At 70.5% G+C, this 57,671-nt stretch carries 49 protein-coding genes and 3 tRNA genes (2 of these 52 running past the window's edge); 23 read left to right on the top strand and 29 right to left on the bottom strand.

What is annotated here, in order from left to right; translation table 11 throughout:
- From P696_RS44800 to P696_RS57390, 4 genes are all read right to left on the bottom strand, one after another.
- A protein-coding gene (locus P696_RS44800; protein WP_211245697.1) for a peptidase inhibitor family I36 protein crosses the window boundary here: on the bottom strand, positions 1-292 show its start. The gene continues 608 nt to the left of window position 1, outside the view; 292 of the gene's 900 nt are visible here — the first part of the coding sequence; it begins with the start codon at positions 290-292; its stop codon lies off the left edge, out of view.
- Positions 293-369: 77 nt separating this feature from the next.
- The gene (locus P696_RS0111440; protein ID WP_051467326.1) at positions 370-1,248 is read right to left on the bottom strand and encodes a peptidoglycan-binding domain-containing protein; all 879 of its coding nucleotides are present in this window, start codon (positions 1,246-1,248) and stop codon (positions 370-372) included.
- Between the two features lie 1,004 nt (positions 1,249-2,252).
- Positions 2,253-2,325, bottom strand: a tRNA-Ala gene (locus P696_RS0111435).
- A gap of 183 nt (positions 2,326-2,508) precedes the next feature.
- Positions 2,509-2,628, bottom strand: coding sequence for a DLW-39 family protein (locus P696_RS57390; RefSeq protein ID WP_211245696.1), 120 nt, complete (start codon positions 2,626-2,628; stop codon positions 2,509-2,511).
- A gap of 232 nt (positions 2,629-2,860) precedes the next feature.
- Here P696_RS57390 and P696_RS0111425 point away from each other — a divergent pair, with 232 nt between their 5' ends.
- Positions 2,861-3,076 (top strand): hypothetical protein, encoded by a 216-nt coding sequence (locus P696_RS0111425; RefSeq protein WP_026412446.1) that lies wholly within the window; start codon positions 2,861-2,863, stop codon positions 3,074-3,076.
- Positions 3,077-3,869: 793 nt separating this feature from the next.
- Here the strand turns inward: P696_RS0111425 and P696_RS0111420 are convergent.
- The 3 genes from P696_RS0111420 to P696_RS0111410 form a co-directional block, all read right to left on the bottom strand.
- Complete coding sequence (locus tag P696_RS0111420) at positions 3,870-6,188, bottom strand: hypothetical protein (protein WP_026412445.1); 2,319 nt, start codon at positions 6,186-6,188, stop codon at positions 3,870-3,872.
- Positions 6,189-6,190: 2 nt separating this feature from the next.
- Positions 6,191-6,263: transfer RNA gene (locus P696_RS0111415), tRNA-Arg, on the bottom strand.
- Positions 6,264-6,491: 228 nt separating this feature from the next.
- Positions 6,492-6,974 (bottom strand): adenylyltransferase/cytidyltransferase family protein, encoded by a 483-nt coding sequence (locus tag P696_RS0111410; RefSeq protein WP_026412444.1) that lies wholly within the window; start codon positions 6,972-6,974, stop codon positions 6,492-6,494.
- A gap of 180 nt (positions 6,975-7,154) precedes the next feature.
- Between P696_RS0111410 and P696_RS44795 the strand changes: the two genes are divergently transcribed.
- On the top strand, positions 7,155-8,123 hold the full coding sequence (locus P696_RS44795; RefSeq protein WP_051467387.1) for an AurF N-oxygenase family protein: 969 nt from the start codon (positions 7,155-7,157) through the stop codon (positions 8,121-8,123).
- 665 nt (positions 8,124-8,788) lie between these two features.
- Positions 8,789-9,385 (top strand): TetR/AcrR family transcriptional regulator, encoded by a 597-nt coding sequence (locus P696_RS0111395; RefSeq protein WP_026412443.1) that lies wholly within the window; start codon positions 8,789-8,791, stop codon positions 9,383-9,385.
- 1,010 nt (positions 9,386-10,395) lie between these two features.
- Here P696_RS0111395 and P696_RS0111390 read toward each other — a convergent pair.
- From P696_RS0111390 to P696_RS0111380, 3 genes are all read right to left on the bottom strand, one after another.
- Entirely contained in the window at positions 10,396-10,989 is a 594-nt protein-coding gene (locus P696_RS0111390; protein ID WP_026412442.1) for a hypothetical protein, read from the bottom strand.
- 163 nt (positions 10,990-11,152) lie between these two features.
- Positions 11,153-11,461 (bottom strand): winged helix-turn-helix domain-containing protein, encoded by a 309-nt coding sequence (locus tag P696_RS0111385; RefSeq protein ID WP_026412441.1) that lies wholly within the window; start codon positions 11,459-11,461, stop codon positions 11,153-11,155.
- Entirely contained in the window at positions 11,458-11,919 is a 462-nt protein-coding gene (locus P696_RS0111380; RefSeq protein WP_026412440.1) for a hypothetical protein, read from the bottom strand. The genes P696_RS0111385 and P696_RS0111380 overlap by 4 nt, the downstream gene beginning before the upstream one ends.
- 262 nt (positions 11,920-12,181) lie before the next feature.
- On the opposite strand from P696_RS0111380, the gene P696_RS0111375 reads away from it, so the two are divergent.
- The gene (locus P696_RS0111375; RefSeq protein WP_026412439.1) at positions 12,182-12,637 is read left to right on the top strand and encodes a hypothetical protein; all 456 of its coding nucleotides are present in this window, start codon (positions 12,182-12,184) and stop codon (positions 12,635-12,637) included.
- A 70-nt stretch (positions 12,638-12,707) separates the two neighbouring features.
- On the opposite strand, the gene P696_RS0111370 is transcribed toward P696_RS0111375, so the two are convergent.
- Together P696_RS0111370 and P696_RS0111365 are read right to left on the bottom strand one after the other, a co-directional pair.
- Entirely contained in the window at positions 12,708-13,352 is a 645-nt protein-coding gene (locus P696_RS0111370) for a transglycosylase SLT domain-containing protein (protein WP_051467322.1), read from the bottom strand.
- 12 nt (positions 13,353-13,364) lie between these two features.
- Positions 13,365-14,957, bottom strand: a complete 1,593-nt coding sequence (locus P696_RS0111365) for an ABC-F family ATP-binding cassette domain-containing protein (protein ID WP_026412437.1) — start codon at positions 14,955-14,957, stop codon at positions 13,365-13,367.
- Positions 14,958-15,034: 77 nt separating this feature from the next.
- On the opposite strand from P696_RS0111365, the gene P696_RS0111360 reads away from it, so the two are divergent.
- From P696_RS0111360 to P696_RS0111340, 5 genes are all read left to right on the top strand, one after another.
- Positions 15,035-15,724, top strand: coding sequence for a TetR/AcrR family transcriptional regulator (locus P696_RS0111360; protein WP_034484148.1), 690 nt, complete (start codon positions 15,035-15,037; stop codon positions 15,722-15,724).
- Between the two features lie 346 nt (positions 15,725-16,070).
- Complete coding sequence (locus P696_RS0111355; RefSeq protein ID WP_245627608.1) at positions 16,071-17,138, top strand: 3-hydroxybutyrate oligomer hydrolase family protein; 1,068 nt, start codon at positions 16,071-16,073, stop codon at positions 17,136-17,138.
- 76 nt (positions 17,139-17,214) lie between these two features.
- On the top strand, positions 17,215-18,057 hold the full coding sequence (locus P696_RS0111350; protein ID WP_084337239.1) for a 3-hydroxybutyrate dehydrogenase: 843 nt from the start codon (positions 17,215-17,217) through the stop codon (positions 18,055-18,057).
- 149 nt (positions 18,058-18,206) lie between these two features.
- Positions 18,207-19,550, top strand: a complete 1,344-nt coding sequence (locus tag P696_RS0111345) for an MFS transporter (RefSeq protein ID WP_026412433.1) — start codon at positions 18,207-18,209, stop codon at positions 19,548-19,550.
- A gap of 150 nt (positions 19,551-19,700) precedes the next feature.
- A complete protein-coding gene (locus P696_RS0111340) occupies positions 19,701-21,575 on the top strand; it encodes a helix-turn-helix domain-containing protein (RefSeq protein WP_211245695.1) in 1,875 nt (624 codons plus the stop codon).
- On the opposite strand, the gene P696_RS0111335 is transcribed toward P696_RS0111340, so the two are convergent.
- Positions 21,557-22,000: a ribonuclease domain-containing protein gene (locus P696_RS0111335; protein ID WP_026412431.1), complete on the bottom strand. Its 444-nt coding sequence runs from the start codon at positions 21,998-22,000 to the stop codon at positions 21,557-21,559. The two genes, P696_RS0111340 and P696_RS0111335, sit on opposite strands and share 19 nt — an antisense overlap.
- Before the next feature lie 194 nt (positions 22,001-22,194).
- On the opposite strand from P696_RS0111335, the gene P696_RS44785 reads away from it, so the two are divergent.
- Complete coding sequence (locus P696_RS44785) at positions 22,195-23,697, top strand: beta-N-acetylhexosaminidase (RefSeq protein ID WP_245627607.1); 1,503 nt, start codon at positions 22,195-22,197, stop codon at positions 23,695-23,697.
- Between the two features lie 86 nt (positions 23,698-23,783).
- Here the strand turns inward: P696_RS44785 and P696_RS52285 are convergent, their stop codons facing one another.
- A complete protein-coding gene (locus P696_RS52285; RefSeq protein ID WP_026412430.1) occupies positions 23,784-25,133 on the bottom strand; it encodes an Ig-like domain-containing protein in 1,350 nt (449 codons plus the stop codon).
- Positions 25,134-25,387: 254 nt separating this feature from the next.
- On the opposite strand from P696_RS52285, the gene P696_RS44775 reads away from it, so the two are divergent.
- Both P696_RS44775 and P696_RS0111315 read left to right on the top strand, forming a co-directional pair.
- Positions 25,388-26,152 (top strand): DUF6585 family protein, encoded by a 765-nt coding sequence (locus P696_RS44775; protein ID WP_051467318.1) that lies wholly within the window; start codon positions 25,388-25,390, stop codon positions 26,150-26,152.
- 64 nt (positions 26,153-26,216) lie between these two features.
- On the top strand, positions 26,217-27,497 hold the full coding sequence (locus tag P696_RS0111315; RefSeq protein WP_084337235.1) for an APC family permease: 1,281 nt from the start codon (positions 26,217-26,219) through the stop codon (positions 27,495-27,497).
- Between the two features lie 25 nt (positions 27,498-27,522).
- Here the strand turns inward: P696_RS0111315 and P696_RS0111310 are convergent, their stop codons facing one another.
- On the bottom strand, positions 27,523-28,173 hold the full coding sequence (locus tag P696_RS0111310) for a hypothetical protein (RefSeq protein WP_026412428.1): 651 nt from the start codon (positions 28,171-28,173) through the stop codon (positions 27,523-27,525).
- A 91-nt stretch (positions 28,174-28,264) separates the two neighbouring features.
- On the opposite strand from P696_RS0111310, the gene P696_RS59255 reads away from it, so the two are divergent.
- Both P696_RS59255 and P696_RS0111305 read left to right on the top strand, forming a co-directional pair.
- Entirely contained in the window at positions 28,265-28,666 is a 402-nt protein-coding gene (locus tag P696_RS59255; protein WP_425394143.1) for a LysR family transcriptional regulator, read from the top strand.
- Positions 28,667-28,678: 12 nt separating this feature from the next.
- A complete protein-coding gene (locus P696_RS0111305) occupies positions 28,679-29,467 on the top strand; it encodes a hypothetical protein (protein WP_026412427.1) in 789 nt (262 codons plus the stop codon).
- Here the strand turns inward: P696_RS0111305 and P696_RS0111300 are convergent.
- The 3 genes from P696_RS0111300 to P696_RS0111285 all read right to left on the bottom strand — a co-directional run bounded on the left by P696_RS0111300 (position 29,464) and on the right by P696_RS0111285 (position 33,445).
- Positions 29,464-31,524 carry an NACHT domain-containing protein gene (locus tag P696_RS0111300; RefSeq protein WP_026412426.1) on the bottom strand — a complete coding sequence of 687 codons (2,061 nt, stop codon included), beginning with the start codon at positions 31,522-31,524 and terminating at the stop codon, positions 29,464-29,466. The genes P696_RS0111305 and P696_RS0111300 overlap by 4 nt on opposite strands.
- Positions 31,521-32,768 carry a hypothetical protein gene (locus P696_RS0111295; protein WP_157429626.1) on the bottom strand — a complete coding sequence of 416 codons (1,248 nt, stop codon included), beginning with the start codon at positions 32,766-32,768 and terminating at the stop codon, positions 31,521-31,523. Before P696_RS0111295 ends, P696_RS0111300 begins: the two co-directional genes overlap by 4 nt.
- Positions 32,769-32,974: 206 nt before the next feature.
- Positions 32,975-33,445: a nuclear transport factor 2 family protein gene (locus tag P696_RS0111285; protein ID WP_026412424.1), complete on the bottom strand. Its 471-nt coding sequence runs from the start codon at positions 33,443-33,445 to the stop codon at positions 32,975-32,977.
- 89 nt (positions 33,446-33,534) lie between these two features.
- Between P696_RS0111285 and P696_RS0111280 the strand changes: the two genes are divergently transcribed.
- Complete coding sequence (locus P696_RS0111280; protein ID WP_245627606.1) at positions 33,535-34,188, top strand: TetR/AcrR family transcriptional regulator; 654 nt, start codon at positions 33,535-33,537, stop codon at positions 34,186-34,188.
- Positions 34,189-34,373: 185 nt separating this feature from the next.
- Here P696_RS0111280 and P696_RS0111275 read toward each other — a convergent pair whose 3' ends face one another.
- Complete coding sequence (locus tag P696_RS0111275; RefSeq protein ID WP_034484141.1) at positions 34,374-35,252, bottom strand: helix-turn-helix domain-containing protein; 879 nt, start codon at positions 35,250-35,252, stop codon at positions 34,374-34,376.
- Positions 35,253-35,403: 151 nt separating this feature from the next.
- Here P696_RS0111275 and P696_RS0111270 point away from each other — a divergent pair, with 151 nt between their 5' ends.
- The gene (locus P696_RS0111270) at positions 35,404-36,879 is read left to right on the top strand and encodes an MFS transporter (protein WP_051467316.1); all 1,476 of its coding nucleotides are present in this window, start codon (positions 35,404-35,406) and stop codon (positions 36,877-36,879) included.
- Positions 36,880-36,994: 115 nt separating this feature from the next.
- On the opposite strand, the gene P696_RS0111265 is transcribed toward P696_RS0111270, so the two are convergent.
- The gene (locus tag P696_RS0111265; protein ID WP_026412420.1) at positions 36,995-37,942 is read right to left on the bottom strand and encodes a LysR family transcriptional regulator; all 948 of its coding nucleotides are present in this window, start codon (positions 37,940-37,942) and stop codon (positions 36,995-36,997) included.
- 96 nt (positions 37,943-38,038) lie between these two features.
- Here P696_RS0111265 and P696_RS0111260 point away from each other — a divergent pair, with 96 nt between their 5' ends.
- Both P696_RS0111260 and P696_RS0111255 read left to right on the top strand, forming a co-directional pair.
- Positions 38,039-38,935 carry an NmrA family NAD(P)-binding protein gene (locus P696_RS0111260; protein WP_026412419.1) on the top strand — a complete coding sequence of 299 codons (897 nt, stop codon included), beginning with the start codon at positions 38,039-38,041 and terminating at the stop codon, positions 38,933-38,935.
- Between the two features lie 42 nt (positions 38,936-38,977).
- On the top strand, positions 38,978-39,295 hold the full coding sequence (locus P696_RS0111255; protein ID WP_026412418.1) for a DUF6191 domain-containing protein: 318 nt from the start codon (positions 38,978-38,980) through the stop codon (positions 39,293-39,295).
- A 31-nt stretch (positions 39,296-39,326) separates the two neighbouring features.
- On the opposite strand, the gene P696_RS0111250 is transcribed toward P696_RS0111255, so the two are convergent.
- The 3 genes from P696_RS0111250 to P696_RS0111240 form a co-directional block, all read right to left on the bottom strand.
- Complete coding sequence (locus P696_RS0111250; RefSeq protein ID WP_051467379.1) at positions 39,327-40,655, bottom strand: RNA polymerase sigma factor; 1,329 nt, start codon at positions 40,653-40,655, stop codon at positions 39,327-39,329.
- Positions 40,656-40,752: 97 nt separating this feature from the next.
- Complete coding sequence (locus P696_RS0111245; RefSeq protein WP_026412416.1) at positions 40,753-41,172, bottom strand: YciI family protein; 420 nt, start codon at positions 41,170-41,172, stop codon at positions 40,753-40,755.
- 145 nt (positions 41,173-41,317) lie between these two features.
- Positions 41,318-42,124 (bottom strand): TetR/AcrR family transcriptional regulator, encoded by an 807-nt coding sequence (locus tag P696_RS0111240; RefSeq protein WP_084337233.1) that lies wholly within the window; start codon positions 42,122-42,124, stop codon positions 41,318-41,320.
- Positions 42,125-42,278: 154 nt separating this feature from the next.
- Between P696_RS0111240 and P696_RS0111235 the strand changes: the two genes are divergently transcribed.
- The 4 genes from P696_RS0111235 to P696_RS44770 all read left to right on the top strand — a co-directional run bounded on the left by P696_RS0111235 (position 42,279) and on the right by P696_RS44770 (position 47,819).
- Complete coding sequence (locus tag P696_RS0111235) at positions 42,279-43,745, top strand: MFS transporter (RefSeq protein WP_026412414.1); 1,467 nt, start codon at positions 42,279-42,281, stop codon at positions 43,743-43,745.
- 40 nt (positions 43,746-43,785) lie between these two features.
- Positions 43,786-44,220: a hypothetical protein gene (locus tag P696_RS0111230; protein WP_034484137.1), complete on the top strand. Its 435-nt coding sequence runs from the start codon at positions 43,786-43,788 to the stop codon at positions 44,218-44,220.
- A 156-nt stretch (positions 44,221-44,376) separates the two neighbouring features.
- Positions 44,377-45,876 (top strand): DUF2201 family putative metallopeptidase, encoded by a 1,500-nt coding sequence (locus P696_RS0111225; protein WP_026412412.1) that lies wholly within the window; start codon positions 44,377-44,379, stop codon positions 45,874-45,876.
- Positions 45,873-47,819 carry an ATP-binding protein gene (locus P696_RS44770; RefSeq protein WP_051467313.1) on the top strand — a complete coding sequence of 649 codons (1,947 nt, stop codon included), beginning with the start codon at positions 45,873-45,875 and terminating at the stop codon, positions 47,817-47,819. Before P696_RS0111225 ends, P696_RS44770 begins: the two co-directional genes overlap by 4 nt.
- Here P696_RS44770 and P696_RS44765 read toward each other — a convergent pair.
- Together P696_RS44765 and P696_RS54220 are read right to left on the bottom strand one after the other, a co-directional pair.
- Positions 47,816-49,750, bottom strand: coding sequence for a hypothetical protein (locus P696_RS44765; RefSeq protein ID WP_051467311.1), 1,935 nt, complete (start codon positions 49,748-49,750; stop codon positions 47,816-47,818). The genes P696_RS44770 and P696_RS44765 overlap by 4 nt on opposite strands.
- Positions 49,747-50,661: a leucine-rich repeat domain-containing protein gene (locus tag P696_RS54220; RefSeq protein ID WP_157429625.1), complete on the bottom strand. Its 915-nt coding sequence runs from the start codon at positions 50,659-50,661 to the stop codon at positions 49,747-49,749. Before P696_RS54220 ends, P696_RS44765 begins: the two co-directional genes overlap by 4 nt.
- Before the next feature lie 426 nt (positions 50,662-51,087).
- On the opposite strand from P696_RS54220, the gene P696_RS52280 reads away from it, so the two are divergent.
- Positions 51,088-52,218, top strand: coding sequence for a serine hydrolase domain-containing protein (locus P696_RS52280; protein ID WP_157429624.1), 1,131 nt, complete (start codon positions 51,088-51,090; stop codon positions 52,216-52,218).
- Between the two features lie 555 nt (positions 52,219-52,773).
- Here the strand turns inward: P696_RS52280 and P696_RS0111200 are convergent.
- From P696_RS0111200 to gyrB, 4 genes are all read right to left on the bottom strand, one after another.
- A tRNA-Ile gene (locus P696_RS0111200) sits at positions 52,774-52,850 on the bottom strand.
- A 72-nt stretch (positions 52,851-52,922) separates the two neighbouring features.
- Positions 52,923-53,828 carry a DUF3566 domain-containing protein gene (locus P696_RS58000; RefSeq protein ID WP_245627605.1) on the bottom strand — a complete coding sequence of 302 codons (906 nt, stop codon included), beginning with the start codon at positions 53,826-53,828 and terminating at the stop codon, positions 52,923-52,925.
- A gap of 46 nt (positions 53,829-53,874) precedes the next feature.
- Positions 53,875-56,400 carry a DNA gyrase subunit A gene (gene gyrA / locus P696_RS0111190; protein WP_026412409.1) on the bottom strand — a complete coding sequence of 842 codons (2,526 nt, stop codon included), beginning with the start codon at positions 56,398-56,400 and terminating at the stop codon, positions 53,875-53,877.
- Positions 56,401-56,437: 37 nt separating this feature from the next.
- On the bottom strand, positions 56,438-57,671 hold the 3' portion of the coding sequence (gyrB, locus tag P696_RS0111185) for a DNA topoisomerase (ATP-hydrolyzing) subunit B (RefSeq protein ID WP_084337229.1). It continues 710 nt past the right edge of the window; 1,234 of the gene's 1,944 nt are visible here — the last part of the coding sequence; its start codon lies off the right edge, out of view; it ends in the stop codon at positions 56,438-56,440.

Below are 57,671 nucleotides of genomic sequence, written 5' to 3'. Positions count from 1 at the left end.
TGCTGCGGTTCCACACGGACGCGGTCGCGTTCTTGACGCACTTGCCCTTGCCGGCGCCGGCGCTCTTGAAGTCGTAGCAACCCGGCTGCTTCGCGCCGTAGTCCCTCACCGACCCGGTGAAGTCCGACAGCGAGCCCTTCTGGTTGCTGTTGTAATAGAGGCAGAACTCGCCGGTATCACACTTGCCGTTCCGGCCCGCCGCGTCAGCGGAAGAAGCAGTGGTGGCGATGACCGCACCACCGATGGCGGCTGCCGCAGTCGCCGTCGTGAGGATCTTGGTGGCCATTTTCATGTGCTGTTTCTCCTTGATTTCTGGCGGGGGCTGGGGTTTGAGGACGGGTCAGGGGAATCCTGCGATGTTCGCCGTGATCAGCGGACCCGCAGGTATTCCTCCCAGGTGCGGATGGTCACCTTCGGACCGTCGTCCTTGCCACGGTTGGCGAGACCGTTCTGGCCGAGGTAGTAGTCACCGATCTGGTGCTGGGCCTGCACGGACAGGTCGGTGTCGTTGATGGCCGTCGCGTGGATGTGCCACGGCCAGTCACCCTGGTTGGGGTTGCGGACCCAGGCGGCGAAGCCGACCTGGCGCATGGCCTTGGCCACCTTGGTGCGGGTGGCGGCGTTCATCCCCTTGACGTTGATGTCGACGACGCCGCCGCCGTCGTGCGTGCCGACGGACGTGGGGTCGCCGCCCGGGTTGTAGGAGCCCTGGTCCAGGACGAGCTTGCGGTGCAGCAGCTTCTGCGCCTGGAGCAGCATCTTCTGCGTGCGGGTGTTGACGTAGTACTTGGTCCCGAACTTCACCTTCGGGCCCGGCACGATGACGTGGTTGACGGTGAACCGCCCGGCGCCGAGCTTGGCGAGCGAGGACTTGCCCGGCAGCCCGTTGGCGCTGATCCCCTTGTAACCGAGGGACTTCTGGAACTTGGTGTAGGCGGCGGTCGTCGTGGTGCCGAAGTAGCCGTCCACCCACTTCTTGTCGAGCAGCTTCCTGTCCGCGAGCGCCTTCTCGACGAGAAGCACACTGGCCTTGGCACCAGGGGTCAGCTTGTTGTCAGGGCGGCGCGGGTCGATCTGCGCGGCCTTGACAAGGGCCTCCATGTTCACGCTCGGAAGCGCGGACGCATCGGACGACGGGGCCGCCTTGTGGCTGTTGTCCCCCTGCGCCGCCGAAACCGCGGTCACGCCGGCGATCGAGGTGAGCACGACGGCCGCCGTGGCGGCAGCGGCGTACTTAGGCAGCTTCATCGAAAATCTCCTGGTCTGCAGCGGGGGGCGTGCTCGAGGTGGGACCAACACTTCCGGGGACGATCACGTGTCCGCAATACGTCGGTGTTGTCAGCCTGTTCGACGCTTCCTCGTACACCCGCACGCGCCGCCTTACAGGCGGATTGATGCCCAAACGGGACGCTTACGCCTTGACCGGACAAACGGCACACTGATGCATCAACCGGACTGTCCGTGTTGTCCGTCCACCGCTCCTGCCAGGCAAGACACGTCACCACCGCCGCCGAACACATCGGCCGTGTTAACCGTCGGACGCGCCTCGGAGCCGCCCGCGCCGGACGTGTCCCGTGACCGCGACACCTGTCCCGCGTCCACCGATTCCCCTTGCGAACGGGCTCTTGTACGGGTTAAAGCGTCCACCTCCCGACCACGAATCTCGTGGTCCATCCACCACCAGGAGGCATACAGCCATGCCGCCACCCAGATCCGCCACGACATATGCGGCCAGCGTCCAGGGGGTCAGAAAGACCCCTGAGGCTGCCGCCATCGCGAATCGCCAATGCACACGGCAGCGAACACGTCATGACGACGCGCACTCCACTCAGAGATCGCCAGAGGATTCACCGAACAGCGCGGCATCCAACGCGAGGCAACATCCCAACAGATCCACACGAACGTCACCCAAATAAAGTTCCCGGCCGTCCACTATTTCGCGCCCTTGCCCCGCGTGAGCCAACGCTCCACACATCCGCGATAGTTCAGCATTATCGACCGACCAGTACAGGCAAAAGCACGGAAGACGTGATGAGTGAACAAGCAGGCGCGGTCCGAGTGATCAAGCCTTTGCCAGGCGCAGCGCCGCAGGCCAGTTCCTGTCACTTTGTCGCGTCCAGATCGAGGCTGCTGTCCGAGTCGGAGCCGACCGGACACCGAAGCCCGGCCGGTGGGCTGTTCCTGACGGCCTGATAGCACGCCGAACGCACGAACACCCCCGCCCGATGGTCGGACGGGGGTGTTCTCGCAGGTGGAGCCTAGGGGATTCGAACCCCTGACACCCGGCTTGCAAAGCCGGTGCTCTACCAACTGAGCTAAGGCCCCTCGGCGGGTCAAAGCTTACCGGGGGATGGGCATCGCACGCGCCCGGATATCGCTGCGGCGTGCGCGGCCATGGACGCGGTCGTGACCATGGACGCGGACGCGGTCGTGCGCCGCCTGGGCCCGGCGGGATCGGAACGGTGGTCCGTCCCGGTCACGCCGGGGCCATGCACGGCGGATACCGGTTCAGCTGTCGGTGGACGTGGCCTCGGTCCACAGGTCCAGCTCCGCCCGGTCCTGCTGCAGACGACGCCACACGACGAACCCGCCGAGAGCCACAACGGCCAGAACGAGAAGCTTCTTCACGGTGGGGACCCCTTCACCTCGACTATGAAGCCAACCCGAGGGACATGGGTGTCAGGAGACTCTTCCCCCAGGTTCTCCGCAGCCTAGCAACCCGGGCCGAGCGATCCGCACCCCCTGTGCCGTTATCGGACGTGCCGTCCAACGACGGTGCGGGGCCTGTGGCCGCCACGCCATCTCGATTTGAACGCCGATCGGCCGGATAATCCGGGGCATCGACGTCAGGAGAGTCCCGATGGGCGCAGAGGACGACTTCGGTCTCTGGGAGCAGGAGCTGGGGGGCGGGGCGACGGATCGTCCGGAACCATCGGGCCTGCGTGGACCGCTGGTGATCGCGGGAACCATGGCCGCCGGCTGCACCGTCCTGATCACCTTGGGCGAGAGGCCGCTGGGCATCGTCGGCCTCGTCCTCTCCTCGATGATCCTTCTCCTGTGGCGCGCCGGGCTGTGATGCCGGGCTCGGGCGCGGACGTGATCGCTATCAGCGAACCGTGTGCCTGCGCGAAGGCGACGGACGGAACGTCCGTAATCGGGTGAGGCGCCTGCCGCCCCTTGGGCTGGGCAGCGGAGGACCTTCATCCACAGCCCTGAAAGGGCGGTTTGCGCCGTTTCTTGCCTGATTGAGCCGGGGCTTTCCAGGCCGTCATCCACACGTGAATCCCCAGCTGGCCAAGGGTTCGCGCGTCGGGCGACACCTCTGGACAACGGTGGGGACGAGCTGTGGGCGACGCTCGCACGGATCCCCATCTTCCACAGCCTGTGGATAACTTCGGTGCACAACCTGTGGGGAGCGATGGACGTCCGCTATCCACTTCGTGTCCCCAGGCCGCCCACAAGTGGACATCCGCTTATCCACCTGGTGGATAACGTTCTGACCAGTGCTTGAGCGTCCTCGCGGACGAGGCGTCCCGTGCTCGTACACAGGCTGTGGGTGACGGGCCTCCACAGTGTGCCGCATCCGGTGGAAACCGTCTGCCCACGGGAAATCCCCAGCCGGGTCCCCAGATCATCTTCCTGTGAACCACACTGTGCGCCGCATCCACAGGCCCCACCACGCGACACGCTGGGGCGGCGCGTTGTCCGGCCGTCCCGCCGCCTAAAGTGAGGTGACCGCGCTTAGGCGACGCCACCCGGACCTTCGGGTTATCCACAATCTGTGGACGCGCTTTCCGTGGCCGCACACTGCGGGAACACTGGATCTCGGGAGCGGGGCGAACGTTCCGTCCCCAGTTTTCGATCAGTGGTCAGCGGCCGAGAATCCAGCGGCCGGACCATCCCAGGAAGCGGCGCGGGTACGTCTCGTCCCCGTCCAGCCCGCCGCCGTCCAGGACGTGGTCCAGCCCCGCGAGCACCCGGTCCAGCCCTGCCGTCGGCGCGGACGTGCGGGTGGCCACCGGTCCGAACAGGCGGTCGGTCTCGTCCCGGGCCCACGCGGCGAAAGCGCGCGCCTCGGCGTCACCGGCCATCGACAGGAAGAACATCGCCTGCCGCCACGCGTACGCCGCGTCCTTCACGGCGCGCAGTGGCAGGGCCGACCGGTGCGCGGTGACGAGCCGGTCGCACACCATGGCGAAGGCGCGGCGGGCCGACTCCGGCCAACCGGGCTCGGGCGTCACACCGGCTCTCGCCGCGAGCACGGCGAGATTGTGCGTGGTCAGGATCTGGGACTGCTCGATGACCCGTCCGTTCTCGACCACCCACGAGCCGTGCCCGGTTCCCGCGCGCGCCGAACACAACGCCGCGAACTCCCTCGCGGCGTCCGCTTCAGGATGGGAGGTGAAACCGACATGCGTCTTCCTGGCCTGCGCCGTCTGCTGGGTCGAGGCCCCGCCGACGGCCCGCAGCGCATGGAGGTGCGCCGCGTCGATGCCGTAATACCGGACGTAGAGCGACCCGTCGAGCAGCTCGGCGGCGATCTCAGCCGCCCGCACGAACTTCGTGGAGAACGCGCCCATGAAGATGTCCGCGGCGAGCTCCTCGACGAACGGCGCGTCCAGGCCTGCCTGCCGTGCCAGCGCCGCCAGCTCGGTGACCAGCCGATTCGGGATGATCGTCCCCGGGAACGCGCCGAGCGTGAGCCCGCCGAGCCGGGTCAGCGTCGTCCGCGCCGCCTCGCGGGCCGCGTCACCGCCGCTCCCCCGCCACGACGCGATCGCCCGCACCCACGGCAGCTCCTCGAACCGCACCTGGTGCTCCAGGTTCACCAGCAACAGCGAACGCCGACCCCGGAACGCCCGGTACCCCGCCGACACCAGCGCCGCCAGGGCCCGGTCGTCGTAGTCGAGCGCCACCGTGGACGCCACCAGCTGCGGAACGAGCCCCGCCAGCACCTCCGCCGAGGGCACGACGCGCCGCTCGACCAGAGTCCCGACCGGCGCGCTCAACGCCTGCCCGACCGTCCGCGCCACCACGTCCGGCATCACCGTCCCAACGGTCACCCCAGCGTCCGGCTGGTCTTGGGTACGGCTGTTCGTTTGAGACCGGACGTGCTCCTCTTGGGTCACCGGATGGATGAAGGCGCTGGTGTCGGGCAGGCCGTCGTCTTGGGGAAGGGCGGCCAGGCGGGCTGCCGCGATCGTCGCCAACGCGCGATGGGTCGGACGGGCGGCGTCGGCGGCCTGGCGCTCGCGGAGAGCCGAGTGCTCGGGGGAGCCGGGCCGCCCCCTCCGGGCGACCATCGAATCGACGGCATGCTGGAGCAGGCCCCGCTTCAGAGTCCGGCCGCCGACGAGGTCTTCCATGGCCGTGCGCAGGATCGCCGCGTTCTCCTTCGGGCGACGATGCTTGGAACACAGCCGGTGCTCGACCGCCAGTACGCGGTACTCGGCCAGCAGTTCGGCGGCCTGTTCCGTCCAGTCCTCGGGGAAGGCGACGGCGACACGACCGTCCACGACGGTGGTCAGCCAGTGAGCGAGGAGGCCGTCGGCGAAGGGGTTCCACACGCTCAGCGCTTCGTGCATCGCGTCGATCGCGGGAGGCGTCCGGCGAGCGAGAAGGGCGGCGCGCACCTCACCGGCCGAGCTCCTGAACACGTGTTCCGGGTTACGTCCCGGCCTGCCGGGACGGCGCGCCGGAACGAAACGGAGCCGGTCGGCGAACGGCGCGATCGTGTCCACGATGTCCAGCGCGGCGGAGCGGTCCCCCTCCCGCAACAGCCAGGCGACCGTGAGCAGCGCTGCCTCTTCCGGAACGGTGATCTCGTAGTCCGCGGCGTCCAGCATGGCCTTGAGCTCAGATTGGCCCTCGTCGGTCAGGTAGTACGCGAAGGCACCCGCTCGGTCGGGCGCGACGGCGAGTTCGTGGGGGAGCGGCGGACCGTCCGCCAGCGGCCTGCCGGTGGCGAAGCCGCCGCGAACGACCTCAAGGGTGACCCATGCCGGGAGCCCGGCCACCGGAGTGCGGCTTCCGATGCTGAGGGTCCCGTCGGCCTTCCCTTCGAGGACTCGCGTCCACGCCCGAACACGCTCCTCGGCACGACGCCGGGTGGCCGGGTCCTCGTGTCGCGCGGCCGTGGTGAACGCACGCGCGAGCTGTCCGAGCGGGTAACCGTCTCCGATGTTCATAGCCAGCGTGGCGGGCTCCGCCCCCGCGCCCTCCGGGTCCGAAGCCCGGTGCTCTCCTACCTGAGCTACACGCTGATCAGAACCGACCCTAGAAACCGAACGAACTCCCCGCAATCAGATTTGTCCGCAGCCCGCGGCCCAGGGCGCATGCCACAACCGCACCCGCCCGACTCCGCCGAAAGGGCCCCGGCGCGGGGTTGTGTCGGGGGAGGCGTTCGGCGGCGAACGGGTCGGCGAGGAAGGACGCGGCGGTGAGGTCGGCGCGTCCCCGTGGGGCTCCGGGGCTGACTGAGGCCTTGGGGATCAGCCGAGGGAGGTGATGGCTTCGAGCATCGCGCTGGTGGAGTGGGCTTCGGTCAGGCCGAACTCCCATGCCTGGGCGCCCATGGCTTCGGCGCCCAGGCGCTTGGCCTCAGTGTGGGGGTCGCCGGCCGTGTAGGCGAGGGCGACTGGTTCCAGGGACGCCAGTAGCTCCGAGTAGTCCGCCCACTTGGAGACCTCGGGCGGTCCGGAGATGACGAAGACACCCGCGACCGAGCGCAGCGCGGACAGGACCTCGGCACGTTCGGCGGCGGGGTTCACCGGACGGCCCGGGCCCTTCCACGCGCGGACGCGGTCGTCGTCCTCGACGCCGACCACCAGCGGGAAACCGCGTGCCGCGGCCTCTCGCAGGAAGCGGACATGCCCGATGTGCAGGACATCGAACACGCCCGTGGCGACGACGGGCCGTCCGTCCGGGCGCGGGCCCGCCCAGGTCGCCGTCAGCCGCTGACCGCCCACAGCCATCCGTCCTCCGCAGGTCGATTCCCCTGCCACACAGTGAACACGACACGGGGACCGGCCCGTCACGCACCCCGGCCCAGGACCGGCGACGCGACGCACGTCACACCGGCCGGGCCCTTGCCGTCCGAATAAAAATAATGCCTACTATTTTTACTCCCCGATCCCCCAGGAGGCGTGACGATCATGACGACGGCGCTGGTGCGGTGCGCGGACGGCGATCACACGGTGGAGCTGCGCGACCGGGAACGGGTGGCGGAACGCCTGATCAAGGCGTCGGCCAGGAAGTCCTACGACCCCGAGGCGGACATCGACTGGGACGCTCCGCTCGACCCGGACCTCTTCTACCTCCCGCCCGAGACGCTCTCCCTCTACGAGACGCCGCTGTGGGATCGGATGAGTCATGAGGAACGCGTCGAGCTGTCCCGGCACGAACTGATCAGCATGCTGTCGTTCGGCATCTGGTCGGAGATCATGCTGATGAAGGGCCTGCTCAGCCACGTCTACCGGGGCGACCCCACCTCGCGGCACATCGCGTACGCCCTCACCGAGACCGCCGACGAGTGCCGTCACTCCACCATGTTCGGACGCTTCATCGGCAAGACCGGCCTGCGCCCGTACCCGATGGCCTGGCCGGAGTTCCAGCTCGGCAAGCTCGCCGGACTCATCGACCCGCCGATGGCGATGTTCGCCGCCGTCCTGCTCGTCGAGGAGGTCACCGACGCCGTCCAGCGCGTGACCATGACGGACGAGCGCGTCCAGCCCCTCGTCAGGACGATCAGCCGCATCCATGTCGCCGAGGAGGCCCGGCACATCTCGTACGCGCGCGAGGAGCTCAAACACCAGGTGGCCTCGACACCGCGTCCGCTACGCCGCATCCAGGCGTCCGGCATCGCCGGCGTGGGCTTCCGGATGGCCCCTCGCCTCACGCGTCCCGCCGTCTACCGCGCCGTCAACCTCGATCCGCGCATCGCCTACCGCACAGCGAAAACCAGTCCCCACCGCCAGGCCACCCTCCGCTGGGCCTTCCGCCGCGCCACCGGTTTCCTCACCGACATCGGCATGATCGAAGGCCCGAGCGCCCGCATCTGGCACCACACCGGCATGCTCTCCACCCCCAAAACCCCGCCACCCGCCTCCCTCACCCGCCACTGACCAACCCCCACACCCACGCCCCCCGCCTTGGGCAAGCAACAGCCACGCGCGCGCAGGCTGCAGTGCACGAACGTAGGCGTGAACACGGGCGCGGGCGTGAGCGCGGACGCAAACGTGGACGTGAGCGCGGGCACGGACGCAGACGTGAACGCGGACGCGGGACGCGGGCGCGGACGCAGACGTGGACGTGGACGTGGACGCGGGACGCGGGACGCGGGACGCGGGCGTGGACGCGGACGCGGGACGCGGGCGTGAGCGCGGACGTGGACGCGGACGCGGGACGCGGGACGCGGGCGTGAGCGTGGACGCGGACGCGGGACGCGGGCGTGAGCGCGGACGCAGGCGCGGGCGCGGACGTGAGCGCCGGCGTGGACGTGGACGTGAGCGTGGGCGCGGAAGCGGAGCGTGGGTGCGGAGGCGTGGACGCGGGCGTGGGCGTGGGCATTGGCGTGGGCGCGGGCATTGGCGTGGGCGCGGGTGAACGCGTGAACGCGGACATGGACGTGGCGAACGCGTGGACGAGAGCGTTGGCGTGGGCGGGAGTGGTTGGGCTGGGTTCGGTGGCGGGGCCGGGTTCGGTCGGTGGGATCGGGTTCGGGTGGGCGGGGCGGGGCGGGGTGGTGCTTGCTGGATGGGGGGTGGGTGGGGGCGCTTAGGGTGAGGGCATGGGGAGAGTGGCCGGGTTGACGAGCGCGGAGGCGCGTGAGCGGCTGCTGGCCGCGGCTGCCGAGGTGTTCGTCGAGCGGGGCTACTCGGGGACGGCCACCAGCGAGATCGCCCGGCGGGCCGGGTTGTCCACGGGGGCCATCTACTCGCGGTACGCGTCGAAGGCGGAGTTGCTCGCGGACGCCATCAAGGCGCACATTCCCGGGGAGTTGGCGCGGCTGATCAGTGACGGGGTGGCGGGCGCGCCCGTGCAGGACGTCGTCCAGCATCTGGGTGAGGAGCTTCCGCATCGGCCTCGGCAGATCAGCGCGATGCTGGTCGAGGGGGCCGCCGCGGCTCGGCGGGATCCGCGGGTGGCGGAGATCTTCGCCGCTGAGCTGACCGCGCACCTCGAGGTCGTGGAGAGTCTGGTCACCGCGGCCCAGCAGGAGGGCGCGGTGGACGCGTCCCTTCCGTCCGGTGCGCTGGCCCGGTTCCTGCTGTCCGTCGCGCTCGGCACCCTCTTCACCAACATGATGGACCTCGCGCCTGTGGACGACGCGGACTGGGCAACCGTCATCAACCGCTTCATCACCGCCGCCTCCCCCAACGACTAGGCCGTGTTTCGAAGTCCCGGCCCACTTCCCTCGCCCAGAGGCTCGCTACGTGACCGTGCATGGGCGAACGCGACATCGCTTCGCGATCTGCCCGATTACGCTCGCCTCCGGCATCGCGGCACCGGGCAGGTCACGCGTTCGCGCACGTGGCCAGAGCCACTTCGAGACAGGCCCTCGGCGTCAGGTCGCCGGGTCTGACGGATCCGACGAGTCTTGCGGGTGGTCAGAAGTCGTTGCCCGCGTCACCTCTGTGGCGGCGGAACATGAGGCGACGCACCCGGTGTCTGTGGTGGTCGAGAGTCGCGTACGCCGGTCATGGGGTGGGGGCGCTGCGGGCGGTGAGCGGGGCGAGTCGTCCCGACCAGTCGTAGGTGCCGCGGCCATGGTCGTCCTTGGCGGGGTGGGGTCCCGGTGTCTGTGGTGGTCGAGAGCCGCGGACGCCAGCCGTGGGCTGGCGGCTGCAGGCCGTTCGCCGCGCGCGGTCGTCAGCGCTTTTCTGGGACTCGCGTCCTTGCACTGCCGTCCTCGGGACAGCGCCTCCGGGGCGTTCGGTCGGGCGGTCGTCCGCGGCTTCAGGGCTCGCGTTCTTGAGCTGGCCCTCCGGGCAGGCTGGTGACTGCAGGGCGTTCTCCGCGGGCGGTCGTCCGCGGCTTCAGGGCTCGCGTCTTGAGCTGGCCCTCCGGGCAGGCTGGTGACTGCAGGGCGTTCTCCGCGGCGGTCGTCCGCGGCTTCGGGGCTCGCGTCTTGAGCTGGCGTCCTTGGGGGGTGGGCACGCAGTGGCGGGGTGGTCAGGTGGATGGTCGGGGGTCTGCTTGGGCTCGTCCTCAGCAAAGGGCGCGGCACCATATGCCTCCCACGCCGTCCTTACCGAACTCGGGTTCTTTCCCGTCGGGGAGCTCGGGGAGTATGCGCGGCCCGGGAGCCGGCTGATGGGGCATCCCGTCCGCGCCGTGTCCGGGGTGGAGATGACCACCGGGTTCCTCGGTCACTGCCTTGCGCTCGATTGTGGTTCAGGGGGTTAGGCGGGTGGCCAGGGCTTGGCGGCCCATGGGGATGAGGCGGTCGGGTTCGGACGGGGTGTAGTAGGCGGTGAACGGGTGGCGGGCTCTGGTGAGTTCGGAGAGGACGAAGAGGGGCAGGAGGACGCGGGAGAGGTTGCGGCAGGAGGACGCGCGGCTTCGTTCGGCGGCGGCCGCCTGGAACTTGGGCTCGGCTTCCGTGACCAGGGACGCGATGTAGGACGGGTTGTCGGCCAGTCCGGGGTCGGCGAGGACGGCCTTGGACGCGGCCTGTTCGGGGCCGTTCTCACCTGAGGTGGGGGCGGCGCGCAGGATGCGGGCTTGGAGGGCGTGCATCGCGACGACGGGTGACCAGATGTTGTAGTCGCCGTTCGATGCGGGGATCGCGCTGGTGATCGAGTCGAGGATCTCGAGGGCCTCCGGCTCGCGGTTCAGGGCCCAGAGGTAGGTGGCGAGGTCGAATTCCTCGAACAGCTCCCGCATCCGGGTGTGGGACCAGCGTTTGACCAGTGATGTCTTGAGCCTGAGCAGGTGGGGGACGGGTTCGGCGACCGGATGCGCGGCGGCTGGTGGGCTGATCGGCATGTCGGAAATCCAAGCGCATTCGGGCGACTACGAGGGCCGTTGGGCCAGCCGTGGGGTTGGTCGCACGCAGGGCGCGGGGGGGGTGGTCGCACGCTGGGCGCGGGGGTTGGTCGCGCGGGTTGGGCTGGTCGCTGGGGCGGTGCGGTGGGCTTGTCAGGGGAGGTCAGCCGGCCTCCTCGGTGACGTCGGTCAGGGGCTGGCCGACGATCTGCTGGAGGGTGGCGACGTACTCGCGGAAGGCGGCGCGGCCCTGGTCGGTGAGTTTCAGCCAGGTGCGAGGGCGCTTGCCGACGTGTCCCTTCCGGATGTGGACGTAGCCCGCGGTCTCGAGGGCGGCGGCGTGCTTGGAGAGGACGGAATCGCTGATCTCGAGGTTGTCGCGGACGAAGGAGAACTCGGCCTCGGTCGCGGCGGCGAGCAGGGACACGATCTGGAGCCGCACGGGGGCGTGGATCACCGGGTCGAGGTTCACTGGGCGACCTTTCCCTGCGTGTCGGCCATGATCTGGCGCTCGGCCCACCGGATGGTCATCACACCGTAGAGCGAGACCACGACGCCGGAGATGATCTTCGGCCAGATCGCCGAGTCGGTGACGAGCCAGACCAGGGGCGGAGTGACGCCGAAGAGCACGAAGAACGAGAGGAGCCAGGCACTCGCCCAGGCGGCGGCGCGGGGCGTCCAGACCTGGCGCCTGCTCTTCACGCGCGCCCGGAGGGCGAGCACGGCGGTCATCACGGCCAGGCCGAGCGCCGCCCCGATCAGGAGGACGGATCTGGTGGCGCCGTGCAGGTCGAAGGCGATCGACACCACCGTGATCAGGGCGACCACGGCCGGCAGCCACCAGAGCGGGAGGCGTTGCCCGGCGAACGCCTTCTGCTGGGTGCGCTCGATCTCGGCCAGAGCCTCGGCGGCGTTCGGCATGCGGTCCATCGGGGGGGTCTCCTGTCCTTCTCGTGAAGTACTTTCCATGAAGGAAAGTACTTTCCTCTTTCCGATCCGTCAAGTACTTTCCGGGCTGTGGAAGACGGCCGGAGCGGAAGAGGGTTCGATCGACCGGGCGAACTGAGAAGTTCGTCCGATGCCGCGTGGTTCTGATCACCCACTTTCCGGCCAACCAAATACGCGGGACCCGGGTCTCACCAGACTGTGAGCGCGCTCACCAAGAGCGCCCCTGACCTGCGGAGACGAACCCATGCGCAAGATCCTGACGATCGCGACCGCCGCCGCCCTCGCCGTCGGCCTGTCGGCCTGCAACGTCAAGGTGACCGGTGACGACAAGGCGGACGGAGCTCCGTCGTCGACGGCACCGCTGGGTGGACCGTCCGGCGCGCCGAAGGGGACGGTCGCTCCCGGCAGCGGGCACCACACGACCGCGCCGTCCCATCAGGGAGGCGGGGGCGTCAACGCGGCCACGGGCAAGCTGTCCTACCTGGCGCCGGGCAAGTTCCTCGTGGGGAACACCGCCTTCTTCACCGCCACCGACACCGTCCTGATCGTCGCGGGCGGCAAGTGCCCGGACGACGCGGCCCGTCCGGACAACCGCTGCACCACCGACAACATGGACATGTGGGTCAAGTCCGCGCCGCGGTTCGCGAAGGTCAGCTTCAGCGGCCAGATCGCCACGGTCATCCGCGAAGTCGCGGGTTGACCGATATCGGAGGCGGCGACGTCGCCTGCCGTATCCGGGGCCGCTCCCCGTTCGCGGCTCCGCTCCCGGGCTACCGCCCCAGCGCCATCTGCGCCTTGCCCCAGTTCTCGTGCAGGCGCTTCAGATAGGACCCGGCCATCGCGCCCGGCTTCGTCCCCTCGGCGAACAGTCGCATGTTCCCCGCGCCCGCGTTGTAGCCGAGCGCCAGCAGGTCCGACTTGCTGAAGTCGGACGACCGGTCGGACGGTAGTTGCCGGGCGAGATCGTGTAGGAACCAGGCCGCGGCGCGGACGGCCAGTGCGGGATCGTCCGGCAGTTCCTCCCAGCGGCGACTCTCGAAGGGACGGCCGTCCTTGGTGTCGTTGAAGGCGGCCTTGTGCATGTTGGCGATGCCGAACGCGGCGTCCGGCTTGAACCGCTGCCAGGTCCGTTCCAGTTCCGGGTCGTGCGGCTTGTTGGACTCGTTGTAGAGGATCGCCATCAGCAGCGTCGGATCGACCTTCGCTTCGCGCGCGTACTGCCGCACCTGCGAGGCGAAATGGTCAGGGGACCGATCGCCCGGCTGCCGCTCGTCTGCGCGCGTGGCGGACGGCTTGGCGGCGGGCTTCTCCGCGGCGTCCGGCTTACCGGAGTCCCCGTTCTTCACTGTGAGCAGTGCAGCAACGACGGCCAACGGCAGAACCAGCCAGATCAGGTTGCCGCGCTTGTCCTTCACCCGCGCCCCCGGTCATTCACGAGCCCGATCACCACACTGCCACATCGGGGTGGTTTGTTGGCGGACGCCCCCGTCCGGATCGAAAACCAGATAGCGGTCGAAATCCTCCGCGAACCACCGGTCGTGGGTCACCGCCAAGACGGTGCCGTTGTACGCGGTAAGACCGTCCTGGAGCGCTTGTGCGCTGGCCAGGTCGAGGTTGTCGGTCGGCTCGTCCAGCAGGAGAAGCGTGCAGCCGGAGAGTTCGAGCAACAGGATCTGAAGGCGCGCCTGCTGTCCGCCGGACAGGGTCTGGAAGGACTGCCCGCGTGTGCGCGCGAGCTCGTACCTGGCGAGCGCGCGCATGGCGTCGTTCAGAGGCACTCCGAAGTCGGTGGTGATGATCTCGTCCGGGGTGCGGTCGCGCAGGTCGGGACGTGTGTGGGTCTGGACGAAGTGGCCGGGCACCACGCGCGCGCCGAGCCGCGCGACGCCTTGGTGAGCGACCGCGGTCGGGTCGGCGAGCAGGCGCAGGAACTGCGATTTACCCGATCCGTTCGCCCCGAGGACGGCGACGCGCTCGCCGTACCAGACCTCCAGGCCGAACGGTTCCGTCAGCCCGGTGAGTGCGAGATCCTCGCAGGTCACAGCACGTTTTCCGGTGCGTCCACCGCGCAGCCGAACGCGGATGTTCTGGACGCGGGGCGGCGGTTCGGGCGGCCCGGCCGCCTCGAAGCGCGCGAGCCGGGTGCGGGCGGCCTGGTAGGACGAGGCGACCGCGTCGCTGGCGGCCGCGCGCTGCCGGAGGGTGTGGACGAGGCGGCGCAGCCGGGCGTGCTCGTCGTCCCAGCGCCGACGGAGTTCGTCCATGCGGGCGACACGGTCGCGGCGCGCGCCCGCGTAGGTGCTGAAGCCGCCGCCGTGCACCCAGACCGTCCCTGACTCGACGGTGATGATGCGGTCGGCGGCCCCGGCCAGGAGGCGTCGGTCATGCGAGACGAGTAGGACGGTCTTTGTGGTCGCGCGTAGCTGTTCTTCCAGCCACTCCTTCCCCGGTATGTCGAGGTAGTTGTCGGGCTCGTCCAGGAGCAGAACCTCGTCGGGACCACGCAGCAGGGCTTCCAGCATGAGTCGCTTCTGCTCGCCACCCGAAAGCGTTCCCGCCCTCCGATCTCGAACGGTCGCGTAGGGCAGGCCCAACGCCAGCGTCGTGCAGGCATCCCAGGCCACTTCCAGGTCGTAGCCACCCGCGTCGGTGAACTCGCTGATGGCCTCGGCATAAGCGAGCTGACTGCCGGGGTCGTCGGACAGCACGGCTTCGGCCCGCGCCAATGCGGCAGAGGCGGCCTGGACCTCCGGTGGCGCGACCGAGAGCAGAAGCTCGCGGACGGTCTTGTCGTCCGGCGTGAACTGCCGCATCACGCCGAGGCCGCCTGTGCTCGCGACCGTCCCGTCGGACGGCGTCAGATCGCCCGCGATGAGCCTGAGCAGCGTCGTCTTGCCGCCGCCGTTCGGCCCGACCAGCGCGGCCTTCGCTCCGCGCCCGACGCGGAACGAGACGCCGTGCAGCAGCGGCCTTCCGTCGGGCAGCGCATAGGCCAGGTCACTCACGTCGATGTGCCCCACGACCGCACCTCTCGAACGTTGATCCAGTCACTAGAACATTGATCCGGTTCTCGTTCACCGTACTAGAGTGGACGGCCATGAGCACCAGGCGAGGACGCGCGGGCGACATCTGGCTGAAGCGGCCGGGCGGACGGCGTGAGGCGCCTCCCCTGTCCCGTGAACGGATCGTCGCCGGAGCGGTCGCGCTGCTGGACGAGGAGGGCGTGGGCCGGCTGACCATGCGGCGGCTCGCCGAGCGGCTCGGCACCGGCTCGACCACGCTGTACTGGCACGTCGACACCAAGGACGACGTGCTCGACCTGGCCCTCGACACGGTGTTCGCCGAGGCCGAGGTGCCGGACGTGTCCGGCGACTGGGCCGCGGACGTCACCGCGATGGTCACGCGGTGGCGGGCGGTGATGCTCCGGCACCCGTGGACCGCGACGCTGATGGGACGTCCGATGCTCGGCCCGAACGTCCTCGCGCGCACGGAGTTCCTGCACGCGACGCTGAGGCGCGCCGGGCTGACGGGTGCGCCGTTGACCGCGGCGGCCTACGGGCTGTCGCACTTCGTGGTCGGCGCCGCGATCAGCCAGGCGTCGTGGCGGGGGTCGGACGAGTCGTCCACCCGGGACGCCGCCGACCAGATCCTCGCGGCCGACCGCGACAGCTACCCGACGCTCGCGGAACACGGGCATCCCAGCGACAACGACTGGGACGCCGCGTTCCGACGCGGGCTTGACTACCTCATCAGGGGCATCCGGGGCAGCGTCGTCGACGACATTTAGTCCGTCCGCGTGCGGGGGTGGTGATGGGCGACATCGGTGGGGGAGCGATGGTGGTGGGCGTGACCATGTCGCGTGGCGGCAGGGGGATTTAGCGTCCGCGGCATCTGTCCCCCAACATCGGGAGGTTCCGATGCCGCTCAGATCGTTGACAGCACTGCTTGTGGCCGCAGGCGTGATCGTGGCTCCTGCGGGCGCGCGCGCCGAGTCCTGTCCGTCGGGCGTCAGGGTGCCTGGCGCGGAGTACCAAGAAGTCGCGTGCCTGCATGAGCTGACCACGGCGGGGACGGTGGCATCAGGGCATACCGTGCCCACGGACTGGGCGGGCCTGACGCCGAAGGATCTGCCGGTGCCGAGCGGCGTTCCCGGTGTGCAGGTCGACGGGTACTTCCCCGACACGTCCAGGACCAACGCCGATCACGGGTGGAATCACGACGCCCAGTTCGTCATCCGACTGCCCGACCGCTGGAACGGTGGGCTGGTCGTGTCCGGCACCCCGGGCGTGCGTGGGCAGTACGCCAATGACCGCGCCATAGGCGACTGGGTGCTCGCGCGCGGGTACGCCTTCGCTTCCACGGACAAGGGCAACACCGGAGCCGATTTCTACAAGGACGGCAGGCGACCGGGCGATGCCATGGCGGAGTGGAACTTCCGCCTAACGCAGCTGACGCGGGCCGCCAAGGAGGTCGTCCGGCAGAGGTATCGGGAGCGGGCGCGCAGGACGCTCGTTACCGGCATGTCCAACGGTGGGTATCTCGTGCGTTGGCAACTGGAGAACCATCCCGAGCTGTACGACGGGGGAGTCGACTGGGAGGGCACACTCTGGCGAACGGACGGGCCGAACCTGTTCACGTTCCTGCCGCCCGCCCTGCGCGGTTATCCACAGGACAAGGACGCTGTGGTGAAGGCAGGGTTCCCTGCCGAATCGGAGTTCCTGTGGCCGTTCTACAGCCAGTCCTACTGGGGGCTCACGCAACGCATCTACCGCGCCAAGTTCGATCCCGGCTACACGGGCGCGGATGAGGACTACGACTACCGGAGCCGTCCGGCGAGCGTGCACAGGGCCGTCGCCAAGGTCGCGTTGACCGGACGCATCGGAAAGCCGCTCATCACCGTCCACGGCACGCTGGACGGGCTGCTTCCGATCAGCCAGGACTCGGACGTGTACGCGCGGCTCGTGCGCGCGCAGGGGCGCGGCGCGATGTTCCGCTACTACCGGATCGAGGATGGGACGCACGTGGACTCGCTCTTCGACGCCTTCCCCGACCGGTTGCGTCCGCTCGTCCCGTGTCATCGGTCGGCGTTCACCGCCCTCGAACGCTGGATCGGACGCGGCGAGGCGCCGCCGCCCAGCCGGACCGTCCCGCGCCCGGACGTCCCCGCTCCGGACCTCGTCTCGTCCTGCCCCCTGGGCTGAACCACCACTTGGAACGGACAGAGTGTGTGGGTTGACACCATGGGCAGCGCGTGTGACCCACCTTACAGTTCGGGCCATGACGAACTCTTGGCCTGCGGGAACACCACCGCTGGACGGCCCGGCCGCGCCGGAGGGCCCGACCGCGGTTGACGGTTCGACCGCGCTGGGTGGGCCGACCGCGCTGGACGGCCGGACGGCGCTCGTGACCGGCGGCGGCAGCGGCATAGGCCGGGCGTGCGCGGTCGCGCTCGCCGCCGCCGGGGCCGACGTGCACGTGGTGGACCTGGACGGCGAGGCGGCCAAGGAGGTCGCGGAGCGGATCGGCGGGCGCGCGCACGTCGCCGACCTCGCCGACCCCGCCGCCGTCGACGCGCTGCCCGCCACGGCCGACGTCCTCGTCAACAGCGCGGGCCTGCAGCACGTCGCGCCCATCCCCGAGTTCCCGGCCGAACGGTTCGTCCGCATCCAGCAGGTGATGGTGACCGCGCCGTTCCTGCTGATGCGGCGGACGCTCCCCCACATGTACGCGCGAGGCTGGGGGCGGATCATCAACATCTCCAGCGTCCACGGCCTGCGCGCGAGCGCCTACAAGTCCGCCTACGTCGCGGCCAAGCACGGCCTTGAGGGCCTCAGCAAGGTCGCCGCGCTGGAGGGCGCGCCGCACGGGGTCACGAGCAACTGCGTCGACCCCGGATACGTCCGGACGCCGCTCGTGGAGGGCCAGATACGCGACCAGGCGGCCGTCCACGGCGTCCCACCGGACGAGGTCGTCGGCGACGTCCTGCTCGCGCGCACGCCCGTCAAGCGCCTCATCGAACCGGAGGAGGTCGCCGCCGCCGTGCTCTGGCTCTGCGGCCCTCATACGAGCTTCGTGACCGGCTCGTCCCTCTCCATGGACGGCGGCTGGACCGCCCAATAGCCACCGCCCAATAGCCGCCGCCCGACAGCCCCGCCCAACAGCCTCGCCCAACAGCCCGCGACAAGCCCCAGCCCGCCGGTCCCCCAGGCACCGCAAGTCCCCATCCTCAGCCCAGGACGGAGCCCCCCATGTCCCACCCCGATACAGCCATGCCCGAAAACGGGAGAGAGCGGTCGAAGGGCATCGCGCGGATCGTCAGCGCGAGCCTCATCGGCACCACGATCGAGTGGTACGACTTCTTCCTCTACGGAAGCGCCGCCGCGCTCGTCTTCAACAAGATCTTCTTCCCCAAGGCCGACCCGCTGACCGGGACGCTCATCGCGTTCCTCACCTACGCGATCGGGTTCGCGGCGCGGCCGCTCGGCGGCGTCGTGTTCGGGCATTTCGGCGACCGCGTCGGACGCAAGAAGCTGCTCGTCGTCAGCCTGGTGATGATGGGCGGCGCGACGTTCGCGATGGGCCTGCTCCCGACGTACGCGACGCTCGGGGTCGGGGCGCCGCTGCTGCTGACCGCGCTGCGGCTCGTCCAGGGGTTCGCGCTCGGCGGCGAGTGGGGCGGCGCGGTGCTGATCGTGTCCGAGCACGGCGGCGACAGGAAGCGCGGGTTCTGGGCGTCCTGGCCGCAGTCCGGAGCGCCCGGCGGCAACCTGCTCGCGACCGGCGTGCTGGCGCTGCTGGCGTCCGTCCAGTCGGACGAGACGTTCCGCGCGTGGGGCTGGCGCGTTCCGTTCCTGCTGTCCGGCGTGCTCGTGGTGATCGGCCTGTGGATCCGCGTGTCGGTCAGCGAGTCGCCGCTGTTCCTGGAGGCGAAGAAGCAGCAGCGCGCGCACGAGCGCGTCCCGGTCGTGGACGTGTTCCGGACGGGCTGGCGGCAGGTCCTCGTCGCGATCGGCGCCCGGTTCGGCGAGAACATCTCGTACTACATCCTCACCTCGTTCCTGCTCGTTTACGTGACCCAGCACCTGAAGCTGCCGAAGTCCACCGCGCTGGACGCCGTGCTGATCGGGTCGGCCGTCCACTTCCTCGTGATCCCCGGGTGGGGCGCGCTGTCGGACCGGGTCGGACGGCGTCCGGTGATGCTGCTCGGCGCGGGCGGGATGGCGTTGTGGACGCTCGTGTTCTTCACGCTGCTCGACACCAGGTCGTTCGCGACGATCACGCTCGCGGTGACGGTCGGGCTCGTCCTGCACGGCGCGATGTACGGGCCGCAGGCCGCGTACGTGTCCGAGCTGTTCGACACGCGCGTCCGGTACTCGGGCGCGTCGATGGGGTCGCAGTTGTCGTCGATCCTCGCCGGGGCGCTCGCGCCGATCATCGCGGTCGAGCTGCTGAAGGAGTACGACTCGTCCGTCCCGATCGCGATCTACATGGGCCTCGCCGCGGTCGTCACCGCGCTCACCGTGGCCGTCGCCCGCGAGACCCGCGGACGCGACCTCGCCCGCGCGGAGGCGGACGGTCCGAGCCCCACCACCGTCACGGCCCGCGCAACCTGACGGCGACCTGGTCGCCAGGACGCGGCACGCGCGACCTGACGCCACGTGGCGCGCGATCTGACGTCGGTCGCTTCACCTGACCGTCCACGGAGGCCGGGGTCGTCCGCGAGCGCGGGCGGCCCCGGCGTGAAGGCTGCGACGATGAACCGCATGGACCACCCCGCCCTGTCCGCGATGCGCGCGCTGCTCGGACTGCTCGCGGACGGCGCGCCCGCCGAGGACTTCGCGCGTCCGGCCGCGGAGGCGCGCGCCGCCGGTGTCGTCCCGGACGAGCAGGCGCTCGTGGACGAGGCGACCCGCACAGCGCTCGACATCCGCCGGACGCTCGAGAAGCACCGCCGGCGCGAACGGGAACTAGCGGCGCTCTTCGACAGTGCTGGGGACCTCGCGGCGCTCCGCGACCTGGACGCCGTGCTGCGCGCCATCGTGCATCGCGCGCGCACGTTGCTCGGCACCGACACCGCGTATCTGACGATCAACGACCCGACCGCCGGGGACACGTTCATGCGCGTGACGGACGGTTCGGTCTCCGCGAATTTCCAGCAGCTGCGCCTTGGCATGGGCGAAGGACTCGGCGGACTCGTCGCGCAGACCGCGCTCCCCTACGCGAGCCGCGACTACCGCACTGACACACGCTTCCACCACACGACCACGATCGACGACGCGGTCGGCGAGGAAGGGCTACGCGGGATCCTCGGCGTTCCGATGCGCGTCGGGACGCGCGTGATCGGTGTTCTGTACGCGGCCGACCGCCGCCCGCGCGAATTCGACCCGGACGCGGTGACGCTGTTGTCTTCCCTTGCCGACCACGCCGCCGTCGCGATCGACAACGCGCGGCTGCTGGAGGAAACGCGCGCCACGCTCACCGAGCTGAACGCGGCGACCGAGACCGCACGCGCGCGGAGCGCGGACATGCGCCGCGCCGCCGCGATCCATGACCGGCTGACCGAGCTCGTCCTGCGCGGCGGGGACGCGACGGACGTGGCACGCGAGATCGTCGCGTTGCTCGGCGGTGGGCTCGTCGTGCACGACGCGGACGGCGCGGAGGTCGCCCGCGTCGCGGCCGAGCCGTTCGTTCCCCCGGCGGAGGGTGTGGCCGCATCGGGCGCGAGCGGTCAGGCGGTCCCGGTGGACGGCACGTGGATCTACGCGGTGCTCGCGGGCGCGGAACCGCTAGGCACGATGGCGTTGCTTGGGCGTCCGGATCTGACCGACGGCGACCGCCGCCTTTTCGAGCGCGCCGGGCTCGTCACGGCGCTTCTGTTGCTGCTGCGGCGGTCGGTCGCGGAAGCGGAAGACCGTGTGCGCGGCGACCTCCTGGGAGACCTCCTGACTGGAGGTAATGCCGACAGTCTGACGCTGCGCGCACGCAAGCTCGGTGTGGTCTTCTCTCGTGCGCACGCGGTGTTCGTTCTGCACTGCGACGCGTCCCGGCGGGAGCGGTTGCTGGCCGAGGTTTCGCGTCGTGCGCGCGCGTTGGGAGGGCTCGCCGGAACGCACAACGGGAACGTCGTCCTACTCGCGCCGACCGACGCGCCCGGTGCACTTGCCCAGACGTTGTCAGGAGAGTTGGGCGAGGCGTTGGGAGGCGTTCCGGTGACGACCGGAGCGTCTGATCCGGTGACGGGTCCGGCGCGTCTTCCGGGTGCTTACGAGGAGGCGCTGCGGTGCGTCCGCGCGCTGCACACGCTCGGACGGAAGGGCGGCGGCGCGGACCCGTCCGCGCTCGGGTTCCTCGGCGTCCTGCTGGGCGACCGCGCGGACGTCCAGGGCTACGTGCGCGACGTCCTCGGGCCGGTCGTCGACTACGACCGGCGACGCGGGACGGAGCTGGTCCGGACGCTGGACGCGTACTACCGGAGCGGCGCGAACCTGACCGAGGCCAGGCGCGCCCTCCACGTCCACGTCAACACGGTCGTGCAGCGGCTCGACCGCGTCCGCCAGCTCCTCGGCGACGACTGGAACAGCCCGTCCCGCGCGCTGGAGCTTCAGCTAGCGCTCAGGCTTCACTGGCTGAGCAGGTAGAAGTTCGCGTAGTGGTCGGGCGAGAAGTAGACCTTGCCCGTGCTGCTGTGGACGATCCGGTACGCGTCGCGCGAGGCGTACTTGGCCCGCGAGTACACGTCGTACTCGTGGTAGGTCACCCCGCTCGGGAGCTGTCCCTCGCGGTTCTGGAACACGCCGCCGGTGTAGTTGTAGCGGCCGTCCGGCCACGCGTACCAGCCGCTGTTCGACGGCCAGCCCTTCGACGCCCAGATCGACGCCGCCTTGCTGCCGTCCGCGCACTTGGTCATCGTGCACGTCTGGTAGACCGACGCGTTCGCGGACGGGACGACGTTGACCGCGACACTGGTCACGGACGCGGCGGCGACGACGCTGACGACGGCGCGCCGGGTCCAGGACGCGCGGGCCGTCCGCCGTCGGTCCTGCTTCTTCGCATACTGCTTCACGGGGCCTCCTTGGCGAGGGACGAACATCGTCATGGTCGCCAATCGGGACGCGTCCGAAATATGGCAAGAGTGGCCAAAATCCCGTGCGCCGCGTCCCGGTCACCTCTCCGTCCCGTTCAGGACACCCTGTTGTCCCCGGTGGTGGGCGTAAAGCGCCGGTTTGGAGAGGTGTGGACGCGGAGAGGATCGTCAGAGTGACGATCTTGAATCTGGTGCCCCGCCCCGCCCGGATCTCACTCGCGGCCGACCACGCAACCGATCGCGCGGCCGACCGCGTGCCCTTCGACGGAACCGTCCGCACCCGACTGGACGCGTCGCTGCCGCCCGAGGGATACCGCCTCACGGTCGGCGCCGACGGAGCCGTCGAGATCGTCGGCGGCGACGAGGCGGGCGTGTTCTGGGGCCGCCAGACGCTCCGCCAGCTGCTCGGCCCGGACGCCTTCCGCCAGGCCGGTTTCGACGCGCCGCGCACGCTGCCCCAGGTCGAGATCGAGGACGCGCCGCGCTTCCGCTGGCGCGGCTTCATGCTGGACATAGCGCGCCACTTCACCCCCAAGAGCGGCATCCTGCGGTACGTCGACCTGATCGCCGCGCACAAGCTGAACGTCCTGCATCTGCACCTGACCGACGACCAGGGCTGGCGCATCGAGATCAAGCGGTACCCGAGGCTGACCGAGGTCGGGTCGTCCCGCCGCAGGACGCGCATCGGCCGACGTGGATCGGAGCTCTGGGACGAGCGGTCGCACGGCGGCTTCCTCACCCGGGACGACCTCCGCGAGATCGTCGCCTACGCGGCGGAACGGCACATCACGGTCGTCCCGGAGATCGACCTTCCCGGGCACATGCAGGCCGCGATCGCCGCGTATCCGGAGCTGGGCAACACCGACGTCGTCGACACCGCCGCGCTCGAAGTGAAGACCGACTGGGGCGTCAACCCGCACGTCCTCAACGCGAGCGAGGAGACCATGCGGTTCCTCGAGGGCGTCCTGGAGGAGGTCCTGGAGATCTTCCCGAGCCGGTTCGTCCACATCGGCGGCGACGAGTGCCCCAAGGACGAATGGAAGGCGTCGGCGTCCGCACAGGCCCGCATAAGGGAACTCGGCGTGGACGACGAGAACGGCCTCCAGTCGTGGATCATCCGCCACTTCGACCGCTGGCTCGCCGAACGCGGCCGTCGACTGGTCGGCTGGGACGAAATCCTCGAAGGCGGCCTCGCCGAGGGGGCGACCGTAATGAGTTGGCGTGGACGTGAAGGTGGCGTCGCCGCCGCTAGGGCGGGCCACGACGTCATCATGTGCCCGACGCAAGAGGTCTATCTCGACCACAGGCAGAGCGACGGCCCGGACGAGCCGGTCCCGTTCGGCAGGGTGCACACGCTTAGGAGCGTGTACGAATTCGAGCCCGTCTCACCGGAACTCGCCGGAACCGAGAGCGCGGACCACGTCCTGGGCGCGCAGGCGAACATGTGGACGGAACACACCGAAAGCCAGCAGCGCATCGACTACATGGTCTTCCCACGGCTCGCGGCATTCGCCGAGGCGGTCTGGTCGCCGTCCGAGGGGCGCGACTACGACGACTTCGATCGCCGCATGCGCGAGGAGCATTACGCCCGGCTGGACGCCATGGGCGTGGACTACAGGAGGCCGGGTGGGCCGCGGCCGTATCAACAACGACCCGGCGTCCCCGGCCTCCCTTAAGCAGGTACGGCTAGGCGCGCGCGGTCAGCCGCACGCGTCCGCACGGTCGGACGCATCGAGCTGCGCCCAACCGCATATGGCTGTGGTCAGCCGCGCCACGGACGGACGTCCACGATCGGCGCCGGGCCGGAGCGCTGCCCCGGCGACGGGATCGCATAGGTGTTCACGTACCGGTCGTTAGGCGTGCCCGCCGCCCACGTGTCGCTGGTGCCCGCGAAGACCGCCGCGAAGTAGCCGTCGCCGTAGGCGCGGACCTTCGCGCTGTAGTGGCCCTTGCGGTCCGTCTTCACCCACTTGACGTGGTACCAGGTCTTCTTGCCCTTGAAGCGGAAGATGATCCGGACGCTCTGCCCGCCGAACGCGCCGTAGCCGTTCTTGGACGTGTTCCAGCGGTACAGCGTCCCGGAGACGGTGATGTACTTGTTCTTCTTGATCGAGGTCGTCGAGGCGCTCAGCTTCGACATCTTGGTCGACCAGCGCCACAGCTTCCTGGTGGGCGACACCGACGGCGCGTAGGTCGCGTCGCCGAGGAAGCGCGAACGCCAGTAGCCCGAGTAGTAGACGCGCAGCGACGCCTTGTACCCGCTGCCCCAGGCCGAGAAGGTCTTCAGGTTCTTCCAGCCGGTCTTGCCGTTGGCGGAGTACTCCAGGATGACCTTGCGGTTGTAGACCTGCCCGCCGCCCGACGCCGACTTCAGGTTCGTCCAGGCGGTGACCTGGCCGTAGGCGTCCATGGTGGCGGAGAAGGCGAGGGTTCCGGCGTACCGGACGGTGGTGTGGCCGAGCGTGACCCGTCCGCCCTTGAAGAGGCCGGCCGGGGTGGTGTCGACGTAGAACGTCCCGGCGCAACGCGGCTTCACGGACGTGCTGAACTTGCCGTCCGCGCCGACCGTGAGCGTCAGCGGGGTCATCGGGGACGCGGTGCAGCCGCCGTCCGGGGTCTGGCTGATGACGGCGGTGCCGCCGGGGACGGCCGCGCCCTTGTAGGTGACGGCGCCGCTCAGCGTCAGCGCCCCGCCCTCGTCCAGCGTGGACTTGTCGGCGCTCATGACCGTGTCGGCCTGGCCGCGGGCGATCGAGACGGTCACGGACTCGGACAGGAGACCGAGCGACGGCACGCTCGCCACGACGGCGACCGAGTCGGAGGTGCCGTTCGGCGCCAGGGTCGCGGTGTAGTTGCCGTCGGCGTCGGTGGTGCCGCCGGTGACGTCGCCCTGGCCCGCCGTGGCGTTCAGCTCGACGGGCGTTCCGGCGGCGACGGGCGCGCCGTCGGCGCCGGTGACCTTGCCGGTGATGGTGGCGATCGGGTGCTCGGGGTCGACCGGGGCGGGGGCGGTGATGGTGACCGCGGCCGTCCCGTCGGCGAACGCCGGTACGGCGGCCAGGGTGCCGAGCAGCAGCGTGCTCGTCACCCCGACCGTGGCGATGCGAAGCAAGGGTGTTCCCTCCGCGTCAGGTGTGAGGAAGGTGGGTGTGAAGGATGCGGGGTTGAGCGTGGGGTGTGTGAGTGGGGTGGAACAGAGGTCGGTGAAAAGGCGACGCCCGAGGGGCCGCCCCGGTTGGCAGCGAGCGCAAAATCGTGATCTATCGGTCGTACCGCCCGTTCGACCTTGCCAGACATAAACGTCTGTTAGAGACTCGCGGACGGCCGGGGGCGCACCCGGCGGTCGATCCCCAGGGGGCGAGCACGGTGACCGAACAGCAGATCGGCGACCACGCGGCGCGCGCGGACCTCGGCGCCCACCGCGCCGCCTACCCGTCGATCGCGGACGCCCAGGCGCGGCACGCCAACCGCATGGGCGTCACCGCGATCGTCCTGCTCGTCCTGATCGTGCTGTGCTTCGCCACCGGCTACCCGCCGCTGGCGATCATCCTCGGCGTGCCGTTCCTCATCTTCGCGTTCGCCTACCTCCGCTTCTCCTCGATGGCCGGACGCAACGACGGCGCGCGGCTCGACCTCTTCGAGCGCGGCCTCACCTCGGCCTTCGGGGGAGCCGTCCGGACCGTCCGGTACGCCGACACGGACGTCCTGCAGAACATCGTCCGGTACACGCGCTACGGCCAGACGACGCGCATCACCTACGCCTACACGCTGACCGACACGTCCGGCGAGAAGGTGACGCTGAGCGGCGGCTTCGCGCAGCCGGAACAGTGGGGCCCGGCGATCCAGCAGGCCGTCACGGACGCTCAGCTCCCGAAGGCCGTCATGCGCCTGCGCGCGGGCGAACGGCTCGACTTCGGCCCGCTGTGGCTGACGCCGTCCGAGGTCGGCTCCGGCGCGAAGTCCGTCTCGTGGTCTGAGGTGGACGAGGTGAAGGTCAGCAACGGCATCGTCTCGCTGCGCGTCACCGGCAAGTGGCTGTCGCTGTCCACGACGTCCGTCAGCAGCATCCCGAACTTCTTCGTCTTCCTGGCGGTGGCCGACCACCTCCGCACCAACGCGCGCGCGTCCTGAGCCGTTAAGCCTTCGGACGACCCGAGTTGTCAGTGTTCGGGTGCTCGTTTGATGGAATGAACCGGTGCGACAACGGCCACCGGCGCAAGCCGCTCAGGACGACGGCGAGCTGGCGCGACGGCTCGGCACCGGCGACGCGGTGGTGATCGGACTCGGGTCGATGATCGGCGCCGGGGTGTTCGCCGCGTTCGGCCCGGCCGCGGGCGCCGCCGGGACGGGACTGCTCGTCGGGCTCGTCCTCGCGGCGGTGATCGCCTACTGCAACGCGGTCGCGTCCGCGCAGCTGGCGGCGGCGTATCCGACGTCCGGCGGGACGTACGTCTACGGACGCGAGCGCCTCGGCCACTGGTGGGGTTTCGCGGCCGGGTGGGGCTTCGTGGTCGGCAAGACCGCCTCGTGTGCGGCCATGGCGCTCACCTTCGCCTCGTACGCGGTTCCGGGGCCGTGGTGGGCGCAGCGGATCGTCGCCGTCGCGGGCGTGCTAGCCCTGGCCACACTCAACTATCGCGGCGTCACCAAAACTGTGGCGCTCACGCAAATCCTCGTCGGGACGAGCCTGACCGCGCTCGCCATCGTCGTGATCGGGATCGCGGCGGGCGGGAACGCCACCACCGCCCACCTGGACGGCTGGACGCGCGGCGGCGTCTACGGCGTCCTGCAGGCGGCAGGACTGCTGTTCTTCGCGTTCGCCGGGTACGCCCGGATCGCCACGCTGGGCGAGGAGGTCCGCGACCCGCGCCGGGTCATCCCCCGCGCGATCCCGAGCGCGCTGTTCATCGCCGTGATCGTGTACCTGGTCGTCGGATTCGCGGCGCTGCTGGGCGCGGGTCCGGACGCGCTCGCCACCGCGTCCGCGCCGCTGACGGCCGCGGTCGAGGCGGCAGGATCCCCGGCGCTCGCCCCCGTGGTCCGGATCGGCGGGGCGCTCGCGGCGCTCGGCGCGCTGCTCGCCCTGATCGCCGGGATCGGACGGACCGGACTCGCCATGGCACGCCATCGCGACCTGCCCGGCTGGCTCGCCGCCGTCCACCCCCGCCACAAGGTCCCGCACCACGCCGAGATCGCGCTCGCCGTCGTCGTCAGCGTCCTGGTCGCCACGGCGGACCTGCGCGGAGTGATCGGCTTCTCGTCCTTCGGGGTGCTCGTGTACTACGCCGTCGCGAACGCGTCGGCGCTGACGCAACCCGCCTCCGACCGCCGCTGGCCGCGCGGGCTCAACGTGCTCGGACTCGTCGGCTGCCTGGCGCTGGTCGTCACGCTGCCGTGGCAGTCGGTCCTCGCGGGGATCGCGATGTTCGCCCTCGGGCTCGCGGGCCGCTGGCTGATCCTGCGCCGCCGCGCCTGAGCGGTCACTCCACGCCGCAGGGGGATCAGTCGACGCCGCAGGGCGGGACGATGTCGCCCGCCAGGACGCCCGCGACGACGGCGCCGACCTCGGCCGCCGTCTCGTGGGACGGAGCGGGCGCGACGATCCGGGTTCCGTCGCCGATGAAGTACGTGCCCGGCGTCCGGGTGGTCAGGTTCCACGTCCACGGGCCGGGCCGGTAGGGGCCGAGGAAGCCGCCGGTCCCGGAACTCATGATCATCTGCGCGGCGGACTCGTCCGGACGGCCGAGCGTCACCAGCAGGGGAGCGGCGTCCTCGCGCGGCAGGCTCACGTAGCCCACCTCGGCGCGGCAGACGGCCATCACCGGCCCCTCGACCGGCGTCAGCTCGGCGTCCAGGTGGACCGACGCCTGCCAGACCACGGTGTCCAGCAGCTTGACCGGCTCGACGTCCTCGTCCACGTAGAGGCACTCGCGGGTGAACCGGTCGGCGCAGGCACGCAGGATCCGCGCGGGCAGCGGCCCGGACCACCGCGTGTAGGGGTCGTAGACGCCGTGCTCGAACAGCACTTCCTCCATGTCGTAGAGGACGTGCGCGGCGGCGCCGATCACCGAGTGCGTGTAGAGCGAGGTGCGATCCGCGCGAGCCACTTCGAGGATCTCGTCCCGGGCGGGACTCTGCGTCTCGTCGTACATTGGCGACTCCTCTGCCGGGCGTCCCAGCATCGCGGACGCGCGCGCGCACGAGGCGGGCCCCGGACCATACCGTCCCACCACAGGCAGGCAAATGTGGCCACCTGGCACGGATTACCCTGATCAGGCCATGGAACTGCGCCAGCTCAGATACTTCGTGACCGTCGCCGAAGAGCTACATTTCGGACGGGCGGCCGAGCGTCTGACGATCGTTCAGTCGGCGGTGAGCCAGCAGATCGGACGGCTGGAACGGGAGCTCGGCGTCGAGCTGTTCGACCGCTCGCCCGGCGCGCGCCGACGCCCCTCCTCGCCGCCTGCCGCTGCCGGGACGACGATCTCGGATCGCGATAGCGACACTCTCGTCCATCGGCGTCGTCCTCGCCGTCGGCGCGGCCCTTGCCGTCGCCCCCTTCGCGCGAGGAGGCAGAGACATCCCGTCGGCCTCGTGAGTGTGACGCGCGCAACATCTACGCTGGCAGGTAGAGGTGGCGGATAGGGAGGCAAGACCGTGGATCTCCTGACCTACGGGCGGGCTCAGGTCCGCCCCCGTCTGCCCCTGCCGCTCGCTCCCCCGGACGGCCTGGGCGAGACCGTTCTGCGCAGTGTGGGGGGATTCCGTGGGCCGACGTTCCGGCGTCCGCGCGCGTTCGCCCCCGCCTGGGCGCTGCTGACCGCCGCTGCCGCCGCCGTGGTCGTGGCGGCCCCGCTCGGCGCATGGCGAATCGCCATGCTGGCCGTCCTCGCGCCCGGATGCCTCTACCTGCTGCTCCGCTCGCTGACGGCGACGCTGGTCGAAGGACGCCAGGCCCGCTTCGAGGACCGGTGGCTCGCCGCCCAGACCGACGTCCTGCGCGACCGTCCGTTCGAGGTGCTCCGGTTCAGCGTCGAGGAGTCCCCCGGCGCTCGCCGCTTCTACGACCTCACCCGCCCGGACGACGTCCGCGCCCTCCTCGAGACCCAACGCACCGCACGGCAGGGCGGTTCGTCGTTGTTCAGGGGGGCGCCTGCCGGTGAGGCGGGATCCGCGTCGGTGACGCCGTCCTCGGCCTCGGAGAAGCTTCCGGCGACGGTCGAGATCGCGTACCGGACGGACGAGGGGACGACGGCGGTCGCGGCTGTGTACCGCGACCTGGCTGACCTGCGGATTCACCCGGGGACGGCGCGTCCGGCGATGGCATGGGCGCGGTTCCCGCAGGCGCGCTACCACCCCGCGCCCGGCCCGGCGGGACGTCCCGCCGAGACGGCCCAGTGGGTGCTCTCGGGCGACGTCGTCGTCGGGACTGCCGGACCGGCCTAGCCCGGCGGGCCCGGCGGCGCCACCGGGGCCACGGGGGCCACGGGGGCCGCCGCTGTCGCGGGTGTCGCGAGTTCTCGCAGGTAGTCGGCCAGCCGGATGTGCCGGAACTCGTAGTACCCGTTCACCTGCCGCAACACCCCACGCCTGCGCGCGTCGCGCAGGAAGGCCATCAGCCGCAGCGGTGCCTTCCCCTGGACCGCGAGGACGTACCGGGTCGTCCGGAAACGTCCCCACGAGCTCGCGCCCAGCGCCATCAGCCCGAGCCCGACCCCGCTGAGCAGCGCCCCGCTGACCCCGCCCAGCAGGATCAGGACGGGCTGGGGGAGGTGGACGAGCAGCCAGGTGTGGTCGAGCCGCGGACGGTGCCCGTCGCGGAACGCGCTGCCGAGGTACGCGCCGCTCAGCGAGCCCGCGACCGCGGCGGCGCAGGCCTCGTAGAGGACGGTTGCGCGGTCCGCCTCGAGCAGCGCGTCCGGTGTGACCGCGGTCAGCGGGTCGTTCGGACGGCTGACGTACCGCGCGGCGGCGAACGTCAGCCCACTCATCACGGCCCCGATCAGCAGGTACGTCGGCGGTTTGTAGAGCACCCATACAAGGACGGCCAGCACCGCCGCCCCCATCACCCCGTTCCCGGCGACGCGCAGCAGGTCCGTGCGGTTCAGCCGGGACGGGAGCACGATGCTCGGACGGGCCTTGCGCGGTTCGTCCAGCGGCACCGCCTCCACGAGGACCGCGCCGGTCACGCCCGCCGCGACACCGATCCCGAAGCCGAGCCAGAACCGTCCGTAGAGCGCGAAGAACGCGCCGATCACGAGCGCGCAGCCGAGGCTCGCGTTGACCAGCGAGACGGTCGCGAACACCGCGCGGGGGACCGCGCGGTACAGCTTCCACCAGGCGAAACGTCCGGTCCCGCGCTCGGCCTGCCCGGCCAGGAAGCGCAGGTAGCGCTCGGCCTTGTCAGGCGGGACCGCCAGCCGGTCGCCGCCCGCGGAGGTGTAGGCGCTGCGCAGGAACAGGGCGAACAGGTGCCGCTGGATCTCGTCCGCCGAGCCGTCCCGCAGCGTGTCCGGATCCAGGTCGGTGGAGTTCAGCAGGACGGACACGAACAGCGGCGTGTTCAGCGCCATCGCTAGCGGGCCGTCCGGATGCGCGTCCAGCTCGGCGACCAGCGGCGCGGTGCCGTCCCGCCAGGCGTCGCTGTTCTGCCCAGCCCGCAGCAGCTCACCGACGCGTCCGGCGGGGACCGGCAGCAGTTCCACGACCGTCGCCTCGCGCAGCGCGCGGACGACCTCGCGGTCCTCGAAGTCGGCCGTGCGGCAGGTGAGGACGAACGAGCGGTTCCGGCGCTCCTTCATCAGCGCCTTGAACGCCTTGGCCGGATCGTCCAGCTCGTCCAGGCCGTCGAAGACCGGCAGGATCCCCTCGGCCAGGCCGCCCGCCGCTGCCGCCGCCTCGGCGAACCGCGGCTCGTCCTCCCGCAGTTCGGCCGCCATCCACGCGTCGAGGGGGACGTCCGGATCCCACGACGCGAGCTGGAACAGCACCGGCACGGGCGCGCGCTCCCGGTCCGCCTGCTGCGCCCGGAGGCACCGGACGATCAGCAGCATGCACGCGGCCGTCTTCCCCGCTCCGGCCGGGCCCACGATGACCAGCCGCGCCGCCTGCCCGCCGGCCACATGCCGCGCGAACCCGTCCGCGAGATCGTCCATCTCCCCGCGCGGCCCGAGCGTCGCGGCCAGCCGGGCGCTGCCGTGCGACCACCGGCTGATCCGCCAGTCCACCGCGAACCGGAACTCGTCCGAGAGGCCGCGGCCGACCAGCTCCGCCTCCCACTTCCTCGCGACCGCCTCGGCGAACGCCGGCCGGTCCGGCGCGCGCGGCGGGTCCTTGGCGATGCTCTTGAGGTTGGTGAACAGGGGCGCGAGCGCCGCCCCCGCGACCCCGAGCGCGGCGATCGCCTCGCTCAGCCTCTTCAACGCCAGCGCGACCACCACCGCGACCAGCGCCGCGGTGAACAGCAGGAACGACGAGACCAGCAAGGCCCGGGTCAGTTTCACACCGCACCGCCTCCCGCGGCACGCGCGGGCGGGACGGCGTCGGGGCCGCGCGTCATCGTCGTGAGAAGGGGCGAAGCACGCGCCAGGCGCCGTCCGACGCGTCCGAGAACGGGCGCCCGGCGACTCGCCGCCGCCTTGAGCACCAGCAGGTGGATGAGCCCGTAGTAGCGCTGGGTCGCCGCCGGTCCGTAGCGCGCGGCGAGCCGCGGCCGCAACACGACGAACCGGCGGCAGATCGCGTCCAGCGACAGCCGATCGAGCGTGACGAGCGTGGTGACCCCGTTCCGGACGTCCTGGTCGTGATCCATGTAGTCGTCGATCGCCTGGTACGCCTCACCGAACGCCATGGCCAGCCAGCGTTCCTCGCGGTCGAGCCCGGGACGGACGAGCGCGCACAGCACGAGGTTCGCGTAGGCCCCCTTGGCGCAGGTCACCTTCACGAGCGTTTCGGGGGAGATGCCGGGATCCAGCTGCCTCCGCGACAGCCGCTGGTACCCGTGCAGCTCGTTCAGCGCGAGCACGGCGGCGGACCGCTCCAGCGTCCCGGGAATCCACCCCGCGATCCGGTCGCACAGCTCGGCGAGCAGAACCTCCTGCTCCGTCCAGGCCGCGAACCCCCGAACCCCGGGCACCCCACCAACAACCCGCCCACCCCGCTCCCGGCCCCAGCCCGGGCCCCGCTCCCCCTCCGGGTCCTGCCCACGGCCCCCCTCCCGACCCGGGCCCCGCTGGCCCAGGCCCCGTTCCCGGTCTCGGTCTCGATCCCGGTCTCGGTCCCGGTCCCGGTCTCGGCCCTGCTCCTGGGTGCCGAAGCCGCGCACGTCGTGAGCGCTGTAGGGCGCGAAGAGCGAGGAGAGCCGTTCGTCCAGCCGGGGAGTCGGGGTGGCGTCGATGATGTCGTCGTAGAGCCGGGTCGCCGCCCCGGCCAGGGAGGCCAGCCGCAGGTCGAGAGGAGATCCGGTCAGCCGCGCGTACCCGAGCATCATCAACCCGATCTTGATGCTCATGGCGTGCAGCGCGGTCTCCATCGCCGCGCGCTCGTCCGGCCCGCCGATCACCCGCCGCACAACGGGCGCGACCGCGTCCCGGTAGGCGGACGACAGTGCCGGGACGTCCCGAAGGACCTGCGCGCCCGCAGAGCCGAGGGCGGGTGCATGACGCGCCCAGCGGACGACAACGGCGAGATCATCGACCGCATGGCCCATGAGCGCCCCCGCGTGAAGTGGGTGCTTCGAGAGTGCCACGCCGCGCACCCTCGGTAAAGCGCAAGCAAAGGCCCGTTAGGACGGCCCGCGCCGCCCCACCGCGCCCCCAGCCCAGCCGCATGCACGGCCCACCCAGCCCCCTCCGGCCGGCGGGACGACCTCAGAGACCGAGAGCGGAGAGGCCGAAGTGCTCCTCGGGACGGCCTCAGAAGGCCCAGAGCAGACAGGCCACTCCTCGGAACGTGTCAGAGGCCGAGGGCGGAGAGGCCGGGGTGCTCTTCGGGGCGAGGTCCCTGCGGCCAGTGGAAGAGCCGCTCGGACTCGGCGATCGGGAGGTCGTTGATGCTGGCGTGGCGTTCGGTCATCAGGCCGTCGTCGTCGAACTCCCAGTTCTCGTTGCCGTAGGAGCGGAACCACTGCCCGGTCTCGTCGTGCCATTCGTAGGCGAAGCGGACGGCGATCCGGGCCTCGTTGAAGGCCCACAGCTCCTTGATGAGGCGGTACTCCAGCTCGCGGTCCCATTTGCGGGTGAGGAACCCGACGATCTCCTCGCGGCCGTTGACGAACTCGGAGCGGTTGCGCCACCGGCTCTCGGGCGAGTAGGCGAGCGCGATCCGCTCGGGCTCGCGGGTGTTCCAGGCGTTCTCGGCGGACCGCACCTTCTGCGCCGCGGTCTCCGCGGTGAACGGCGGCACGGGCATGCGTCGCTCGGTCATGAGTCTCCTTTCGTCCCGGTGAGAACGCTCGTTCTCACCGCTACCGGCTACAGTACGAGAACGATGGTTCTCGCACCAGAGGGAGCAGCGTGACGGACATCGACAAGCCCCCTACCCAGGCTCCGAACACCCATGAGCCCCCCGCTCGGGCCGTGGACGAGGCCCGGGACCGGGTTCTGGACGCGGCCGAGCGACTCTTCTACGGCCAGGGCGTCCAGGCCGTGGGCATGGACGCCGTCCGCACGGCCTCCGGAGTGACCCTGCGGCGGCTCTACCAGTTGTTCCCGTCCAAGTCGGCGCTGGTCGAGGCGTATCTGGCCCGCCGGGACGAACGATGGCGCGAAGCGCTCGCCCGGTATGTCACAGCCAATGAGGGAACCCCTCAGGACCGCGTGCTGGCCCTGTTCGACTGGCTGGCCCTGTGGTTCGCCGAAGCCGACTTCCGCGGCTGCGCGTTCGTCAACACGTTCGGTGAGCTGGGCGCCACGTCCCCCGAGGTGGCGGACGCCGCCCGCCATCACAAGGACGCCTTCCGCGCCTACATCGGAGAACTGACCGAAGCCGCCGGAGCCCCACCCACGACCGCCGTCCACATCGCGCTCCTCGCCGAAGGAGCCATCACCACAGCGGCCGTCTCGGCCTCCCCCGCCCCCGCCGAGGACGCCAAGCGGGCCGCGCGGATCCTGCTCACCGCGGCGACGTCGCCGTCACCATCACCTTCCACGGATCACCTCCCGTCCTGAACGCCGAACACCATCGACGCTACGCCGGGACACCCTCGGAGGCATCGTCGTCCACATCCTGTGGATAACTTTTGTGCACAACCCATGAGCTTGAGAAAGCCCGCTGTGTCACCACTGTCTCAACACGGTGATCCCCAGGTTTTCCACGTGGTGACCCGGTGGTCAATCACCGACGCCGTCCGAGATCACCGACGCGGTTCGAGATCGCGGACGGTCCGCGTCGGCCTCGCCAGCAGGCGCAGGGCGGCCTCGCTGGGGGAGCCGGGCTCGGCGGTCCAGCTGACGATCCGCTGGTCCGGATCGTCCGGGAGCTGGAGCGGCAGCTGCGCGAGCGTGAGCGGGCCGACCAGCGGGTGGTGGAAGTCCTTCACGCTCGGACCGCAGTCCCTCACCACATGGGACGACCAGACCGCCGCGAACCGGGGGCTCTTCACCGTCAGCTCGCCCACCAGGGACACGATGCGCGGATCGTCCGGATAGCGCCCGGCGGCCATCCGCAGGTGCGCGACGGCCTCCTCGGTCTTGCCGTCCCAGTCGACGAACAGCTCGCGCATGTGCGGGTCGAGGAACACCATCCGCGACATGTTCGGACGGTCCGCCGGACGCGCCGGAGCGTCGAAGTCCAGGTGCCCGCCGAAGATCGCGTGCCCGAGGCGGTTCCACGCGAGGATGTCGGTGAACCGCCCCATGACCATCATCGGCACGTCCGGCGCGGCCTCCAGGAGCTGCTTGACGACCGGGTCGAGCCGCTCGCGCGGGGTGCGCCGCCGCGCCGCCGGACGCGTGCCCGCCGTGTTCAGCGACCGCAGGTGGAGCCGCTCGGCCTCGTCCAGGCGCAGCGCGTCCGCGAGCGCCGACAGCACCCCGTCGGACGCGTTGCGGCTCTGCCCCTGCTCGAGCCGCGTGTAGTACTGGACGCTGACCCCCGCGAGCTGGGCGAGCTCCTCGCGCCGCAGCCCGGGGACGCGCCGCCGCGTCCCGTAGCTGATCAGGCCGACGTCCTCCGGGGACAGCCTGGCGCGCCGCGACTTCAGGAACGTGCCGAGATCGGTGTCCAACTCCATGCTGTCCAGTATGTCCGGAGTGAGGGGCGGAATCCTGTCCCTGCCAGTGGTACCAATCGGCGGGTTCTGGGTAGCCGGGACAGGGCGCGGCAGATTCGTCGGCGACCGGCGGGACCGTCCCCCCCGGCGAAGCACAGACGAAGGACCCGCCATGTCCGCCCTGACCGAACCCCCGGGCGCCGCGATCATCGCGGACGCCACGCCGACCACACCCGCGACCACGACGTCCGACCGGATGTCCGGGCGGCAGAGACTCGTGCTGACACTGCTGCTCGGCGCGCAGTTCATGCTGGCGGTCGACTTCTCCATCCTGAACGTCGCGCTGCCGGACATCGGCCGCGCGCTGGACCTGTCGCTCGGCGGCCTGCAGTGGATCGCCACCGCGTTCGCGCTGCCCGCCGCCGGCTTCACCCTGCTTTTCGGACGCGTCGCCGACCTTTTCGGCCGCCGTCGCATGTTCATGGCCGGACTGCTCCTGCTCACCGCCGGCTCCCTGGTCGGCGGCCTGTCGAACGGCCAGACCATGCTGCTGACCGGCCGGGTCCTGCAAGGACTCGCGACAGCCATCGCCACCCCGGCCGCGCTGTCACTGCTCACCACCTCTTTTCCGGAGGGACCGCTACGCCGCCGCGCGCTCGGCCTGAACGGCGCGCTCATGGCCGCCGGGTTCGCCGCCGGAGCCCTGTTCGGCGGCGTCCTCACCCAGGGGCTGAGCTGGCGCTGGACGTTCCTGGTGAACGCGCCGGTCGCGGCCGTCCTGCTGGTCGCCGCGCCCCTCCTGCTCGCCGCCGACCGCGGCCGTTCCCCGGTGCGCCTGGACGTCCCCGGCGCGGTCACGGTGACCGGCGGCCTGCTCAGCCTGGTCTACGGCGTGACCAGGGCGGGCCACGCAGGCTGGACCGATCCGGTCGCACTCGTCGCGATCGCCGCCGGAGTCCTACTGCTCGCCCTTTTCGGCCTGGTCGAAACCCGCGCCGCCGAGCCACTGGCGTCGGTGCGCGTCCTCACCAAGCGGACGGTCGGCTGGGGCAACCTCGGAGGCTTCACCGTCTTCGCGATGGAGACCGCGATGGTCTTCCTGCTGACCCTCTACCTGCAGAACGTCCTCGGCTACTCGGCGCTGGTCACCGGCCTGGTCTTCGGCGTCCCCGGGGTGACCGCCGCGATCGCGGGCGTCATCGGCCCGCGCCTGATCGGACGCATCGGCGCGCACGCGAGCCTCGTGCTCGGCCTCGCCGTCCAGGCGGCGTCCAACCTGGCGCTGCTCGCGCTCGGCACCGACCGCGGCACCGGCCTGACGCTCGTGCTGGTGACCAGCGCGATCGGTTTCTTCGGCCACGTCTACGGGATCGTCGCGTTCACGGTCACCGCCACGTCCGGCCTGCCGGACGACGAGCAGGGCCTCGCGACCGGACTCACCACGATGTCCCAGCAGATCGCGTTCACCCTCGGCATCCCGCTGATCAGCTCCGTCGCCGCGGCCCGCACGGGCTCCTCGACCGCCGCGTCCGACCTGCTGTCCGGCATGCGCCTGGCCATCGGCGTGGACGTCGCGCTGACCGTCCTGGTCGTCGTCCTGATCGCGTTCTTCCTGCTCCGCACCCCCCGCAAGCCCACCACCCGCTGACCGTCCGCACTCGCCGCTCGCTCGCCGCTCGCCAACCGCCCCGCGTGCGCCGTCCGCCGCGCGCCTTACGTGCGCCGTCCGTCCCGCGTGGGGCGTGCGTGGGGCGTGCGTGCGGCTACGGGTGCCTGAGTGTGGGTGCCGGTTCGGCGGACGGCGGGGCGGCGACGGACTCGAAGGCAGCCTGAGCGGCGCGGACGAACGCCGCGGTCGCCGGAGAGCGCGCGTCGCGCGGCCAGCCGACCGACAGAACCGCAGGCGGGACGTCCACGACCGGGATGTACGCGAGTTCGGCACGCGGGTAGGCGCGCGTCACCCACGCGGGCAGGAGGCAGACGACGCAGCCGAGCTCCACGAGCCGGAAGACCTGCGTCAGGTCGGACACTGGTGGACGGGGTTCGGCGACGAGCCCCCGCTCCTCCGCCCTGACCTGTCGTTCGGTGAACGCGGGAGGCGTCTCGCCGGGGACGGCGGGCGACCCGTCCGGCAGCAGCCGTCCGGACAGGTCGGCGAGCACCAGGCTCGTGCGCGCGGCCAGCGGATCGTCCGCCGCCAGAACCGCCAGCCGCGGCTCGGTGCGCAGCGGCTCGGCGTCCAGCCCACGCTCGTCGAACGGGCTGAGCAGCAGGGCGACGTCGGCGCGGCCGTCCCGCAACGCCTGGGACTGCTCATCGCGTCCGCCCCAGACCAGCTCCACCGGCAGCGCGGCGTCCTCCTGCTGGTACATGGCCAGGATCGCGGACAGCATGCCGCCATCGGCGTCGGCTTTCAGCGCGAGCCGCAACCGAGGCTTTGGCTGCCCCGCGTGGCGCGCTCGCCGTCCGGCTGCGCCTACCGATTCGAGGACGGCTCGGGCGTCCCGCAAGAGAGCCTCACCAGCAGGCGTCAGCAGGACGCTCCGCGTGGTGCGTTCTAGCAGTTTGACTCCCAGCTGACGTTCGAGCTCGCGGATGGCCCGGGACAGCGGCGGCTGCGCCATCCCCAGGCGCGCGGCAGCGCGGCCGAAGTGAAGCTCCTCCGCGACCGCGACGAAGTACCGGAGTTGCCGCACCTCCAGATCACTCATATCCGGAGGGTATCAATCGCGATCGAAGCGGTCCTTCAGGTTCCCCGAAGGTCCGGGTTGGCTGACCGGTGCATCCCCTTTTCCGGAGGTTCACCAATGATCGTCGTCACGGCTCCGACCGGCCAGATCGGCCGCCAGGTCCTCGACATCCTCATGGACGCGGACGCTCCCGTCCGCGTCATCGCCCGCGACCCGGCCCGGCTCCCCGCGCGCGTGCGCGAGAACGCCGAGGTCATTCAGGGTTCGCACAGCGACAAGGACGTCCTCGCCAAGGCGCTCACCAACGCGGACAGCGTGTTCTGGCTCCTCCCACCGGACCTCACCACGCCGAACGTCGAGGACTACTTCCGCGACTTCACCCGCCCCTTCTGTGAAGCCCTCACCGAGACCGGCGTCGCGCGCGTCGTCGCCGTCTCCACGCTCGGACGCGGCGTCGCCCAGAACGCGGGCCAGATCTCCGCGAGCCTCGCAATGGACGAGATGATCAAGGCGACCGGCGTCCGCTATCGCGCCCTCGACCTGCCGGGATTCATGGAGAACATGCTGCGGAACGTCCCGTCCCTCAAGGTCACGGGCGTCTTCGCCTCACCCGTCACGCCGGACCGCAAGCAACCCACCGTCGCCACCCGCGACATCGCCGCCGTCGCCGCGCGCCTCCTGCTCGACCCGACCTGGGAGGGCCAGGAGGGCGTCCCGGTGCTCGGCCCGGAGGACCTCTCCGCCGATGACATGGCCCGCGTCATGACGGAGGTCCTCGGCCGTCCGATCCGCTTCCAGCAGATCTCGTTCGAGGAGCAGAAGGCCACCATGACCGGGCACGGAAGGAGCGAGGCGGCGGCGCAGGGCCTGATCGACATGGTGAGGGCCATCGACCGGGACGGCATCTACCACGCCCGGCCGCGCACCCCCGAAGCCGGAAGCCCCACGTCCTTCCGTCAGTGGTGCGAGGACGTCCTGAAGCCCGCCTTCGAAAAGTCCGCCTTCGAAAAGTAGCCGGAAGCGAAACCGAGACGGGGTCGCGCTCGTTGATCAGGCGTGGCACTCGTCGCCTTCATGTCGGTCCCCGCGTTCGTGCTCGGGCTGATCACGTTCGCCGTCCTCGACCACCTCGGCTGGTGGGCGAATCGCCGCTTCCGCCTGCCCTGGCGGAAGGACGACACCGGACGTCCCATCTCGGCGGTCGCGGTCGGCGAACTCGGCGCGTTCTTCCACGGCACGCACCGCCACCAGCAGGATCAGAAGGCCTCGTCGCTCATGATGCGGGACGACGAGACCGACGGCGCTCCACCCCGGACACGCATCAACCTCGACACCGGGACCGCCGTCGTCCGGCTCCCACCGGAAAAGGGCTGACCGGAATCCCGGTCGGCCGAGAGCGTCCCGGTCAGCCGAGAGCGTCGAGCTTGCTCTCCAGAAGCGCGCGGTCCCGGTCGTTCGCGCACAGTTTCACCGCGTGCTCCAGGTCGACACGGGCCTCGTCGGCGCGTCCGAGGCGGGTGAGCAGCTCGCCCCGGACGCTCGGCAGCAGGTGCGAGTTCCCCAGCGTCCCGGCCCTGACCAGGTCGTCCACGATCGGGAGGGCGGCGGCCGGGCCGCGCGCCATCGAGACCGCGACGGCCCGGTTCAGCTCGACGACCGGGGACGGCGCGAGCCCGCCGAGCGCCTGGTAGATCTGGACGATCCGCTCCCAGTCCGTCTCCCCGACGGACGGCGCGACCGCGTGGCACTCGGCGATCGCCGCCTGCAGTCCGTACGCGCCGAAACCGCGCCCGAGCCGCTCGGCCACCGCGAGCGCGGCGCGTCCGCGACGGATCGCGCCCTGGTCCCAGCGGCCACGGTCCTGATGCTCGAGCAGCACCGGACCACCGTCCGGGCCGGTCCGGGCGGGGAACCGGGCGGCGGTCAGCTCGAGCAGGGCCAGCAGGCCGTGCACTTCCGGCTCGTCCGGAACCAGGCGGCTCAGCACCCGCGCGAGCCGCAGCGCCTCCGCGGCCAGGTCGAACCGGATCACCTCGTCGCCCGAGCTCGCCGACGACCCCTCGGTGAAGATCACGTAGATCACGCTCAGCACCGAGCCGAGCCGCGCGGCCCGCTCGTCCGCCGCGGGCTGCGCGAACGGCACCCCCGCCGCCGCGAGGGTCCTCTTCGCCCGGGTGATCCGCGCCTGGACGGTCGCGGTCGGCGCGAGCACCGCCCGCGCGATCTCGTCGCTGGTCAGACCGCCGACGACGCGCAGCGTCAGCGCCACCCGCGCCTCCCGCGACAGGACGGGATGGCACGCCACGAACATCAGCGCCAGGACGTCGTCGTCGATCTGGTCCGGATCCCACAGCACCGCGTCGGCGTCCCGGACGGGATCGGCGGGCGCGGCCCCCGACACGGCGCCTCCCTCACCCAGCTCGCGGGCCAGGGAGGCGTACCGGTCGTCCAGGGCGGAACGGCGGCGGAACGCGTCGATCGCGCGCCGCCGTCCGACCGTCAGCAACCACCCGGCCGGACTGCGCGGCACACCGTCGCGCGGCCAGGTGACCAGCGCCTCCGCCAGCGCCTCCTGGGCGAGGTCCTCGGCGAGCGCGAAATCCCCGGTGTAGCGGGCGAGCGCGCCGACGATCCGCGCGGACTCGATCCGCCAGACCGCCGCCACTGCCTCCCGCCCGCTCCCCGACGCCCCAGCGGCACGCTCGCCCCAGGCCGCCAGGGCGTCCCCCGCCATGGCGGCCGCGATGTGCCCCGAAGCGAGCCCGGCCGCCCAATCGCCAGCGGCATCACCGTCACGGCCGGACGGGGGACGCTCGTCGGAACCGGTCATCTCAGAGCTGTCCCGTGGACTCGCGCCACGCCCGCTCCTTGCGGACCCACTCGTTGTCCTGCGGGAACTCGTCGATCGTCGTGACGCGGCGGATCTCGGTCTTGAAGCCCGGACCGGTCAGCGGCGACCGCCTGGCCCACTCGACGGCCTCCTCCTTGGACGCCACGTTGAGGATGTAGAAGCCGCCGAACAGCTCCTTGGTCTCGCCGTACGGGCCGTCGGTCACGATCGGCGGCTCGGCCGAGTGGTCGACGACGACGCCCTCGTCGGCGTCCGCCAGTCCCTCGGCGGCGACCAGCACGCCCGCCCTGATCAGCTCCTCGTTGTACCGGCCGACGATCTCCAGCATCTTGCCGAAGTCGGCGTCCGCCATCGAGGCGTAGCCCTCGTCGGTGGCGCGCATGATCATCATGTACTTCACGGCTGTCTCCCTCGTCTGTCCGTTTCCCGGGCCTGCGTTCCGGCCCTTCACCCATAGGTCGAACGGGTGAACGGCCGGATCGACACGTCCGCGAAGTTTTCTCCAAGAACTTCCACCGACGCCCGCGAAGGCCCGAAACCGCAGGTCACCGCTCCTGGTAGGACTCCAGCCCGCGCAGGATCATCTCGAGACCGAACTCGAACCGGTCCTCGCCGTCCGTGCTCTCGATCGCCAGCATCGGCCCGAGGTGCTCGACCGTGGACGGGAACCGGTCCACCGGGAGGGACTGGAAGAACTCCCGCACCTGCCCGATGAACCGCTCCATGTACTCCCGCTCCGACAGGCCGGTCGCCCGCCGCCGGGTCATGTGCAGCGATCCCTCGTACGCGTCCGCGTTGATGTAGAGGTACAGGCGCTCGACGCCCCAGACCGCGGCGTGCGTCGGGATCCCCGCGCCCAGCAGGGCGGTCAGCAGCCACTCGTTGACGAGCAGCGCGTTCACCCCGGTCGGGATGTCTCCGAGCGCCACGCTCGCGATGTCGGCGTGGGCGGACATCACCTGGTGGATCCCGTACGAGACCTGCTTGACCTGCTCGCGCCAGCGCGCCGGATCCGGCTCGGGGAGCTCGATCTCCCCGCAGATCCGGTCGAACATGATGGCGAGCAGCTCCTCCTTGTTGGAGACGTGTGCGTAGAGCGAGGCCGGACCGGTGTCGAGCTCCTGCGCGACGCGGCGCATGCTGAGGCCGTCGAGGCCCTCGGCGTCCAGGATCCGGATCGCCGTCTCGACGATGAGGTCCTGGCTGAGCGGCTGCTTCGCCGGGCCGACCGGCGCGCCCTTGCGCTGCTTGCGCCACGCGGGCACCGGAAGGGACGCGGCCGGGGCGTCCCCGCCCGTGCTCGCCGCCGCCCGCGCCCGGGGCCTGCGTCCGGAGTCCTCCTGAGTCGCCATCCGCGCTCTCCCTCGTCCGGGACGATCACCGCCGACCGTCCACGAACATCGTACTAGACAGCGAATGGCGTACTTGACACGAACGTCGATCGGAGCATAGAACGGTGTTCGTCAGCCAACGAACGGCGTTCGCCCCAGCTCACGAGAGGCCGCCATGAGCACCACGACCACAGAGACCACAGGCGCGGAGCCCGTCGCCGCCGTCCCCGAGACGCTCTACCGCTGGCGCTGGGTCGCCCTGCTGGTGATCCTCGCGGGCGAGATCCTGGACATGCTGGACGCGCTGATCACCACGATCGCCGCCCCCACCATCCGCGCCGACCTCGGCGGCTCGGCGGGCACCCTGCAGTGGCTCTCCGCCGGATACACCCTCGCCCTCGGCGTCGGCCTGATCACCGGCGGACGGCTCGGCGACCTCTACGGACGCAAGCGGATGTTCCTCGTCGGCGCGGCGGGCTTCACGATCGGCTCGCTGCTGTGCGGCCTCGCGGTCTCCCCCGAAATGCTCGTCGGATCGCGGGTGCTCCAGGGCCTGTTCGGCGCGCTGATGCTGCCGCAGGGCCTCGGACTGATCAAGGAGATGTTCCCGCCCAAGGAGATGGGCGCCGCGTTCGGCCTGTTCGGACCGATCATGGGCCTGTCCTCGGTCGGCGGCCCGGTGCTCGCGGGCTGGCTCATCGACGCCGACCCGTTCGGGACGGGCTGGCGCATGATCTTCCTGATCAACCTGCCGCTCGGCCTCGCCGCCGTCGCCGCCGGACTGCGCTTCCTCCCCGAGGCCCGCGCCTCGCACGCCAGCCGCCTCGACCTGGTCGGCGCGCTGCTCGCCGCCCTCGGCGCCGGGCTGATCGTCTACCCGCTGGTGCAGGGCCGCGAGCAGGGCTGGCCCGCCTGGACGTTCGCGATGATGGCCGCCTCCGCCGCGGTGTTCGCCCTGTTCGTCTGGTACGAGCTGCGCGTGCGGCGCTCGGGCGGCGACCCGCTCGTCACGCCCAGCCTGTTCCGCAAGCGCGGCTTCAGCGGCGGCCTCATCGTCGGCCTGGTGTTCTTCTCCGGGATGACAGGATTCGCCCTGGTCTTCGCCCTCTACACCCAGCTCGGCCTCGGCTACTCGCCCCTCAAGGCGGGCCTCGCGCAGATCCCCTGGTCGCTCGGCATGATCGCCGGGTTCGGCGCCGCCCAGGCCGTCGCCCGCTTCGGCCGCCACGTCATCCACGCCGGAGCGATCGTCATGGCGGCCGGTGTGGCGGGCATCGTCCTCACCCTGCACCTCGCCGGGTTCGGCGTCAGCCCGTGGCAGCTCGCCCCCGCCCTGATCGTCACCGGACTCGGCATGGGCCTGCTCATGGCGCCCTTCTTCGACATCGTCCTCGCCGGTGTCGAGCCGCACGAGACCGGCGCCGCGGGCGGCACGCTCACCGCCGTCCAGCAGCTCGGCAGCGCTCTCGGCGCCGCCGTCCTCGGCACCGTCTTCTTCGACCGCCTGGGCGAGCACCTCACCGCGTCCGGCCCCGCCTTCCGGCACGCGATGGACGCCACCCTCTGGACCGTCGTCGCCCTGCTCGCGGCCAGCTTCGTCGCCGCGTTCCTCCTCCCCAAGCAGGCCCGCGCCGACCACTGACCACTGACCATCCGCACGTCAACGAGAACGGAGACCCGAAATGACCACCACGCACACCACCGCCACCGCGAGCGTCCTGACCGCGGACGAGCGGCTCACCCTGATGACCGCCGCCCACGGCGTAACCGGGCTGATGGCCTCGGCCGACCCCGGCGCCGTCTCCTCGACCAAGGCGGGCATCGCCGCCGGCAAGGCCCTCTCGTCCGCGACCGGCCTCGTCGGACACGTCCTCTCCGCCAAGCCGAAGGGCCTGCACCTCGGCGGCAGGAGCACCGCCGACCTCGCCGACCAGGTCCTTCCCGCGCTCACCCGCTCGATGGCCGTCCTCCGCGAGAAGGCCCCGGACGAGGTCGAGAACTTCCGCCTCACCATCCGGACCGCCGTCCAGGCGGCCCTGGAGTCCCGCCGCCGCGGCGGCGGCCCCGCCCGCACCGCGATGGCCCACAAGATCGAGGTCGCACTCGACGCCGCCTGACGTCCCACGTCCCGAAGGCCCTGCAGCCCCCTGGCCGCAGGGCCTTCGGCATCCCTGGACGAGCCCGGGTCCCATGACCCGGCCGTGCGGGTTTGTCGGATCGGGCCGCTAACGTGACATGCCGTCAGTACAGGACGAGTCACGTTGGGACACCGCATGGCGGACGGCGAGTCGACCAGGAAGCTCGCCCCGATCAAGGGGCGCGCCGACGACCGGCTGTCGGATCTGCGCCGCCTCATGGCGGAGGAACCGGCCGATCCGGACGTCGTGGAGAAGGCGCGGCAGCTCAAGGAGGCCGCGCTGCTCGACTTCGGCATCGGCCAGAGCACCATCGCGTCGTGGCTGTACTCCAAGTGCCACCGCCACATCCCGACCACCGCGGTCCCCACGGCGGCCGTGATCGCCACCGGCGACGGCACCTGCGCCCTGCTCTACAACCCGCACTTCTTCCTCGAACTCGACCACGAGGGCGTCAAGTTCGTCCTGTTCCACGAGGCGCGGCACCTCATGCACCGGCATCTGTACGTGGACGAGGTCCTGCGCGGCGATCCGAGGTTCACGCTGGCCGCCGAGGTCGCCATCAACCACGTCGCGCTGCTCCGCCTCCGACGCTCCGCCCTGCCCACCGTCCCAGGCAAGGACGGCGGCCCGCCCGAACCGGTCGGCGTCGACCCCCGCGAGGTCTACGAGCAGTACAGGGACGACCTGCGCGAGCAGGGCCTCACGCCCGTGTCCTACGACGACTTCTGCTACACCGACCTCACGGTGTACAGCGAGCTGCGCCGCATGAGGACGCTCGAACCGCCGAAGCTCGTCTTCTGCGTCCACGGCGACTCGGAACACGACGGGAACGGCGAGGACGGCGAGGACGGCGACGACGGCGACACCGGCAAGGCCCGGCCGACGATCCCGCTCGACGACGAGACCGTCGAGCAGGTCGGCGAGGCGGTGCTGCGCGAGGTCGTCCAGGCCGCGCTGCGCGGCGACCAGGCCGCCCGCCGCGAGGTCCTCGACCTGGCCGACCGCTCCACCGACGGCGGCGACCGGATCGAGCGGATGTGGGGCAGCCTCGGCCTGGACAAACTGCGCGGCACCACGCCGGTCACCCGCCGCGTCGACTGGTGGCAGCGCTGGCTGGTCGACGTCCTCGCCTCCAAGCTCCAGGAGAGCGAGCGCCTCATCTACCCGAAGAAGCACGGCGCGATCATGCTGGCCCTCGGCCACGATCCGATGCTGACCCGGCGCGGCCCGGAGCGGACGAAGGTCGTGCTGGTCGCGTTCGACACGTCCGGCTCGATGCCCGACGCGGTCGTCGAGTGGCTGACCACGCTCGTCGGGCAGACCGACGGGGTCGAGGCCCACTGGCTCAGCTTCGACGGGGTCGTGATGCCCTTCGTCGCAGGTGAGCGGGTGTTCGGCGGGGGCGGCACCAACTTCCAGAACGTCGTCGACTACGCCGAGGGCCGGCTGGAGGTCGGGGGGAAACCCCTCGACGTCGAGCCCGACGCGATCATCATGGTGACCGACGGCTACGCGCCGCCCGTCACCCCCAGGGAGCCCGACCGGTGGATCTGGCTGATCACCGACGGCGGCGACGACTGGCCCGAACGCCACCATCCCCCCATGGCCTGCCACCGGGTCACGTCCGGACGATGACGGAGGAGAACACACCCGTGCCCACCGCGCCGACGCAGAGCCGTCCCCCGCGAACCGACCGGACCGACCGGAGCGAGCGCGACGACCGGAACGACCGGGACGAGCGCCAGTGGCGTCCCACCGCCACCTTCCCGGACCCGCCGGAGAACGGCCCCACCGCCAAGCTCGAGAAGTTCATCGACGCGGTGATCGAGACCGGGCAGACCGGGCAGATCTTCGGCGAGCACGGCATCGGGAAGACCTCCACGTTCGTCTCCTACATCCCGGCGCGGTACCCCGGCACCGAACTGGTCGTCATCCCCGCGGCCAACCTCACGCCGGACGACCTGCTGGTCAACGCGCCGGTCCGCGACGAGCGCAGCGGAGAGCTCGCGCTGCGCCAGCTCGTCATGCGGCAACTGGTCCCGGGACGTCCGTTCGTCCTGCTCATCGACGACTCGCTGCAGGCGGGCAGCACCGTCCAGTCGCAGCTCATGCAGATCGCCTGCGACTGGAGCCTCGGCGAGTACGACCTGCGCGAACTGGGCTGCGTCGGGGTCTTCCTCACCGACAACGAGTCGACGGCCGAGACCAGCGCGCGCCGCTCCGACCTGGCGATCCTCGACCGGATGGTCACGCTCCGGCTCACCGCGAACGACACCGCCTGGCGGCGCGCGCTCGCCGAGCGCTACCCCGACTGGGACCTGCACGAGGTGTTCCGCCAGTGGGCCTCGCTCAGCCCGCACCTGCGTCACCTGTTCTCGCCGCGCACCCTGCAGCACGTCCTCGACTGCGCCCGCGCCGGGTTCCCGCTGGCCTGGGGGCTGCCGCTGCTGAACGGCAGCCGCCTCGCCCTGGTCGACCGGAAGAAGGGCGGCAAGCCCGGCCGCGACCACACCTCCGAGCTGCTCGACGGCATCGCGAAGGCGGTCGGGGCGGGCAACCCGGCGACCGTGTCCGACCCGGTCCGCCGCATCCTGCGCGCCGCGATGCAGAACCGCTGGGCCGTCCTGCTGCAGGGCCCGCCCGGGTGCGGCAAGACCGAGATCACCAAGCAGATCGCCCGGGAGGAGACGGGCCGTCCGCCGGTCTACTTCTCGTTGCCCGTCACCAACGTCGAGGACCTGTGCGTCCCCGTGCCGTCCCCGGAGGGCTCGCTCGACGCGATCCTCACCCGGTCGCTGCTCGACCCGGCCCCCAAGGTCCTGGTCTGGGACGAGTACAACCGCCCGAAGGACAAGGCGACGTTCGCCAAGCTGATGGAGGTCACGCAGGAGTGGACGCTCGCCGGGCGTCCCATCCCCAACCTGCGCGCCCAGGTCGCGCTGCAGAACCCGCCGTACCACCTGGGCCGCAAGATGCAGGTGAGCAGCAACAACGTCGCGCAGGCCACCCGCTTCACGATCAGCTACGAGGTGCATCCGGACGACATCCCGGCCAACGAGTGGCTGATCTCGACGTACGGCGAGACGGCCGAGACCGTCCTGGAGTGGTGGAAGAACGACATCGACGACGAGGGCCGCGACTGGGTCACCAAGCGCACCCTCGAGCGGCTGATCAAGCTGCACCGCGTGGACCTGCCGCTCCAGTCCGGCCTGATCTACCTCGGCGAGGGCGAGTTCGCGCCGGTGCCGCTGACCGCGCTGGAGGCCCGTCTCGCCGGGATGCGCAAGACCGGGCTCGCCGAGCTCGCGGGCGACCTGCCCGGCTGGGAGGCCCGGCTGTCCGCCGCGGCCGAGACCTCCGCCGAGGGCACCGACGACACCGACCTGGTGCACCAGGTGTTCTCCAACGCCGAGGTGTCCCAGCTGGAACGGAACCTCGACGCGGTGGCCCGCCTGCTCCGGTACCTTCCTCCGAAGCTGCGGGCCACCTACCTCGTCGGGCAGACGCCGGAACGGCAGCGGTTCTGGGTGTCGGCCCTCGGCCGGATGGCCGAGCTCGCCACCGCCGACCAGGGCTAGAGGACGGGCGTCACCTGCGGCTTCTCGTCCTTCTTGCCATCATCCTCGTCGTCTTCAGCCTCGTCGCCCTCGTCCTCGCCCTCGTCGTCCTCTTCCTCCTCGTCCCACTCGTCGTCCTCATCCCACTCCTCGTCCTCGTCCCAGTAGAGGTCGTCCTCCTCGAGGTCCTTGATCATCGGAATGTCGACCGAGGACTGCTCGTGCTCGACCGTCCAGGAGTTGCGGAAGAAGTCGAACCGCAGGTGGAAGTGGTCGGCGGTCTCGGCGAACAGGATCGGGGGGACGAGGAAGTCGAGCGTCCCGACGACGGTCTCGGTGGCGACGAAGTCCTTCCCCTCGATTCCGGGACCTTGGCAGGCCGCGAAGTTCACCGGCTCCATCGCCTTCTCACCGAGGACGTGGATGAGGTTGCCCTCGACGACGAACCGGTCGGGCGCGAGGACGACCTCCTCGCCGAGCAGCAGGATCGGCGCGGGCATGACCTTCGCCTTCGCCTTGCCCTGAGCCTGGACGTAGTGGGTCGTGCAGTCCTCCATGCGCGTCATCTCGTAGTTCGACACACCGCCCGTGTGGAACGAGCAGCAGGGCTCGCGCTGGTCGTCCGCCTCCTCCGGCTCGGGGAACAGCAGGGACTTGTCGAACGGCAGGACGGCCGACTCGCTGCGCCGCTCGGCCAGGAACCCCGGAACCCACCCGGCGTCCTCGGCCTCGATCGGCTCCGACTCGCACAGGTCGCGGAACGCGGTGTCGCCGACCTTGCAGTTGAAGTAGTCGAGCAGGGTGATCGCGGCGCACTCGGCGGCCGTGAGGTCGTCGCCCTTGGCGAACCAGAAGTCGTAGCCGTTCGCGACGAACTCCACGCCACGGAACCGCTTGTGCAGGAACGGCTCGCTGCCCGCGTCGCTCGGCGCGAGACCGTTCCAGTGCGCGGCGGCGACCTGGTTGTAGTAGGCGTCGGCGTGCCGAGCGAGCTCGGGGGCGAAGACGCTCTCGCCGGTCAGGTAGGTCGCCTTGCTGAACAGCGCGCCGATCTCCGGGTCGTCCGTGAGCCCGGCCTCGGCGAACACCAGCTCGGTGCGCAGGAAGATCTTGCGTCCGTCCCGGTAGGGCGCGCCCTCGTGCTCGTACCGCTGGTCGAAGATGACGCAGGTCAGCGCCGGAATCTCGGTGAGCGCACCGCCTCCGTCGAGATCGAGGACGGGCTGACCGGCTCCCGACCCGCCGCTGAGGTACAGCAGGACCGTGTACCGCGACACGTGCTTCCGCGAGAGGTCCCGGTACGGGGTGTCGCGGTGGCGGTGGAAGTTGGCGTCGCCGGGCTCGAAGCGATTGCACCGGAACACCGGGTTGACGTGCGAGAACCCGTCCATGGACGCCTCGGGCATCGCCTTGGCCACCGCGGGCGCGAGGGCCTCGGCGAGCAACGCCGAATGGAAGATGAACCGCTCCCCGCCCCGGGACCCGGAGTTCAGCGGCGGCACGTACAGCCCCAGCGAGTCGAGCCCCTCCAAGCAGGCGCGGGTGGCGTCCGGGAGGCGCATCGAGAACGAGAACGCGCCCTCGGCGAACTCCTTCGGACCGTCCAGCTCGAACTCCAGCGGGACGTCCATGAACAGCCGGTCGAGCGGAAGGATGTTCTCGAACGTCCGGAACGACAGCTCGTGCGGATCGACGAAGACCGCGGCGAGGTACTGCGCGTCCTCGATCGGGCGGGCGAAGAGCTCGCGCACCTCCTCGTCGAGCAGTTCGGCCTCGACGTACCGCACCGCCTTGAACCGGGACGTCGGGTACCAGGACACCGCGAGCCCGTCGATCGTCGCCGTGGCCTCGCCGACGGTCGCGTCGACCTCCGCCCGGTACCGGACGGCCTCCTCCTCAAGGGCGGTCCCCGCCGACAGGGCGAAGAACCGGTCACGCAACTCGATGCTCATGGGCACCTCCAGATGACGCGTAGCGCGGGTGGGAGCTGGGGGGCGTGCGCGAGCAGCTTCGCGCCGTCGGATCCGACGTCGGCGCGGTGCAGCAGCAGCCGCCGGAGCGAGCCGGCGAACGGCGCCTCGAGCAGCGTCCGCACCCCCTCCGCGCCGATCTGGTTGTAACGAAGGTCGAGCTCGGTGAGCCTCTCGAAGCGATGGAGTCCGGCGATGCCGTCCGCCGTGACGGAGTTCCGCTGAAGGTGCAGCCGACGGACGCCGTTGAACGCCGAGGACTCGCCGAGCGCCCTCAATCCCGAGTTCCCGATCTCGCAATACCGCAGGTCGAGCACCTCGAGCCGCCCGCCGGGAACGTCCCCCCGGACCAGGCTCGACACGGCGAGCGTCCGCGCGCCGAGCGCGCCGATGCGCAGGTACGACAGGTCGAGTTCGGCGAGACGCGCGGTGTTCAGCGTCGCCAGCCCGCCCGTCTCCACGAACGTGGCCGGAAGGGGCTCACCGTCCTCGTCGCGCCCCTCGTCCTCGTCCCAGTAGTCCTCCCGGCCCTCCGGCGACCGGATCCGCAGGGCCGTCACGAACGGCGACCGCAACACCTGCTCGATCGCCACAGGCGCGTCATCGGACCACTCGATCGAGACCCGCGCCGCGAACCCGAACCGCCGCTCGACCACGGTCGCCCCTTCGGGCAACCCCGCGTCCCAGCCGCTCCGGTGCCGCTTCTCCAGCGCCGCGAGCTCCTGATCCAATGGCCCCCGCCGCCGAGGACTGACCCGAGCCCGCCGCCGCTCGAGCAGGATCACCTCCCCGCGCGCGTCCCCCCGCTCCCGCAGCCACTCCCCGTACACATCCCACGAGGCCAGATCACCGGGATCCTCCCGCAGCCTCCGCTCAACCGCCTCAATTTCCACCCCCGGCACACTAGACACCCCCACCGACAAACTGCTGCAATCCCCAGAAATCAACCCAGAGAAAAATGCCCTCACAGTCGACTCCCACTGACCATGAATGGCACCAGCACCAACCCGAGACAAATATCCCCTGGTCAGAACACCCCTCTTCACGCACGGCCCGCAGCCACAGTCCTGCACCCGGCGCCCACGCCGCACGCTCCGGCCGCGCTGGCGGCGGGCCGCCCCGGCGGCGGGCCGCGCCAACCGGCGCGAGCGACGCCGTCGCCCTTGATCTCAAACGGCCAAATTCGGCAAGGCCCAGGTGAAGCACAGCTGGCGCCTGCGCTCTGGCCTGGCCCTGCGCTGGTTACGCCGAGGAAACACCTCCCTCGTTAGAACTTGTGGCTCGACAGCCGAGCATTCGGACCTGAAGAGGGAGACTTCGTGATTCGACGTCGAGCGACGTTCACCGGCGTAGCGGCACTGGCGTGCGCCGCGCTGGTCTTGAGCGCGGCCCCGCCCGGCACCGCCTCAACGGCTGCCGTCCCCGTCAAGGTCGGGGACGTGCAGAAGGCGATGGAAGACCTGGTGAAGTCGGGCCACGTGGTGGGCGCCATCGGCGAGGTGTACGTGGACGGCAAGCGGGTCGGGAAGGGATCGGCCGGGTCCCGCCTGCTCGACGGCAAGGGTGGCGCGATCCCGTCCACCGCCCGCTACCGGATCGGCTCTCAGACCAAGACCATGACCGCCGCCGTGGTGCTGCAACTGGTCAAGGAAGGCAAGCTGAGCCTGGACGACAAACTCAGCGAGATCCTGCCGGAGGTCGCGGAAAAGGACCTGGTGGAGCGGGCCGACGAGATCACGGTACGCAACCTGATCCAGCTGACCTCGGGCATCCCCGACTACATCGGCCCGGACACCTCCGACCCCACGCGTGACTACCGCCCGGCCGACCTGCTGGCGGCCTCGCGCAAGCACACCCGGCCCGGGGAGATCGGGACCTTCAACTACTCCAACACCAACTACATCCTCCTCGGCATGATCATCGAGAAACTGTCCGGACGGTCACTGGCGGCCGAACTCAACCGGAGGCTCTTCGCCCCGCTCGGCATGCGCCACACCTACCTGCCCACGAAGGCGACCGAGGGCATCAAGGGCCCGCACGGGCACGGCTACGCCCTGGACGAGACGGGTGCGGTACGCGATGTCGACAAGATCAACGCCACCACCATGCTCGGCGCCGGAGGCGTGATCTCCACCGCGCGCGAGATGAGCGTCTTCCAGCGCGCCTTCCGCCAGGGCAGGCTGCTACCGGCGTCCCTGACCAGAGTGATCACCGATCCGCCGCCCGGCCAGCCGTCACCGCCCGCGGGCGGCCCGTGCTCCGGCAACCCCGAGTTCGCCGCCGGGGGCGGAGGCAGCGCCCCTGGCTTCACCGCCGCGACCCTCACCTCATCCGACGGCCGCCTGCAGTTCGCCGTGTCCCTGACCCTGGCCATGGACAACGCTGAGCGCGGCACCGTGCCGTCCCGCATCACCAACACCCTCAGATCGCTGTTCTGCCCCGCGAAGTGATCACCCCAGCCGCGCATGGCCCACGCGATCAGATCATGATCACCATGTGCGGCTGGACGGTCGAGAGCCTGTGGCCGACTCTGGCACGGGGCGTCCGATCAAGCCGCACAACCTCGCGCGGGCCTTCGAGCGGGCTTCCGGTGCCTTCGAGCGGCCTTCGAGCGGATCACTGAGGACGCGAACCTTCAGCGCATCCGGCTTCACGATCTGCGGCACAGCCACAAGCCGTGGATGCTGGAGGACCACATTCCGGAGATCGCGCAGTTCGAGCGCCTCGGGCACACGATGGGCGGTACTCGCACGTGTCCGAGGACATGCGCCAGGCCATCCTGACCAGGCTCCAGCGGCGCTGGAGGGAGTCGCTGAGCGCGCGGGCGGCGATCAGTCCGGGTCGGCCGTCCCGCTGCTGGACCGGCTGCTGCGCGAGCACCAGGCGGCCGCGCGCCCGAAGGGCTCAGTGGTCGAAATCGCGAGGGCCGGGTGACATTGGGGAAATGATCTCCACTATTCCCCCACTCAATGCGAAACCCCGCCGATGATCCGACGGGTTTCGACTGGTGGGCGTACCAGGACTTGAACCTGGGGCCTCATCCTTATCAGGGATGCGCTCTAACCGACTGAGCTATACGCCCTCAGCTGCGTCGCCGTCTTGCGGCGACGCATGTGAGATTACCGCATGCCGGAGGGTGGACGGTAATCGGTATTCACTCGGCCTCCTTGAGGGTGACCTCGACGCCTCCGACCAGGTCGGCGGCCAGGTTGTAGATCACCGAGCCGACCGTGGAGAGGGCCGTGATCAGCATGACGTTCAGGGCTCCGACCAGGACGGTGTAGCCGAGGACGCGGGGGAAGGAGAACCAGCTGCCGGCGTCGACGCCGCCGCTGTCCTCGCCCTGCTTGGAGGTGAGGTCCTGGACGGTGTTGGCGATGGCGTCGAAGACGCCGAGGCCGGACAGGATCATCCACAGGACGACGACGGCGACCAGCAGGACGACGAAGCAGACCAGCGACATCACGAAGCTGAACTTCATCACCGACCAGGGCTCCAGCCTGGCGAGCCGGAGCTGGGCCTTGCGGGCCGTCTTGGCGGACGCCGCCGGACGCGTGGCCGGGCCGGACGGGCCTCCCACCGGGGACGGCGCGGGGCGGGCCGGCGGGGGCGTGGCCGGACGGTCCTTCAGGACGGTGCCGGCGAAGCCTCCGCCGCCCGGCGCCGGGGCGGCCGCGGCCGCCGCCGACGGGGACTCCGCGCGGGTGAAGCGCTTGTCGGTGCGGTCGGCCGAGACCGAGTCGGCGGGCTCGGCGGGCTCGTCCCAGGCGGGCTTGGACGGGCCGCCCGCCACCGGACGGCCGGGGGCCTTGGCGGCGGGCTTCGGCGAGGCGCTCTTGGCCGCGGCGGACGTCACGCTCTTCGACGAGGCCGAGGACGACCGGTCCTCGATCTTGGGCAGGTCGTGCTTGGTCTCGTCGACGGACGGGGTGATCTCCACCGTCGCCTCGTCGCGGCCGGGCTTGGACGTGGCGGGTACCGCCTTCCCGCGCTCCGACGACCTGCCGGACGCCGACCCGCTGTCCCCCACGGGCTTGTCCTTACCGGGCTCGCTGCTCACGTGACCTCCTGGCCTGGCGGCGCGAACGCGTCGGCTGGCGGGAGGGTCACTCGCCCTCGCCTCCCTCGGCCGTGTCGTCCTCGCCGGTGTCCTCCATGGACTCTACGTTCCTCGCGATCGCGACGACGCCGTCGCCGTTCGCGAGGTTCATCAGCCGGACCCCCATGGTCTGCCGACCGGACTGCTTGATCTCCGCCGCGGTCGTCCGGATGACACCTCCGGAGGCGGTCATCGCGAAGACCTCGTCGTCCGGGCCGACCATCAACGCCCCTACCAACCTGCCGCGAGATTCCACGATCTTAGCGGTGAGGACTCCCTTACCCCCACGTCCCTGACGGGGATATTGGTCGATCGGGGTGCGCTTCGCATAGCCACCTTCGGTCGCCACCAGGACATCCTGGGACGGATCGGACGCAACCAGCATGTTCAGCAGGTGGTGGTCCTCCTCGAACCGCATGCCGATCACGCCGGAGGTCGCCCGGCCCATCGGGCGCAGCGAGTCGTCGTCGGCCGAGAACCGGATCGACTGCGCGTTGGTGGACACCATCAGCAGGTCGTCGTCCGGGGACACCAGCCGGGCCGCGATCACCTCGTCGTCGTCGCCCAGGTTGATGGCGATGATGCCGCCCGTGCGCGGCGAGTCGAAGTCGCGCAGCGCGGTCTTCTTCACCTTGCCCTTGCTGGTGGCGAGCACCAGGTACGGGGCGACGTCGTAGTCGCGCAGGTCCATGACCTGGGCGATGTGCTCGTCCGGCTGGAAGGCGAGCAGGTTCGCGACGTGCTGGCCGCGCGAGTCGCGCCCGGCGTCCGGCAGCTCGTAGGCCTTCGCGCGGTACACCCGGCCCTTGTTGGTGAAGAACAGGATCCAGTGGTGCGTGGTGGTGACGAAGAACTGGTCGACGATGTCGTCCTGCTTGAGCTGCGCGCCGCGCACGCCCTTGCCGCCGCGCCGCTGCGCCCGGTAGTGGTCGGTGCGGGTGCGCTTGGCGTAGCCGCCGCGGGTGATCGTGACGACCACGTCCTCCTCGGCGATGAGGTCCTCGTAGGACACGTCGCCGTCGAAGGGGATGATCTCGGTGCGGCGCTCGTCGCCGTACTTCTCCACGATCGGCGCGAGCTCCTCGCCGACGATGCTGCGCTGCCGCTCGGGCGAGGCCAGGATCTCGTTGTAGTCGGAGATCTCGGCCATCAGCTTGTCGTACTCGTCGATGATGGCCTGGCGCTCCAGGGCGGCCAGCTTGCGCAGCTGCATGTCCAGGATGGCCTGGGCCTGGATCTCGTCGATCTCCAGCAGCGCGATGAGGCCCCGCTGCGCCTCCTGCGCGGACGGCGACCGGCGGATCAGCGCGATGACCTCTTCGATGCGGTCGAGCGCCTTCAGCAGCGCGCGCAGGATGTGGGCGCGCTCCTCGGCCTTGCGCAGCAGGTACCGGGTGCGGCGGACGATCACTTCGATCTGGTGCTCGACCCAGTGCCGGATGAACTGGTCGATGCGCAGCGTGCGCGGCACGCCGTCCACCAGCGCGAGCATGTTCGCGCCGAAGGTCTCCTGCAGCTGCGTGTGCTTGTACAGGTTGTTCAGGACGACCTTGGCGACCGCGTCCCGCTTGAGGACGATCACCAGGCGCTGGCCGGTGCGGCCGGACGTCTCGTCCCGCACGTCGGCGATGCCCTCGAGCTTGCCGTCCTTCACCAGCTCGGCGATCTTGAGGGCGAGGTTGTCCGGGTTGACCTGGTAGGGCAGCTCGGTGACGACCAGGCAGGCGCGGTTCTGGATCTCCTCGACCTCGACCACCGCGCGCATGGTGATCGAGCCGCGGCCGGTCCGGTACGCCTCCTCGATGCCCTTGCGGCCGACGATCAGGCCGGCGGTCGGGAAGTCCGGGCCCTTGACGCGCTCGATCAGGGCCTCGAGCAGCTCGTCGTCGGCGACGCCGTAGTTCTCCAGGTACCACTGGACGCCCTCGGCGACCTCGCGCAGGTTGTGCGGCGGGATGTTGGTCGCCATCCCGACCGCGATGCCCGCCGACCCGTTGACCAGCAGGTTCGGGTACCGGGACGGCATGACGGTCGGCTCGGCCGAACGACCGTCGTAGTTCGGCGTGAAGTCGACGGTCTCCTTGTCGATGTCGCGCAGCAGCTCCATCGCCAGCGGCGCCATGCGGCACTCGGTGTACCGCATGGCCGCGGCCGGGTCGTTGCCGCGCGAGCCGAAGTTGCCGTTGCCGTCGACCAGCGGGTAGCGCATCGCCCACGGCTGGGCCAGGCGGACGAGCGCGTCGTAGATCGCCGAGTCGCCGTGCGGGTGGTAGTTGCCCATGACGTCGCCGACGACGCGCGCGCACTTGAAGTACCCGCGGTCGGGACGGTAGCCGCCGTCGTACATCGCGTACAGGACGCGGCGGTGCACGGGCTTCAGGCCGTCGCGGACCTCGGGAAGCGCGCGAGCCACGATGACCGACATCGCGTAGTCGAGGTAGCTGGTCTGCATCCGCTGCTGGATGTCGACCGGCTCGATCCGCCCGCCGCCGCTCCCGCCGGTGCCCCCGCCATCGGTGGTCGTTTCAGTCACTTGCGTCAAACCTCTGCTCTAGTGGTTTCCGGCGGACTCAGATGTCCAGGAAGCGGACGTCCTTGGCGTTGCGCTGGATGAACTCGCGGCGCGGCTCGACCTCCTCGCCCATCAGGACGCTGAACAGCTCGTCCGCCTGCGCGGCGTCGTCCAGCTGGATCTGCATCAGGACGCGGCGGTCCGGGTCCATCGTGGTGTCCCAGAGCTCGTCGGCGTTCATCTCACCGAGGCCCTTGAACCGCTGGACCTGGTCGCGCGGGCGCGGGTCGCGCTTGCCGGCCGCGATGCCCTGCTCGATGACCTGGTCGCGCTCGGGGTCGGAGTAGGCGTAGTCGGCGTCGCTGCCGCGGGCGTCCCACTTGATCTTGTACAGCGGTGGCTTGGCCAGGTAGACGTGGCCGGCCTCGATCAGCGGTCGCATGAACCGGAACAGCAGGGTCAGCAGCAGCGTGTTGATGTGGTGGCCGTCCACGTCGGCGTCCGACATCAGGATGATCTTGTGGTAGCGCAGCTTGGTGATGTCGAACTCGTCGTGCACCCCGGTGCCGAGGGCGGTGATGATCGCCTGGACCTCGTTGTTCTTGAGGATCTTGTCGATCCGCGCCTTCTCGACGTTCAGGATCTTGCCGCGGATCGGCAGGATGGCCTGGTACATCGGGTTGCGGCCGCCCTTGGCCGAGCCGCCGGCGCTGTCGCCCTCGACGATGTAGACCTCGGACATCGCCGGGTCGGTGGACTGGCAGTCCGACAGCTTGCCGGGCAGCGAGGTCGACTCCAGCAGGCTCTTGCGCCGGGTCAGGTCGCGCGCCTGGCGGGCCGCGACGCGGGCGCGCGCCGCCTGCGTGGCCTTGTTGATGATCTCCTTGGCCTCGCCCGGGTTCTCCTCGAACCAGTCGCGCAGGTGCTCGTTGCACGCCTTCTGGACGAAGGACTTGGCCTCGGTGTTGCCGAGCTTGGTCTTGGTCTGGCCCTCGAACTGCGGGTCGGCGAGCTTGATCGAGATGATCGCGGTGAGACCCTCGCGGACGTCCTCACCGGTGAGGTTGTCGTCCTTGTCGCGGAGCAGGCCCTTGTCGCGCGCGTACCGGTTGACGATCGTGGTCAGCGCGGCGCGGAAGCCCTCCTCGTGGGTGCCGCCCTCGGCCGTGTTGATCGTGTTTGCGAAGGTGTGCACGGACTCGGCGTACGACGCGTTCCACTGCATCGCGATCTCCACCGACATGCCCTCGGTGTCGTCGCTGAAGTAGATGACCGAGTCGTGGACCTGTTCC

The sequence above is a fragment of the Actinomadura oligospora ATCC 43269 genome, from assembly GCF_000518265.1.
GTDB lineage: Bacteria > Actinomycetota > Actinomycetes > Streptosporangiales > Streptosporangiaceae > Spirillospora > Spirillospora oligospora.
The sequence above is the reverse complement of the archived record's forward strand: the minus strand, read 5'-3'. Positions and strand labels throughout refer to the sequence as shown.

Excerpts from the sequence above, each read along its gene's own strand:
- P696_RS0111260 (WP_026412419.1), top strand. The coding sequence starts at position 38,039 with ATGATCGTCGTCACGGCTCCGACCGGCCAGATCGGCCGCCAGGTCCTC.
- P696_RS44765 (WP_051467311.1), bottom strand. The coding sequence starts at position 49,750 with ATGAGCATCGAGTTGCGTGACCGGTTCTTCGCCCTGTCGGCGGGGACC.
- P696_RS0111240 (WP_084337233.1), bottom strand. The coding sequence starts at position 42,124 with ATGGCGACTCAGGAGGACTCCGGACGCAGGCCCCGGGCGCGGGCGGCG.
- P696_RS0111380 (WP_026412440.1), bottom strand. The coding sequence starts at position 11,919 with ATGGACCGCATGCCGAACGCCGCCGAGGCTCTGGCCGAGATCGAGCGC.
- P696_RS0111350 (WP_084337239.1), top strand. The coding sequence starts at position 17,215 with ATGACGAACTCTTGGCCTGCGGGAACACCACCGCTGGACGGCCCGGCC.
- P696_RS0111345 (WP_026412433.1), top strand. The coding sequence starts at position 18,207 with ATGCCCGAAAACGGGAGAGAGCGGTCGAAGGGCATCGCGCGGATCGTC.
- P696_RS0111230 (WP_034484137.1), top strand. The coding sequence starts at position 43,786 with ATGACCACCACGCACACCACCGCCACCGCGAGCGTCCTGACCGCGGAC.
- P696_RS0111410 (WP_026412444.1), bottom strand. The coding sequence starts at position 6,974 with ATGGCTGTGGGCGGTCAGCGGCTGACGGCGACCTGGGCGGGCCCGCGC.
- P696_RS0111250 (WP_051467379.1), bottom strand. The coding sequence starts at position 40,655 with ATGGCGGGGGACGCCCTGGCGGCCTGGGGCGAGCGTGCCGCTGGGGCG.
- P696_RS0111265 (WP_026412420.1), bottom strand. The coding sequence starts at position 37,942 with ATGAGTGATCTGGAGGTGCGGCAACTCCGGTACTTCGTCGCGGTCGCG.
- P696_RS0111275 (WP_034484141.1), bottom strand. The coding sequence starts at position 35,252 with ATGGAGTTGGACACCGATCTCGGCACGTTCCTGAAGTCGCGGCGCGCC.
- P696_RS0111395 (WP_026412443.1), top strand. The coding sequence starts at position 8,789 with ATGGGGAGAGTGGCCGGGTTGACGAGCGCGGAGGCGCGTGAGCGGCTG.
- P696_RS0111440 (WP_051467326.1), bottom strand. The coding sequence starts at position 1,248 with ATGAAGCTGCCTAAGTACGCCGCTGCCGCCACGGCGGCCGTCGTGCTC.
- P696_RS44795 (WP_051467387.1), top strand. The coding sequence starts at position 7,155 with ATGACGACGGCGCTGGTGCGGTGCGCGGACGGCGATCACACGGTGGAG.
- P696_RS0111360 (WP_034484148.1), top strand. The coding sequence starts at position 15,035 with ATGAGCACCAGGCGAGGACGCGCGGGCGACATCTGGCTGAAGCGGCCG.
- P696_RS0111340 (WP_211245695.1), top strand. The coding sequence starts at position 19,701 with ATGGACCACCCCGCCCTGTCCGCGATGCGCGCGCTGCTCGGACTGCTC.
- P696_RS0111285 (WP_026412424.1), bottom strand. The coding sequence starts at position 33,445 with ATGACCGAGCGACGCATGCCCGTGCCGCCGTTCACCGCGGAGACCGCG.
- P696_RS0111420 (WP_026412445.1), bottom strand. The coding sequence starts at position 6,188 with ATGAACATCGGAGACGGTTACCCGCTCGGACAGCTCGCGCGTGCGTTC.
- P696_RS44770 (WP_051467313.1), top strand. The coding sequence starts at position 45,873 with ATGACGGAGGAGAACACACCCGTGCCCACCGCGCCGACGCAGAGCCGT.
- P696_RS0111225 (WP_026412412.1), top strand. The coding sequence starts at position 44,377 with ATGGCGGACGGCGAGTCGACCAGGAAGCTCGCCCCGATCAAGGGGCGC.
- P696_RS59255 (WP_425394143.1), top strand. The coding sequence starts at position 28,265 with ATGTGGCCACCTGGCACGGATTACCCTGATCAGGCCATGGAACTGCGC.
- P696_RS0111310 (WP_026412428.1), bottom strand. The coding sequence starts at position 28,173 with ATGTACGACGAGACGCAGAGTCCCGCCCGGGACGAGATCCTCGAAGTG.
- P696_RS0111235 (WP_026412414.1), top strand. The coding sequence starts at position 42,279 with ATGAGCACCACGACCACAGAGACCACAGGCGCGGAGCCCGTCGCCGCC.
- P696_RS0111375 (WP_026412439.1), top strand. The coding sequence starts at position 12,182 with ATGCGCAAGATCCTGACGATCGCGACCGCCGCCGCCCTCGCCGTCGGC.
- P696_RS0111270 (WP_051467316.1), top strand. The coding sequence starts at position 35,404 with ATGTCCGCCCTGACCGAACCCCCGGGCGCCGCGATCATCGCGGACGCC.
- P696_RS0111425 (WP_026412446.1), top strand. The coding sequence starts at position 2,861 with ATGGGCGCAGAGGACGACTTCGGTCTCTGGGAGCAGGAGCTGGGGGGC.
- P696_RS0111390 (WP_026412442.1), bottom strand. The coding sequence starts at position 10,989 with ATGCCGATCAGCCCACCAGCCGCCGCGCATCCGGTCGCCGAACCCGTC.